Source organism: Promicromonospora kroppenstedtii (assembly GCF_044389675.1).
Lineage (GTDB): Bacteria > Actinomycetota > Actinomycetes > Actinomycetales > Cellulomonadaceae > Promicromonospora > Promicromonospora kroppenstedtii.
Genome location: NZ_JBIRYI010000017.1, coordinates 57403 through 115073, shown reverse-complemented (window position 1 = coordinate 115073; position 57671 = coordinate 57403). Strand labels below are relative to the sequence as shown.

At 71.0% G+C, this 57671-nt stretch carries 49 protein-coding genes (1 of these 49 running past the window's edge); 8 read left to right on the top strand and 41 right to left on the bottom strand.

What is annotated here, in order from left to right; genetic code table 11:
* Positions 1-31 precede the first annotated feature (31 nt).
* The 13 genes from ACH47X_RS23270 to ACH47X_RS23210 all read right to left on the bottom strand — a co-directional run bounded on the left by ACH47X_RS23270 (position 32) and on the right by ACH47X_RS23210 (position 17391).
* The gene (locus tag ACH47X_RS23270; RefSeq protein WP_397407343.1) at positions 32-1246 is read right to left on the bottom strand and encodes a sulfotransferase family protein; all 1215 of its coding nucleotides are present in this window, start codon (positions 1244-1246) and stop codon (positions 32-34) included.
* Positions 1247-1356: 110 nt separating this feature from the next.
* Entirely contained in the window at positions 1357-2583 is a 1227-nt protein-coding gene (locus ACH47X_RS23265; RefSeq protein WP_397407341.1) for a hypothetical protein, read from the bottom strand.
* A 353-nt stretch (positions 2584-2936) separates the two neighbouring features.
* Entirely contained in the window at positions 2937-4277 is a 1341-nt protein-coding gene (locus tag ACH47X_RS23260) for a mechanosensitive ion channel (protein ID WP_397407339.1), read from the bottom strand.
* A 230-nt stretch (positions 4278-4507) separates the two neighbouring features.
* Positions 4508-5488 carry a class 1b ribonucleoside-diphosphate reductase subunit beta gene (nrdF, locus tag ACH47X_RS23255; protein WP_020017610.1) on the bottom strand — a complete coding sequence of 327 codons (981 nt, stop codon included), beginning with the start codon at positions 5486-5488 and terminating at the stop codon, positions 4508-4510.
* A 68-nt stretch (positions 5489-5556) separates the two neighbouring features.
* Complete coding sequence (gene nrdE / locus ACH47X_RS23250; protein WP_200836245.1) at positions 5557-7662, bottom strand: class 1b ribonucleoside-diphosphate reductase subunit alpha; 2106 nt, start codon at positions 7660-7662, stop codon at positions 5557-5559.
* Positions 7663-7715: 53 nt separating this feature from the next.
* Positions 7716-8150 carry a class Ib ribonucleoside-diphosphate reductase assembly flavoprotein NrdI gene (gene nrdI / locus ACH47X_RS23245; protein WP_036966063.1) on the bottom strand — a complete coding sequence of 145 codons (435 nt, stop codon included), beginning with the start codon at positions 8148-8150 and terminating at the stop codon, positions 7716-7718.
* A 35-nt stretch (positions 8151-8185) separates the two neighbouring features.
* Positions 8186-8428 (bottom strand): glutaredoxin-like protein NrdH, encoded by a 243-nt coding sequence (nrdH, locus tag ACH47X_RS23240; RefSeq protein WP_020017613.1) that lies wholly within the window; start codon positions 8426-8428, stop codon positions 8186-8188.
* Between the two features lie 469 nt (positions 8429-8897).
* Positions 8898-10355, bottom strand: coding sequence for a serine hydrolase domain-containing protein (locus ACH47X_RS23235; RefSeq protein ID WP_397407337.1), 1458 nt, complete (start codon positions 10353-10355; stop codon positions 8898-8900).
* A gap of 110 nt (positions 10356-10465) precedes the next feature.
* Complete coding sequence (locus ACH47X_RS23230) at positions 10466-11905, bottom strand: GH1 family beta-glucosidase (RefSeq protein WP_397407335.1); 1440 nt, start codon at positions 11903-11905, stop codon at positions 10466-10468.
* Positions 11902-14178, bottom strand: a complete 2277-nt coding sequence (gene yicI / locus ACH47X_RS23225; RefSeq protein WP_397407333.1) for an alpha-xylosidase — start codon at positions 14176-14178, stop codon at positions 11902-11904. Before yicI ends, ACH47X_RS23230 begins: the two co-directional genes overlap by 4 nt.
* Before the next feature lie 46 nt (positions 14179-14224).
* Positions 14225-15112 carry a carbohydrate ABC transporter permease gene (locus ACH47X_RS23220; protein ID WP_036966056.1) on the bottom strand — a complete coding sequence of 296 codons (888 nt, stop codon included), beginning with the start codon at positions 15110-15112 and terminating at the stop codon, positions 14225-14227.
* Position 15113: 1 nt separating this feature from the next.
* The gene (locus tag ACH47X_RS23215; protein ID WP_397407331.1) at positions 15114-16091 is read right to left on the bottom strand and encodes a carbohydrate ABC transporter permease; all 978 of its coding nucleotides are present in this window, start codon (positions 16089-16091) and stop codon (positions 15114-15116) included.
* Complete coding sequence (locus tag ACH47X_RS23210; RefSeq protein WP_397407329.1) at positions 16084-17391, bottom strand: ABC transporter substrate-binding protein; 1308 nt, start codon at positions 17389-17391, stop codon at positions 16084-16086. The genes ACH47X_RS23215 and ACH47X_RS23210 overlap by 8 nt, the downstream gene beginning before the upstream one ends.
* Before the next feature lie 233 nt (positions 17392-17624).
* Between ACH47X_RS23210 and ACH47X_RS23205 the strand changes: the two genes are divergently transcribed.
* Positions 17625-18641, top strand: coding sequence for a LacI family DNA-binding transcriptional regulator (locus ACH47X_RS23205; protein WP_397407327.1), 1017 nt, complete (start codon positions 17625-17627; stop codon positions 18639-18641).
* Between the two features lie 20 nt (positions 18642-18661).
* On the opposite strand, the gene ACH47X_RS23200 is transcribed toward ACH47X_RS23205, so the two are convergent.
* From ACH47X_RS23200 to ACH47X_RS23190, 3 genes are read right to left on the bottom strand one after another with little or no spacing between them, the layout of a single operon-like run.
* Positions 18662-19696, bottom strand: coding sequence for a carbohydrate ABC transporter permease (locus ACH47X_RS23200; RefSeq protein WP_397407325.1), 1035 nt, complete (start codon positions 19694-19696; stop codon positions 18662-18664).
* Positions 19693-20646, bottom strand: a complete 954-nt coding sequence (locus ACH47X_RS23195; RefSeq protein WP_036966044.1) for an ABC transporter permease — start codon at positions 20644-20646, stop codon at positions 19693-19695. The genes ACH47X_RS23200 and ACH47X_RS23195 overlap by 4 nt, the downstream gene beginning before the upstream one ends.
* Entirely contained in the window at positions 20643-22295 is a 1653-nt protein-coding gene (locus tag ACH47X_RS23190) for an extracellular solute-binding protein (RefSeq protein ID WP_397407322.1), read from the bottom strand. The genes ACH47X_RS23195 and ACH47X_RS23190 overlap by 4 nt, the downstream gene beginning before the upstream one ends.
* 234 nt (positions 22296-22529) lie before the next feature.
* Between ACH47X_RS23190 and ACH47X_RS23185 the strand changes: the two genes are divergently transcribed.
* Positions 22530-25007, top strand: coding sequence for a glycoside hydrolase family 3 C-terminal domain-containing protein (locus ACH47X_RS23185; protein WP_397407320.1), 2478 nt, complete (start codon positions 22530-22532; stop codon positions 25005-25007).
* On the opposite strand, the gene ACH47X_RS23180 is transcribed toward ACH47X_RS23185, so the two are convergent.
* The 24 genes from ACH47X_RS23180 to secA form a co-directional block, all read right to left on the bottom strand.
* Positions 25000-25644 carry a GNAT family N-acetyltransferase gene (locus ACH47X_RS23180; protein ID WP_084800549.1) on the bottom strand — a complete coding sequence of 215 codons (645 nt, stop codon included), beginning with the start codon at positions 25642-25644 and terminating at the stop codon, positions 25000-25002. The genes ACH47X_RS23185 and ACH47X_RS23180 overlap by 8 nt on opposite strands.
* Positions 25645-25739: 95 nt before the next feature.
* Entirely contained in the window at positions 25740-26360 is a 621-nt protein-coding gene (locus ACH47X_RS23175) for a DUF402 domain-containing protein (protein ID WP_397407318.1), read from the bottom strand.
* A gap of 24 nt (positions 26361-26384) precedes the next feature.
* Positions 26385-27632, bottom strand: a complete 1248-nt coding sequence (locus ACH47X_RS23170; RefSeq protein ID WP_397407316.1) for an N-acetylglucosamine-6-phosphate deacetylase — start codon at positions 27630-27632, stop codon at positions 26385-26387.
* Between the two features lie 57 nt (positions 27633-27689).
* Positions 27690-28385, bottom strand: coding sequence for an endonuclease NucS (gene nucS, locus ACH47X_RS23165; protein ID WP_020017629.1), 696 nt, complete (start codon positions 28383-28385; stop codon positions 27690-27692).
* Entirely contained in the window at positions 28385-28810 is a 426-nt protein-coding gene (locus tag ACH47X_RS23160) for a DUF2550 domain-containing protein (protein ID WP_020017630.1), read from the bottom strand. The genes nucS and ACH47X_RS23160 overlap by 1 nt, the downstream gene beginning before the upstream one ends.
* A 12-nt stretch (positions 28811-28822) precedes the next feature.
* Positions 28823-29083: a F0F1 ATP synthase subunit epsilon gene (locus ACH47X_RS23155; RefSeq protein WP_036966029.1), complete on the bottom strand. Its 261-nt coding sequence runs from the start codon at positions 29081-29083 to the stop codon at positions 28823-28825.
* Between the two features lie 104 nt (positions 29084-29187).
* Positions 29188-30669 carry a F0F1 ATP synthase subunit beta gene (atpD, locus tag ACH47X_RS23150; protein ID WP_397407313.1) on the bottom strand — a complete coding sequence of 494 codons (1482 nt, stop codon included), beginning with the start codon at positions 30667-30669 and terminating at the stop codon, positions 29188-29190.
* 57 nt (positions 30670-30726) lie between these two features.
* Positions 30727-31623: a F0F1 ATP synthase subunit gamma gene (locus tag ACH47X_RS23145; protein ID WP_036966021.1), complete on the bottom strand. Its 897-nt coding sequence runs from the start codon at positions 31621-31623 to the stop codon at positions 30727-30729.
* A 3-nt stretch (positions 31624-31626) separates the two neighbouring features.
* Positions 31627-33255, bottom strand: coding sequence for a F0F1 ATP synthase subunit alpha (gene atpA, locus ACH47X_RS23140; protein ID WP_036966018.1), 1629 nt, complete (start codon positions 33253-33255; stop codon positions 31627-31629).
* A gap of 56 nt (positions 33256-33311) precedes the next feature.
* Entirely contained in the window at positions 33312-34124 is an 813-nt protein-coding gene (locus ACH47X_RS23135) for a F0F1 ATP synthase subunit delta (protein WP_397407310.1), read from the bottom strand.
* The gene (locus ACH47X_RS23130; RefSeq protein ID WP_397407308.1) at positions 34124-34702 is read right to left on the bottom strand and encodes a F0F1 ATP synthase subunit B; all 579 of its coding nucleotides are present in this window, start codon (positions 34700-34702) and stop codon (positions 34124-34126) included. Before ACH47X_RS23130 ends, ACH47X_RS23135 begins: the two co-directional genes overlap by 1 nt.
* Positions 34702-34932: an ATP synthase F0 subunit C gene (locus tag ACH47X_RS23125; protein WP_182619121.1), complete on the bottom strand. Its 231-nt coding sequence runs from the start codon at positions 34930-34932 to the stop codon at positions 34702-34704. The genes ACH47X_RS23130 and ACH47X_RS23125 overlap by 1 nt, the downstream gene beginning before the upstream one ends.
* Positions 34933-35063: 131 nt before the next feature.
* Entirely contained in the window at positions 35064-35762 is a 699-nt protein-coding gene (gene atpB, locus ACH47X_RS23120) for a F0F1 ATP synthase subunit A (protein ID WP_342665889.1), read from the bottom strand.
* 332 nt (positions 35763-36094) lie between these two features.
* Positions 36095-36547, bottom strand: a complete 453-nt coding sequence (locus tag ACH47X_RS23115) for a hypothetical protein (RefSeq protein WP_397407306.1) — start codon at positions 36545-36547, stop codon at positions 36095-36097.
* Positions 36544-37788, bottom strand: a complete 1245-nt coding sequence (locus ACH47X_RS23110; RefSeq protein ID WP_397407304.1) for an MraY family glycosyltransferase — start codon at positions 37786-37788, stop codon at positions 36544-36546. Before ACH47X_RS23110 ends, ACH47X_RS23115 begins: the two co-directional genes overlap by 4 nt.
* Complete coding sequence (locus ACH47X_RS23105; protein WP_051109627.1) at positions 37785-38498, bottom strand: L-threonylcarbamoyladenylate synthase; 714 nt, start codon at positions 38496-38498, stop codon at positions 37785-37787. The genes ACH47X_RS23110 and ACH47X_RS23105 overlap by 4 nt, the downstream gene beginning before the upstream one ends.
* 13 nt (positions 38499-38511) lie before the next feature.
* Positions 38512-39504 carry a N5-glutamine methyltransferase family protein gene (locus ACH47X_RS23100; protein ID WP_397407302.1) on the bottom strand — a complete coding sequence of 331 codons (993 nt, stop codon included), beginning with the start codon at positions 39502-39504 and terminating at the stop codon, positions 38512-38514.
* A gap of 75 nt (positions 39505-39579) precedes the next feature.
* Entirely contained in the window at positions 39580-40668 is a 1089-nt protein-coding gene (gene prfA, locus ACH47X_RS23095; protein WP_377220350.1) for a peptide chain release factor 1, read from the bottom strand.
* Between the two features lie 185 nt (positions 40669-40853).
* Positions 40854-41072 carry a 50S ribosomal protein L31 gene (rpmE, locus tag ACH47X_RS23090; RefSeq protein WP_020017644.1) on the bottom strand — a complete coding sequence of 73 codons (219 nt, stop codon included), beginning with the start codon at positions 41070-41072 and terminating at the stop codon, positions 40854-40856.
* Between the two features lie 154 nt (positions 41073-41226).
* Entirely contained in the window at positions 41227-43074 is a 1848-nt protein-coding gene (gene rho / locus ACH47X_RS23085) for a transcription termination factor Rho (RefSeq protein WP_449582205.1), read from the bottom strand.
* A gap of 354 nt (positions 43075-43428) precedes the next feature.
* Complete coding sequence (gene thrB, locus ACH47X_RS23080) at positions 43429-44445, bottom strand: homoserine kinase (protein ID WP_397407297.1); 1017 nt, start codon at positions 44443-44445, stop codon at positions 43429-43431.
* A complete protein-coding gene (gene thrC, locus ACH47X_RS23075; protein WP_245605898.1) occupies positions 44445-45560 on the bottom strand; it encodes a threonine synthase in 1116 nt (371 codons plus the stop codon). The genes thrB and thrC overlap by 1 nt, the downstream gene beginning before the upstream one ends.
* 12 nt (positions 45561-45572) lie before the next feature.
* Entirely contained in the window at positions 45573-46865 is a 1293-nt protein-coding gene (locus ACH47X_RS23070) for a homoserine dehydrogenase (RefSeq protein WP_397407295.1), read from the bottom strand.
* Between the two features lie 220 nt (positions 46866-47085).
* Positions 47086-50037, bottom strand: a complete 2952-nt coding sequence (gene secA, locus ACH47X_RS23065) for a preprotein translocase subunit SecA (RefSeq protein ID WP_397407293.1) — start codon at positions 50035-50037, stop codon at positions 47086-47088.
* 309 nt (positions 50038-50346) lie between these two features.
* Between secA and ACH47X_RS23060 the strand changes: the two genes are divergently transcribed.
* The 6 genes from ACH47X_RS23060 to mnhG are packed head-to-tail and all read left to right on the top strand — an operon-like array spanning position 50347 to position 56887.
* Positions 50347-53328, top strand: a complete 2982-nt coding sequence (locus tag ACH47X_RS23060) for a Na+/H+ antiporter subunit A (RefSeq protein WP_397407290.1) — start codon at positions 50347-50349, stop codon at positions 53326-53328.
* A complete protein-coding gene (locus ACH47X_RS23055) occupies positions 53325-53837 on the top strand; it encodes a Na(+)/H(+) antiporter subunit C (protein ID WP_397407288.1) in 513 nt (170 codons plus the stop codon). Before ACH47X_RS23060 ends, ACH47X_RS23055 begins: the two co-directional genes overlap by 4 nt.
* Positions 53834-55495, top strand: coding sequence for a Na+/H+ antiporter subunit D (locus tag ACH47X_RS23050; RefSeq protein ID WP_397407286.1), 1662 nt, complete (start codon positions 53834-53836; stop codon positions 55493-55495). Before ACH47X_RS23055 ends, ACH47X_RS23050 begins: the two co-directional genes overlap by 4 nt.
* On the top strand, positions 55492-56106 hold the full coding sequence (locus ACH47X_RS23045) for a Na+/H+ antiporter subunit E (RefSeq protein WP_397407284.1): 615 nt from the start codon (positions 55492-55494) through the stop codon (positions 56104-56106). Before ACH47X_RS23050 ends, ACH47X_RS23045 begins: the two co-directional genes overlap by 4 nt.
* Positions 56103-56543, top strand: coding sequence for a monovalent cation/H+ antiporter complex subunit F (locus tag ACH47X_RS23040; RefSeq protein ID WP_397407281.1), 441 nt, complete (start codon positions 56103-56105; stop codon positions 56541-56543). The genes ACH47X_RS23045 and ACH47X_RS23040 overlap by 4 nt, the downstream gene beginning before the upstream one ends.
* Entirely contained in the window at positions 56540-56887 is a 348-nt protein-coding gene (gene mnhG / locus ACH47X_RS23035) for a monovalent cation/H(+) antiporter subunit G (RefSeq protein ID WP_036967325.1), read from the top strand. The genes ACH47X_RS23040 and mnhG overlap by 4 nt, the downstream gene beginning before the upstream one ends.
* A 10-nt stretch (positions 56888-56897) precedes the next feature.
* Here mnhG and ACH47X_RS23030 read toward each other — a convergent pair whose 3' ends face one another.
* Positions 56898-57671, bottom strand: partial view of a cation:proton antiporter domain-containing protein gene (locus tag ACH47X_RS23030; RefSeq protein ID WP_397407279.1) — the final stretch only. It continues 900 nt past the right edge of the window; 774 of the gene's 1674 nt are visible here — the last part of the coding sequence; its start codon lies beyond the right edge, outside the window; it ends in the stop codon at positions 56898-56900.

Genomic DNA, 57671 nt, shown 5'->3' with positions numbered 1-57671 from the left:
ACGTCGGGACCCGCCCGTCACCAGGAGCTGGTCAGAGCTCCACGGTGAGCTCCGCGTCACGGAGGTCGAGGCGGTCCAGCAGCCGGTTGTACGGCCCGAACGTCTGCTCGACCTCCGCGGGGTCGAGGTAGTCCGACAGGTCGTACCGGTGGGACGGGGTGCCCTTCGGCTTGGCCACGACGTCGGCCAGGTGCTCCTGGTCACGGGTGGTCCAGGTGGCGCCGATCGCCGCGTACAGCCGAGGCACCTCGGTGAAGGGGTCGGCGCTGAGCTTGTGGTAGGGCACGTCCACGATCGAGGCGGGCGGCAGGTTGCGGCGCAGCTCCAGGCCCCGGTTCACCTGCTCGACCAGGTGGTCCAGGGCGAACCGGCCGATCACCTGGCGGTCGGTGTCGTGCTGGTACATCCCCCAGAAGGTCTCCATCAGGCTGCAGAACGATCCGATGACGGTGACGGGGTCGCGGTGGGTCCACACGAACGTGGCGTCCGGGAAGACCTTGAGGATCGTGTCCATGTCGGCCAGATGTGCCGGGTACTTCAGGAACCAGCGCTTGGTCGCCCGGCCGTGCTGCAGGACCTGCAGGCACGACTTGAGGTACTCGTAGTCGGCCGTCTGGTCGCGCTGGGCCGCCCAGGCGCTGTAGGACGGCATCAGGCCGTGCAGGACCGGCCAGTGGCTGCCGTGCGGCAGGAGGAACATCGATTCCTCGGGCCGGTCGACGTTGATGGGGTGGATATGCGGGATGTCCGGCGCGAACCGCTCCATCAGCCCGGCGCCCTGCTCCATCTGCTTGATCAGCTTCTGCTCCGACCGCGGGTCCTCGAGGCCGGTGTTCTGCATCTCCCACAGCAACGGTGCGCGGTGCTCGGGCGAGGCGGACAGGACGCGGTGGGCCAGCGTCGTCGCGGTGCGCGGCAGCCCGCAGACGATCACCGGCGCCGTGATCTGCTCGTCGGCGATCTCCGGGTGCTCCGCGAGCAGGTGGTTCACCCGCAGCCGGTTGACGTACCGCGCCTTGACGTCGGCCAGGATGAGGGACCAGCCCAGGGGTGACAGCCGGGGGATCTCGGCCGCGCCGCGCACGATCACGCCGAGGTCGTCCGCGAACTGACGATCCTCGGTGCCCGCCTTCTTCTCGACCTGCGCTACCGCTTTGGCCCAGGACCGGTCAGGTTCCTCGTACCCCTTCACGATCGGTCCCAGCACGGTGTTCAGCGCGCGGGTCATGCGGGGCGTGCGACTCACAGATCCTCCAGGGGGGAATTGCTCGGGGGTTGAACTCGGACAAGTACTGGGTGCGGGGCTCGGTACGGGCCTCGCTGGGCGACGTGGTCGGCGACGCGCTCTGGGCCTGGTCACTCGGCCCAGGGCGACGGGCTGGTGGCGCGGAAGGTCACCGGCAGAGCGGCAGGGCGGCGGAAGCGCAGGTCGGGGACCCAGCGGATCTCCTCGGCGTGGGTCGCCAGCGCGGGTTCGAGCTGCCGCAGCAGGGTTTCGACCGCGGTCCGGACGATCAGCCTCGCCTGGCGGGGTGCCGGGCATCGGTGCGCCCCCGCTCCCCAGGCCAGGTGCGCCCGGTTGCCCAGCCCGTCCCAGGCGTCGCCGCGGATCCTCGGGTCCGAGGCCGCCGCCCCGACCGCCAGCAGCACGGCGTCGCCCCGCTCGACGTACGCGTCGTCGCCGAACAGGTGCCCCTCCTTGACGGCGAACCTCGGTACCAGCACCGTCACCGGCGACGCGTTCCACAGGACCTCGTCCAGGGCCTCGTCGGTCCCGAGACGCCCGCCGGCCAGCCGCCGGAGGAAGCCCTCGTCGCTCAGGGCCAGGAGGAGCGCCTGTCCCAGCCACGCCTGCACACCCAGGCTCGCGCTCGTGACCAGGGACAGCATCCCGGTCACGGCTTCGGCGGTGCCCGCGTAACCCGAATGCTGCGCGAGCAGGCCGATCGGCGTCAGGCCACCGCTCGCGTCGCGCCCCATGACCTGTCCGCCGAGCAGAAAGCTCAGCTCGTCGACGATGGCGCTGTCCCCGCGCCCGGCAGCCAGGTCCTCCGCGATCTCGAACACCTGGCGCCCGGTCCTGGGGTCCAGCCCGAGCACCGCGCCGAAGGCGAGATGGGACACCGGCACGACGTAGTCACGTATCAGGTCGGCGCCGTCCCCGGCCACCAGCTGGTCGACGACCTCCTGGCACACGTCCCGGGTGATCCGGCCGACCTCGGCCGCGTCCACCGCCTCGAGCACCTCGTCGACCGGACCCCGCAGCCGGGCATGCACCGGTCCCGACGCCGTCTCCACCCGCCGCGTCGCCCCGTGCTCGAAGGACGGCCGGAAGGACGCCGGCAGCGGCCCGCTCGGCTCGCCGTTCCAGACGCCCGTGTCAGTGGTGACCATTCCGGAGCCCCGGGCGAGCGTGGCGAGGGTCTGGTACCCGCTCACGAGCCAGGCACGCGTGCCCGAGCCGAGGCCGACCGGGGCAGCCTCTCCCCAGTCCTGCCGCAGCTGTGACCAGGCGGCATCGATGTCCCGCGCCGCGAGCACGTCGGCGAGCGGGGGGACGTCGACAGGGTCGAACAAGCGCATCGGGAGACCACCGGATCGTGGTGACCCGGACAACACAGGACGTGGGGCATGCGTAGCCGCAGTCTGATTCGTCATCGTTCTTTTCCACCAGGGGCAGGGCGAGACTTCGGAGACCGTGACGACCCTAGCGGCCAAATACCGCATATGGGCACAATTTCACCACGTCGGATCTGCACGAGTGCCTGCGTCCGGCCAGCCCCGGGTGTGGGTGCGCGCCCGCCGAACGGGGCTCCGCCGTCCGCCTCCCGCCTCCCGGTGCCCTGGGGAGCCGGCACGCGAAGGAGGACCGGAACCGCCGACAGGCGCTTCCGGTCCTCCGCTCAGGTGTCGCCCGACAGGCCGACAGGCGCCTCCTAGTACCCCGAACCGCTCGGCGGCGTCGGCGGCGTCGGCGGCGTCGGCGGTGTCTGGGGTGTCTGGGTCTGCGGAGTGGATGCGGTCCGCGTCGGCGAAGCTTCCATCCTGCGCTCCAGCCTCTCCAGCGATCGGTGCGCCACGTCACGACCACCCATCCCGTATGCCAGGGCGGCGGCCAGCGCCGCACCGACGACGATGGAGCCGAAGGCGAGGTTGATGATCGAGTCCGCAAGGCCCATGTACTGCAGGCCGATCGCCACGAACAGGATGATCGTCCCGTACCTGAGAATCGTGGCTGCGGTGCCCTCACCGACCACACGCTTGATGACGGTGGCCACGAAGAACCCGGCCGCGATGATGGCACCGCCGAACAGCACGCGCCCGGCCAGCTTGAGCACCTCGTTCAGGATGTCGGTGATGGCCGGGAAATTCAGCAGCTGCGCGGCCATGATCGCGAAGAAGACGAGAATCGCGACCTGCGCGATCTTGGCGATGACGGTCGACGGGCTGGTACGGCCGGTCGTGATCCCGGCCTCCTGGATGACACGGTCGGTGCCGACCCCCTGCAGCACGCTCTCCAGGAGATCGGCGACGAATCTCGCGATGAGGTAACCGATACCCAGGATGACCAGAGCCGCGATGATTGCCGGAATGGCCCCGAGGATCAGGGTGAGCATCTCCTGGGCCGGCTCGGAGATCGACCTGATGCCGAGAATCTGCAGCGCCGCGATGGCGACGACCACCACGATGACGGCAAAGACGAGGTTGGCGATCACCGACGCGATGCGGGCATTCGTCTCGCGGGCCTCGACCTGGTTGTCGACCGGGGGCGTCGAGTACTGACCGGTTTCCGGGTCGTAGGACTCAGCACCCGCCTGCGGCTCCGCCCCCGTCTCCCGGCTGGCCGCCGCCCTGGCCCGACCGAAGAGACGTGCGAAGTCGACCGCGCCCAGCGCCGCCACGATGATCTGCTTGACGATCTTGGCAATGAGGTAGCCGATGAAGAATACGACCGCCGCACCAATAATGTTCGGCAGGTATCCGAGGATGGTCTCGAGCATGCCCTGGAGCGGGCCCAGCACCTGTTCGAGGTGAAGCACCTGGAGCACGGCGATCAAGCCGAAGAGCCAGATGAGGAGCGCGATGATCTGACCGATCGACGTGCCGACGTCGCGGCCGTCAGCTCCCTGGCGCCGCAGGAATCCGATGCGCGAGACCAGCTTCGCGACCGCCCATCTGACCAGCCGTGCGACGATCCACGTGACGACCAGGATCAGGAGGACGATGGCGATCGTCCCCAGTACCCCGGCCCAGTCGTAATCCTCTGCGATATTCATCTCGAGCGTCCTCCCTGAAACAGAGCAAAATGCCTCGGGCATCGATGGCGACAGGTGCCATACTGTGGACGCTACCCATATTCTTCCTGCTCGCGACTTGGTCTCGTGGTATCGGCCGGGCGAGAGGACAAAAATGGCTTTTCCGCAATAGCGCAAAGACCCGAAAACGCAGCAATTTGCGTTTCCGGGTCTTTGCTCGGCGCACTGGGCGACCGGTCAAGCGTGCAAGGTCAGAAGTCCCAGTCGTCGTCCTCGGTCTCCACGGCCTTGCCGATCACGTAGGACGATCCCGACCCCGAGAAGAAGTCGTGGTTCTCGTCCGCGTTCGGCGACAGCGCCGCGAGGATCGCGGGGTTGACGTCGGTGTCCTCCTTGGGGAACAGCGCCTCGTAGCCCAGGTTCATGAGGGCCTTGTTGCCGTTGTAGCGCAGGAACTTCTTGACGTCCTCGGTCAGCCCCAGCTCGCCGTAGAGCGAGTCGGTGTACTCGACCTCGTTCTCGTACAGCTCGAAGAGCAGGTCGAACGTGTACGCCTTGAGCTCGTCCTGCTCGGGCTGCGTGAGCTTCGCGAGGCCCTTCTGGTACTTGTAGCCGATGTAGTACCCGTGCACTGCCTCGTCGCGGATGATCAGGCGGATCAGGTCGGCCGTGTTCGTGAGCTTCGCCCGCGAGGACCAGTACATCGGCGCGTAGAAGCCGGAGTAGAACAGGAACGACTCGAGCATCGTCGAGGCGACCTTGCGCTTCAGCGGGTCGTCGCCCCGGTAGTAGTCGAGGACGATCTCCGCCTTCTTCTGCAGGTGCTCGTTGCTCTCCGACCACTCGAAGGCGGCGTCGATCTCCGGCGTGGACAGCAGCGTGGAGAAGATCGAGGAGTAGCTCTTCGCGTGCACGCTCTCCATGAAGGCGATGTTGGTGTACACCGCCTCCTCGTGCGGGGTGAGCGCGTCCGGGATCAGCGACACCGCGCCGACCGTGCCCTGGATGGTGTCCAGGAGGGTCAGACCGGTGAACACCCGCGACGTCATGGTCTTCTCGTGCTCCGAGAGCGTGTTCCACGACTGGATGTCGTTGGACACCGGGACCTTCTCGGGCAGCCAGAAGTTACCGACCAGGCGGTCCCAGACCTCGAGGTCCTTCTCGTCCTCGAGGCGGTTCCAGTTGATCGCCGTCACGCGATCGATGAGCTTGAGCTTGCCAGTTGGCGACATGGGAGTTCCTTCAGGAGCGGCGGTGGTGCGGATGAGCCTGGCGGTGCTGACCGGTCAGCGTGCTGCTGTCACAGCATGCAGCTGACGCAGTTCTCGACCTCCGTACCCTCCAGTGCCATCTGGCGCAGGCGGATGTAGTAGAGCGTCTTGATGCCCTTGCGCCACGCGTAGATCTGCGCCTTGTTGACGTCGCGCGTGGTCACCGTGTCCGGGAAGAACAGGGTCAGCGAGAGGCCCTGGTCCACGTGCTGCGTCGCCGCGGCGTACGTGTCGATGATCTTCTCGTAGCCGATCTCGTACGCGTCCTGGTAGTAGTCCAGGTTGTCGTTCGTCATGTACGGCGCCGGGTAGTAGACGCGGCCGAGCTTGCCTTCCTTGCGGATCTCGACCTTGGCCGGCACCGGGTGGATCGACGACGTCGAGTTGTTGATGTAGCTGATCGAACCCGTGGGCGGGACGGCCTGGAGGTTCTGGTTGTACAGACCGTGCTCCATGACCGAGGCCTTGAGCTCACGCCAGTCGTCCTGCGTCGGGATCGACACCTCGGCGTCGGCGAACAGACGCGCGACGCGCTCGGTGGCCGGCTTCCACTCCTGCTCGACGTACTTGTCGAAGTACTCGCCCGTGGCGTACTTCGAGTCCTCGAACCCGCCGAACTTCTGCCCGCGCTCGATCGACAGGCGGTTGGACGCCGCGATCGCGTGGTAGGCCACGGTGTAGAAGTAGATGTTCGTGAAGTCGATGCCCTCGTCGGAGCCGTAGTAGATGCGCTCACGGGCGAGGTAGCCGTGCAGGTTCATCTGGCCCAGGCCGATCGCGTGGCCCCGCTCGTTCGCCAGCTTGATCGACGGGACGGACTCGATCGACGTCTGGTCGCTGACCGCGGTCAGCGCGCGGATCGCGGTGTCGATCGTGCGGCCGAAGTCCGGGGAGTCCATCGCCTTGGCGATGTTCAGCGAGCCCAGGTTGCAGGAGATGTCCCGCCCGACCTCGTCGTACGAGAGGTCCTCGTTGAACGTCGACGGCGTGGAGACCTGCAGGATCTCGGAGCACAGGTTCGAGTGGGTGATGCGGCCCTTGATGGGGTTCGCCTTGTTCACCGTGTCCTCGAACATGATGTACGGGTAGCCCGACTCGAACTGCAGCTCGGCGAGCGTCTGGAAGAAGTCGCGCGCGCTGATCGTCGTCTTGCGGATGCGGTCGTCGGCGACGAGCTCGTCGTACTTCTCCGAGATGGAGATGTCCGCGAACGGCTTGCCGTAGACCCGCTCGACGTCGTACGGGCTGAAGAGGTGCATGTCGGCGTTCTTCTTGGCCAGCTCGAACGTGATGTCCGGGATGACCACACCGAGCGAGAGGGTCTTGATGCGGATCTTCTCGTCCGCGTTCTCCCGCTTGGTGTCGAGGAACCGCATGATGTCGGGGTGGTGCGCGTGCAGGTACACGGCACCGGCGCCCTGGCGCGCACCGAGCTGGTTCGCGTAGGAGAAGGAGTCCTCCAGGAGCTTCATCACGGGGATGACGCCCGAGGACTGGTTCTCGATGTGCTTGATGGGCGCGCCGTGCTCGCGGATGTTGCTCAGGAGCAGCGCCACGCCACCGCCGCGCTTGGAGAGCTGCAGTGCGGAGTTGATGCCGCGCGCGATGGACTCCATGTTGTCCTCGATGCGCAGCAGGAAGCAGGACACGGGCTCGCCGCGCTGCGCCTTGCCGACGTTGAGGAAGGTCGGCGTCGCCGGCTGGAACCGTCCGGAGATGACCTCCTCGACGATGTCGCGGGCCGTCTGCTCCACGCCGTCGGCCAGGCCGAGCGCGACCATGGCGACGCGGTCCTCGAAGCGCTCCAGGTACTTCTTGCCGTCGAACGTCTTGAGCGTGTACGACGTGTAGTACTTGAAGGCGCCGAGGAACGTCTCGAAGCGGAACTTCTTCGAGTACGCGAGCTGGAACAGCTCCTTGACGAACGAGCCCGAGTACTTGGCGAGCACGGTCGGGTCGTAGTACTTGGCCTCGACGAGGTGCTCGAGCTTGGCCTCGAGGGTGTCGAACTCGACGGTGTTCGGGTTCACGTGCTGCAGGAAGTACTGGCGGGCCGCCTCGCGGTCCTTCTCGAACTGGATCTTCCCGTCCGGCCCGTACAGGTTCAGCATGGCGTTGAGCGAGTGGTAGTCCATCTGGAGAGACTCCAGGGGGATCTCGCTCAGGCCTTCGGCCAAGCCGCCGTCGATCAAGCGCTGAGGCTCAGTGGTTGTTGCTGCCAAAATCGTCCCAATCCGTTGCGGACGCGCGTGACGTCCTGCGCAGTTCCGAGGAGCTCGAAGGCATACAGGTACGGGACATCACACTTGGCGGCGATGATGTCTCCGGTAATGCAGTACGCAGCCCCGAAGTTGGTGTTACCCGCGGCGATGACGCCGCGGATGAGCGACCGGTTGTGTTCGTCGTTGAGGAACTTCCTCACCTGGCGCGGGACGGCCCCGCCCTCGTTGCCGCCACCGTAGGTGGGGGCCATGAGGACGTAGGGCTCGTCCACGCGCAGGAAGCCGTCGGCCGGGCGGAGCGGGATCCGGTGCACGGACATCCCCTGCTCGTCGAGAGCGAGCTTCTCGACGAACCGGTGCGTGTTCTCGGACACGCTGGAGAAGTAGACGAGAGAGCCCACGTCACGCCTCCTTGCCGACGTAGCGGTGGTGCAGGTCAGGCCGAAGCGGCCTGAAGCGCGGCGACCGCGCTGATCTGGTCGGGGCGAAAGCCCGACCAGTGGGTGTCACCGGCCACCACGACCGGTGCCTGGAGGTAACCGAGGCCGCGGACCATCTCCAGCGCCTCGGCGTCCTGCGTGATGTCGACGACCGTGTACTCGACACCCTTGCGATCCAGTGCCCGGTACGTCGCGTCGCACTGGACGCATGCCGGCTTGCTGTAGACCGTGACGCTCATGTCCGCCTCCTCTGACCTCGAAGAACACCCGTGAACTTACGTCCGTGTGCTTTGTTCGCGGGTGTGCGTCTCCCGCTGCACCAAACACTACACCTAGGGTCTGACACTCGCTCGGTCACGACATGTAGTGGTTCGGGACGTGGTAGGCACTACGCCGGGAACGCTCGTGACGCTCATGGACCATGCTGCCACGAGCCTCTGACACCGCCTGGGAGGCCGCGCGCGCGGGTTCACGGGGCGCCGTCGGAGGGGCCGCTGGGGCGGCCCGAAAGGGCACCTCGAAGGCCTCCCGGGGCCAGAAAAATATCTGAGTCCACGGCGTGTCGCACCCCTTCGGCGTGTCACCGCGGGCGGAGTTTGTCGGGCTCGCCACACGACGGACCTCCGTCCTTGGGAATACCTCGCCGCCACCCGCGCCGGACGGGCCCGCGAGTCCCCTGGCCGGCCCCGTACGGACCCGCCGGAGCGCCTACCCGGCCCGGCCGGGACGGTGCCAGCCGGCGCCGTCCACACCTCCGGGCACGGCGGTGCCGGAGTCGTACGGGGCCCGCGTGAAGTGGAAGGTGCCGACGTCCAGCGTGACGGGCGCGCCGTCCGCCTCGACCACCCGGAGTCGCTCCCCCAGCCAGTACCCGCCGTCGACGCCACGGAGCTCGCCATGGACCCCACCGGGGACGACGTCGAAGAGCGTGCCGCGGCCCCCGCTGTTCCGCGACCGCAGGTCGACCCGCCCCGCCGCGTCGACGCGCACGTCGAACGGGACCGGGCCCCAGTACCAGGTCCCGGCGATCCCGGCCCGTACGAGCCCGTCCGGTCCCCTCTGCCGTTCCGTGCGGAGCTCGCCGGGCACAGGCCCTGCCGCAGCCGCCCCGTCGCCCTGGAACGCCGCCAGCAGCTCCGTGCCGTCGCCGAACCCGGCCGTGGACGAGCCGCACACCGCGACCACGGCGCCCGTCGTGACGTCCGCCCGCAGGTCGGCGGTGAACCCCGGCACGGAGCCGCCGTGCCCGACCGTGCGGACGGCGCCGTCCTGGCGCACGCGCACCCCCAGGCCGTGCGCGGTGGTCCACGGGCCGCCGGCGGGCCCGGCGTCGTCGACCACCACGCGCGGCACCGCCAGCTGCCGGCGCAGCTCCAGCGGGAGCACGGCCTCGCCGGCGTCCCGGTCCGCCTCGCGACCGACCAGCCACATCCCGAACCGCACCAGGTCCGACGGCGTGGACCACACCTCGCCCGCAGGGCCCGCCGCGCGGTAGTCGGGGACGGGCTCGTGGTGCACCAGGTCGGCGTCCGGGTGCACGGCGTAGCCGTCGACGTGGGGGCCAACGGGCACCCGGCCGGTGGCCGTCATCCCCAGGGGCTCCCACAGCTCGGCGCGCAGCACCTTGTCCCACGAGGCCCCGCGGACCACCTCGACCAGGCGGCCCAGCATCGCGAACCCGGGGTTGCTGTAGTGGTACTGCTCGCCCGGGTCCCAGAGCTGCTCGACGCCGGAGGCGGCCAGCTCGTCCCACGTCGGCCCGCCGTGCCGCTCCCACCACGGGCCCGGGAACTCGGCCTGCAGGCCGCTGGTGTGCGTCAGCAGGTGCCTGATGGTGGCGTCGGGGGCCGGTGCGTCCGGCAGGTGCCGCCCGATCGGGTCCGCGAGCGCCGCGTGGCCCTCGGAGACGAGCCGCAGCACGGCCACGGCGATCATCGGCTTGGTGATCGACCCGATGCGGAAGGCGTGCTCCGCCGTCGGCCCGCCCGCCGGTGCGCCGTCCGCCGGTGCCCCGTCCGTCGTCGGCCCGGCGGTCCATGGGGCGGCGGCCACGCGGGCCCACACCACCTCGCCGCCACGGCCCACGGCCGCGGAGAGGGCGGGCACGCGGCGGGCCGCACGGGTCCGCTCCAGCAGGCCGGTCAGGACGTCACCGAGCGAGTTCATGGCCAGACGGTATCCCGTCCCGCGCGCGTCACCACGGACGCCCGCTCTCGTCGATACGAACGTAGGGATCGTCGGCGCATACAGGGCGCATGCACCGACGATCCCTACGTTCACTCGATCGGAAGCGCGTCCGACGTGGCAGGGAGCGTGTTGCTCGTGGCCAGGCGGCGGTACCAGTGCGCCGAGTCCTTCCACGTGCGCTCCAGGGTGTCATAGTCCACGCGGATGATGCCGAACCGGCGCTCGTACCCGTAGGCCCACTCGAAGTTGTCGAGCAGCGACCACGCGAAGTACCCGCGCACGTCCACGCCCTTGTCGCGCGCGAGGCCCAGGGCCTCGACGTGGTCGTGCAGGTACGAGACACGCTCGACGTCGTGCACGCGGGCCACGCCGTCCTCGACCACGACGGTGTCCGCGAACGCGGCGCCGTTCTCGGTGACCATGAGCGGCTGGTCGGGGTAGCTGTCGCGCAGCGACACCAGCAGGTCAGTGAGGCCGGCGGGCTCGATGTTCCAGCCCATGGCCGTGTAGGGGCCGGGCTGCGGCAGGAACTCGACGTCGTCGGCCGCGATCCACGGGGTGCCGGCGGAATCCTTGTGCCCGTCGGCCTGCTGCCGCTCCCCCTCGCCCGAGAAGTGCCGCACGCGGGCGGTCGAGTAGTAGTTGACGCCCAGCACGTCGAGCGGCTGCCTGGTGATCTCGAGGTCGCCGTCCTGCACGAACGACCAGTCCGTGACCGACGCCGTGTTCTCCAGCAGGTCCGCCGGGTAGGCGCCCTCCAGGACCGGCCCGAGGAACGCCCGGTTGGCCAGCGCGTCGACCTGGCGGACCGCGGCCTGGTCGGCCTCGGACGACGGGTCGTCCGGCCGGAAGACATGCAGGTTCAGTGTGATCGAGGTCTTGGCGGCGTCGCCGAGCACCTCGCGGATCTGCTGGACGGCGAGACCGTGCGCCAGGTTGAGGTGATGCACCGCCTGGAGCGCGGCCAGGGACTCGGTGCGACCCGGGGCGTGCACGCCGGAGCCGTAGCCCAGGTACGCCGTGCACCACGGCTCGTTGAGCGTGGTCCAGACGTCGATGCGGTCGCCGAGCTCCTCGGCCATGCGCCGCGCGTACCTCGCGAAGGCGTACGCCGTCTCGCGGTTGGTCCAGCCGCCGGCGTCCTCCAGCTCCTGCGGGAGGTCCCAGTGGTAGAGCGTGACGACGGGCTTGACGCCCGCGGCGATCAGACCGTCCACGAGGTCCGAGTAGAACCGGATGCCCTCGGCGTTGAACTCGCCGGAGCCGCCCGGCTGCACCCGCGGCCACGCGATCGAGAACCGGTAGGCGCCCAGGCCCAGGTTCTTGATGTGCTCGATGTCCTCCTGCCACCGGTGGAAGTGGTCATCGGCGACGTCACCCGTGTCACCGTTCAGCGTCCGGCCCGGCGTGTGCGAGAACGTGTCCCAGATGGACGGACCACGTCCGCCCTCGGTCGCACCACCCTCGATCTGGTACGACGCGGTCGCCGATCCCCAGAGGAAATCAGTGGGGAACTTCCGTGCACTCACAGTGCCACCTCTCCCGGGCCGGTGGCCCGAACGGTCTTGCCATCGTTCTCGACGCTCCATTCGCCAGGAGCGTCAGCACTGGTCACGTGCACGACGCCGGACTCGTACCGCACACGGAACGTCGCCGGGGCGCCGGTGCCACCGGGGACCAGGATCTCTTCGTCGAACCCTTCGGGCAGACGGGTGCAGCGTAACGTCACGCCCTCGGCCCAGGCATAGTCGGGCCGGTCGTCGCGCGCCCCGACGGGCAGCACGGTGCCGGGCCGCACGAGCACGGGCAGGGTGTCGAAGCCGTGCTCCTCGGTGACCCACCGCGAACCGCTGACGGTCTCGGCGAGGCCGTCCGCCGCCACCTCCGCCAGGCGGGTCCATTCCCCCTCGGGCAGGTAGTACTCCGCGCGGGACTCCCCGAACACGGGCGCGACCAGCAGCGACGACCCCAGCATGTACTGCGTGTCGACGGTGGCCGCGGTCCGGTCGGCCGGGAACTCCAGCACCATGGGCCGCATCACGGGGAGCCCCGCTCCGGCAGCCGCGGCGCCGGCCCCGCCGAGGTACGGCATGAGCCGCATCTTCAGGCGGGTGAACTTGCGCGTGACGTCGACCGCCTCGTCGTCGAACGCCCACGGCACGCGGTACGAGCTGGAGCCGTGCAGGCGGGAGTGCGAGGACAGCAGGCCGAACGCCGTCCACCGCTTGAACACCGCCGGGTCGGGCGTGCCCTCGAAGCCGCCGATGTCGTGGCTCCAGTAGCCGAACCCGGACAGCGACAGCGACAGGCCGCCGCGCAGGGACTCCGCCATGGACACGAACGTGGACTCGCAGTCACCGCCCCAGTGGACCGGGAACGCCTGGGTGCCCGCCGTCGCCGACCGCGCGAACAGCACGGCCTCGCCCGTGCCGCGCTCCTCCTCCAGCAGGTCGAAGACCGTCTTGTTGTAGAGCGAGGCGTAGAAGTTGTGCATGCGCTGCGGGTCGGACCCGTCGTGCCAGACGACGTCGGTGGGGATGCGCTCGCCGAAGTCGGTCTTGAAGCAGTCCACGCCCTGGTCCAGCAGCACGCGCAGCTTGTCCTGGTACCAGGCGGCGGCATCGGGGTTGGTGAAGTCGACCAGCGCCATGCCGGCCTGCCACTTGTCCCACTGCCAGACGTCGCCGTTCGCCGTGGTGACCAGGTAGCCCTTCTCCGCGCCCTCCCGGAACAGGTGGGAGCGCTGGGCGATGTACGGGTTGATCCACACGCAGACCTTCAGGCCGCGGTCGTGCAGCCGCTCCAGCATGCCCTCGGGGTCCGGGAACGTGGCCGGGTCCCACACGAAGTCGCACCAGTGGAACTGCCGCATCCAGAAGCAGTCGAAGTGGAACACGGAGAGCGGGATGTCCCGCTCGGCCATGCCGTCGACGAAGCTCATGACCGTGGACTCGGAGTAGTCGGTGGTGAACGACGTGGAGAGCCAGAGGCCGTACGACCAGGCGGGGACGACGGCGGGCCGCCCCGTCAGCGCCGTGTACCGGCGCAGGATCTCGGCCGGGGTGGGCCCGTGGATCACGTAGTACTGGAGCGTCTGCCCCGGCACGGAGAACTGGGTGCGGCTGACCACCTCGGAGCCCACCTCGAACGAGACCTTCTCCGGATGGGCCACGAACACGCCGTAGCCGCGGTCGGTCAGGTAGAACGGCACGTTCTTGTAGGCCTGCTCGCTCGCGGTGCCGCCGTCCTCGTTCCAGACGTCGACGCTCTGGCCGTTCTTCACGAACGCGCCGAACCGCTCGCCCAGGCCGTAGACGTGCTCGCCCACGGACAGCCCGAGCTGCTCGTGCACGAAGTCGCCCTCGGGTGTGCTGGCCAGCCCGACGCTCCGGGCGGACGACGTGGTGAGCACCTCGCCGCCGGCCACGAAGTCGACCCGCCACTCGCCGTCCGTCGACACGCGGGCCGTGAGGCCGCCCGAGGTGAGCTCGGCAGGGCCCTCACCCGGAGCGGCGGGCGTCACGACCTTGACCACGCCCGGCTCCCGGTTGACCGCGAAGTGCGGCCCGGGGTCGCGGCGGCCCTGGTGGTGCTCGATGCGCACGCCGATGACGTCGTCGGCCGGGGCGTCGAACGTGACGGTCACGAGCGGACGGTTCAGGGTGTCGCCGCGCTTGGTGATCGGCGCGGTGGGCGCGTAGACGGTCAGCGTCTCGTCGCCCGCCTCGACCGAGTCGATGTCGCGGGGACGGAGCACCTCGACGCCGGGGCGCAGCTGCCAGTAGCCGTCGGTGAATCTCATGGGTTGGGCCTCACTCGTCTCTGGATGGCCGTGTGGTGGACCGGGGTCACTTGACCGCCCCGGCGGTCACGCCCCGGGTCAGGGTGCGCTGGAAGATCAGGAAGAAGATGACGGCCGGCACCAGCGACACGAGCGAGCCCGCGTTGATCGTGGGCGCGTCCATCATCCGGTCGCCCTGCAGCGAGGCCAGGGCGATGGGGATGGTCTGGGTGTCGTTGCTGGTGAGCATGACCAGCGGGATGAAGAACTCGTTCCAGGTCCAGATGAAGAAGAAGATCATCAGCACCGAGAGCGTGGGCCGCACGATCGGGAACACGACCTGCCAGAGGATGCGCCAGCGGCTGGCACCGTCCAGCGCGGCCGCCTCCAGCAGCGCGGGCGGGAACGTGCCGAGCACGGACGAGAGCAGGTAGGTGCCGAACGCCGACTGGATCACGGTGAAGATGATGATCACCGACCACTGCGAGTTCGACAGACCCACCGACTGCGCCATCGTGAACAGCGGGTAGATCAGCGCCTCCTGCGGCAGCATGTTCGCCAGCAGGAACAGCGCGATGATCCACAGCCGCCCCTTCACCCGGCCGATGCCGATCGCGTACGCGTTCAGCAGCGACAGCAGCGCGCCGCCCACGGCCACGAGGGCCGAGATGAACACGGAGTTCCACAGCTTGACCGGGAAGTCGGTGCGCTCCCAGAAGGCGACCACGCCGTCCAGGTAGAGCGACGACGGCAGGGACAGCGGCCCGTTCGCCGCGTAGTCCTGCGGCGACTTGAAGGCGTTGAGCAGCATGATCCCGAACGGTGCGAGCACCGCGAGCCCCACGAGGACCGCGGCGGCCAGGACGAGCCAGCGGCCGGCACCCCGGCGGTACCGGGAGTCGACGGCGGTGGCCCGCACCTGCGCGGGCCGCGGGTCCGTTGCGACGGCGGCCATGTCAGACCCCCTCCCTCTCACGTCGTTCGGCCCGGTTCTGCAGGCCGAGGATGATCAGTGCCACGGCCACGATCACGAGCGTGAGCACGGTGGCGATAGCGGACCCGTAGCCGACCTGGGACTTGTCGAAGAAGTTCAGGTACGAGTAGTAGCTCGGCACGAGGGTCGAGCTCTCGGGCCCGCCGCGCGTGAGCACGTAGATGGGCCCGAACACCTTCAGGGCCGCGACGGTGCAGGTCAGGGTCACCACGAACGTCTCGGGGCGGATCTGGGGCACGGTGATGGCCCGGAACCGGTCCCACCAGCCGGCGCCGTCGAGCTCGGCCGCCTCGTAGAGCTCCGGGTCCACGCGCTGCAGGGCCGCCATGAAGATGACCACCGGGTAGCCCATCTGCACCCAGATCAGCACGAGCATCACCGACGGCAGGGCCGTCGAGGGGTCACCGAGCCAGTTGGGCGGCGTCTCGACGCCCAGCCCGCGCAGGATCACGTTCAGGGCGCCGGTCTGGGAGTTCAGGATCCAGTTCCACAGCACGCCCGCCACGGCGACGGGCAGGATCTGCGGCAGGTAGTACGTGGCGCGCAGCACCGACGAGACGCGCTCCCCGAACCGCCGCCCGAGGTAGTCGAAGAGCACCGCCGCGAGGACCAGGCCCAGCAGCGTGGGCACCAGCACCATCGCGACGATCATCGCGAGCGAGTTGCCGAACGACGTCCAGAACTTGTCGTCGCCCAGCAGGTCCACGTAGTTGCCCAGCCCGTTCCACCGCAGCGGCGCCATGCCGCCGCGCCACTTGAACAGGCTGAAGTACACGTTGGTCAGCAGCGGGTAACCGATCACGACGCCGAACGCGACCGCGCCGGGCAGCAGGTAGGGCAGGTACCCCACCCACTGCGGCCGACGACGGCGCGTCCCGCGCGACGCTCGCGGGCGGTCGTCCGCCCGCGAGCGCCGTTCGGTCAGGGCGGTGTCAGCCATCGAGCAGGTCGGCCTTGCCCTCGTCGTACGAGCTCTGCAGCCCGTCGAGCACCTCGTCCGGCGTCTTGGACCGGTTGACCAGGGACTGCAGCTCGCTGACGAGCACGTCGTAGTAGCCGGCCACGGGCCAGTCGGGGTAGTACGCGAGGCCGTCCTCGTCGAGGATCGCCTGGAAGTTCTCGGTCAGCTCGCGGGTGCGCTCGTCCTCGATCACCGAGGGGTCGCCCGCCACGGGCAGGCCGCCCTCGGTGGCCAGCACGTTCTGCACCTCGGGACGCAGCGTGATGTCGATGAACTCCTCGGCCAGGCTCGGGGAGTCGGCGTTCGCGGGGACCACCCACAGGTTTCCGGACGAGCCGGTGTGCAGCGTGTTGCCCGGGAAGTTGAACTGGCCCCAGTCGGCCTCGGTCTCGGCGGCGAGGCGGCCGAACCACCAGGAGCCGCTGACCATGAGCGGGTAGGTGCCGTCGATGAACGAGACGCCCATGTCCTCGGCCGTGAGGGCCGCGGAGTCGGAGGCGATGTAGCCCTTGTCGATCCACTCGTCGAGCTTCTCGGTGGCCTTCGTCATCGCCTCGTTGTGGAAGTCGACGTCGTTCGCGAAGAGCTGGTAGTCGTCGACCAGCGCACGGTCGCCGTAGGCGAGCACGAGCTCGTACCAGAGCTGGCCCAGCGGGTACTCGGCGCCGGCCTCGGCCAGGGGCGTGATGCCCTCCTTCTTGAAGGCGGCCAGCACGTCCTCGAACTCGTCGAGGGTGGTCGGCACCTCGAGCCCGAGGTCGGCCAGCATCTCCTTGTTGTAGTAGACGCCCACGAACTCGCCGTAGTTCGGCACGCCGTACCACTCGCCGGAGCCCATCAGGCCCTGCTCGTCGTAGGTGGCCGTGGTGGCGAGCGAGCCGGACAGCTTCTCGTCCCAGCCGCGCTCGGTGGCGGCGTCGGTCAGCGGGGCGAGCAGGCCCTGCGCCGCGAGCTGGCCCGCGGTCGCGTTGCCCTTGTTGAACTCCATGACGTCGGGCACGTCGTCGCCCGTGAGCACGATCTTGGCGTTCTTCTGGATCTGCTCGAACGTCTGCTTCTCGACGTCGACCGTGACGTCGGGGTTCTCCTCCTCGAAGATCTCGATGGCCTTGGCCCAGGCCTTGCCCATCGCCGAGTCCTCGTTCTCGTAGTGCCAGATGGTGAGCGTGCTGTCGTCGGTGTCGCCACCGCCGGCGCCGCCCTGGCCGGTGCAACCGGTCAGTGCCAGGGCGCCGGCCATCGCCGCCGCCACGGCCGTCATCGTCCGCTTGTGCTTCATTGCATCTCCTTGGTCGGGCCCGGACTCCCGCGTCCGGATCGTCGAAGCGGTTCAACACGCTAGCCCCAGGCCCTCGCTAATGTCCAGTAGCATTTTCGGTCGAGGCAGCTACTCTTCTGTCGAAGCGCTTCCCCAACATGCGGCACACTGGTGTGCCCGGCACGGCACGACCTGCACCGGGACCAGGCACACTCACCCGGACAGATGACCGGTACCGACGCGAATGGAGCACCGTGGCTACGATCGACGACGTCGCGAGGACGGCGGGGGTCTCGACCTCGACCGTGTCGTACGTGCTGTCCGGCAAGCGGCCCATCTCCGCGCCGACCCGGGCCCGGGTCGAGCGCGCGATCGAGAAGCTCGGCTACCGGCCGCACGCCGGCGCACGGGCCCTGGCCTCCGCCCGGACCAACGTCATAGCGCTCATGGCACCGCTGCGCGTGGGCGTGAGCGTGCCGGTGATCATGCAGTTCGTGGCCGGCGTCGTCACCCGGGCGCGAGACTTCGACCACGACGTGCTGCTGCTCACGCAGGACGACGTGAGCGGCCTGGACCGCGTGACCGGCGGTTCGATGGTGGACGCCCTGGTCATGATGGACATCGAGGCCGACGACCCGCGCGTGCCCCTGGTAGCCGCCGCCAAGCAGCCCACCGTGCTCATCGGCCTGCCGCAGGACCCGGAAGGGCTGAGCTGCGTGGACCTCGACTTCGAGGCGGCGGGCCGGCTCGCCGTGCGGCACCTGGCGCACGCGGGCCACACCGACGTCGCGCTCATCGGCTCGCCGCCCGAGGTGCTGCGACGGCACACGTCCTACGCCGAGCGGATGATGCGGGGCCTGCGCGACCAGGCCCGCAGCTCGGGCGTGACGGTCAAGGTGGAGGCCTGCGACTCGTCGCCGGCGGGCGCCGCGGCGGCCGTGGACGCGCTGCTGTCCACCGCCCCGGACACCACGGGCATCGTGGTGCACAACGAGGGCGCGCTCCCCCACGTGCTGGCCCGGCTCGCCGAGCGCGGCCTGGTCGTGGGCGCCGACATGTCCGTGGTGGCGGTCTGCCCCCGGGACGTGGCGCTGTCCCAGCGCATCCCGATGACCAGCATCGACCTGCCCGCCGAGGACATCGGCAAGGTGGCCGTGGACATGGTGATGGCGCGCCTCGAGGGCGAGCAGCCGTCCGAGACGAGGCTGCTCGCCCCCGTGCTGACCGAGCGGGACAGCTCGGCGCCCGGCCCTGCCGCCGACGTCGGCTGACGGCGGGGGCGGGCCGCCGCTCATCCCTTGATGGCCCCGAAGATCACGCCCTTCGTGAAGTGCCGCTGCACCAGCGGGTACACGACCAGGATCGGCACGATCGCCAGCACCATCACGGCCATCTTCACCGGCAGCCCGGTCACGGCGCCGTCGGCGACGTCGACCTGCCCCACGCCGCTGCCCGGCAGCGTCACGCCCTGCAGCACGTAGGAGCGCAGCACGAGCTGCAGCGGCCACTTCGCGTTGTCGTTGATGTAGAGCATGGCGTTGAAGAACGCGTTCCAGTAGCCGACGCCGTAGAACAGCGCGACGACCGCCACGACGGCCTTCGACATGGGCAGCACGATCTGTCCCAGGATGCGCCAGTCCCCCGCGCCGTCGATCTTGGCCGCGTCCGTGATCGACCGGTCGATGCCCATGAAGAACGCCCGCAGGATGAGCACGTTGAACGCGCTCACGGCGCCCGGCAGGATGAGCGACCAGTAGCTGTCGATCAGCCCCAGGTTGCTCACCAGCAGGTACGTCGGGATCATTCCCGCGCCGAAGAACATGGTGATCAGGAAGACGAACAGGATGGGCCGGTGGGCGAAGGAGCCCGGCCGGCTCAGGCCGTACGCCGCCAGCACGGACACAGTGGTCGAGAGCACGGTGCCGACCACGGTGACGCCGATGCTCACGATCGTGGCCCGCGTGACGATCCCGCCGGACAGGATCTGCTCGTAGGCCGCGAACGTCAGACCGCCCGGCACCGTGACCAGGCCGCCGGACCGGGTGATGTCCGCCTGGGTGGAGAGGCTCGTGAGCACCACCGTGTACAGGGGGTAGACGACCGTGGCCACGATGAGCAGCAGCGCGGCCCCCTTGACCAGGAGGCCCAGCGGGTTGGGGTCCTCCTCCCAGACCGGGCGGTTCCGGCCGCGCAGCAGGGCGCGGTACCGGCTCGGGCCGCTCGCCGGCGGCCGGGCCCGGCCCGGCCCGGGTGTGGTGGACGACGGCGCCCGCCGTGCCGGCGGCGTCGTCCGGATCTCGTTCTCGTTGTCGGTCTCGGCACTCATGCGCGCTGATACACCCCCGCCTCGCCCACCAGGTGGGCGAGCTTGTTGGCCCCGAGCACCAGGGCGAGCGACACCAGGCCCTTGACGAGCCCCGCGGCCGCCGCGAAGGCCCAGTCGCCGTTCACGACGCCCTGGTAGTACACGAACGTGTCGAGCACCTCCGCGACGTCGGTGCCGACGGCACCGCGCTGGAGGATGAGCTGCTCGAACCCGACGGTGAGCGCGTCGCCCAGCCGCAGGATCAGCAGCAGGATGATCACCGGCCGCAGCGCGGGCAGGGTCACGTGCCACATCCGTCGCCACCGGCCGGCGCCGTCGACCACCGACGCCTCGTAGAGCTGCGGGTCGACGGTCGCGAGCGCCGCGAGGAAGATGATGATGCCCCAGCCCGCGTCCTTCCAGACCGACTGCGCGGTCAGCAGCAGCAGGAACGTGTCGGGGTTGGTCATCAGGTCGAAGCCCGAGTACCCCGCCTCGCGCAGCCGGGTCGCCACCATCCCGGCCCCGCCGAAGATCTGCTGGAAGATCGTCACGACGATCACCCAGGAGAAGAAGTGCGGCAGGTAGACGATCGACTGGATGGTCGTGCGCAGCCCGGGTGACAGCACGCTGTTCAGGAGCAGCGCGAGCACGATCGGCACCGGGAAGAAGAACACGAGCTGGACCGCGGTGATGACCAGCGTGTTCGCCACGGCGTCGAGGAAGAGCGGGTTGGTCAGGACGCGCGCGAAGTTGGCCCACCCGATGAACGGGCTCTCGCGGATGCCGACGTACGGCGAGTAGTCCTGCCAGGCCACCACGTTGCCGAGCATCGGCACGTAGGCGAACACCGCCAGCAGGAGCACGGCCGGGGCCACCATGATCAGCAGCGTGCGGTCGCGCCGGGCCCGGACGGTCCAGGGGATCCTGCGCCGGGGCGGGGCGCCCGGCGGCGAGCTGGCGGCGGTCACTGCTCGTCCAGGATGCCCTGGTAGAACGCCCGCAGCTCCTCACCGCCGCTGCTGCGCCACGTCTCCACGGCGTCATCCAGGTCGGCGAGGGTCTTGCGGCCGCGCGCGATGTCCTTCTCCAGGTCGACGAACGGTGTGCCGAGCGACGCGAACTGCGACGGCTCGGTGATCTGCTTGCCGTAGAAGAGGGGCTCCTCGACGTACTGGGAGGCGTCCGCCATCCACGTGCAGTAGGCCTCGACGTAGCCGTCGAACTGCACCTGCGCGTTCACCTTGGGCGGGTCCACCAGGAAGATGTACGACGGCGCGACGTCGTCCGCCGCGGCGTCCGTCGCCCGGGGCAGTCCGTCGCCGTCGATCTCGTAGTGCTCGCCCTCGACGCCGAAGTTGACGAGCTGGAACTCGGTGGTGCCGAACGGCGAGGCGAGGAAGTCGGCGGCGGCCAGCAGCTCCTCGATCTGCGCCTTGTCGTCCCGCTTCTTCAGGAACGAGAACATGTCTGCCGGGGCGCCCTTCCAGATCCGCGGCGTGCCGCCGTCGTGGGCGAACGGGTCGAACGGCCGCGGGTCGAAGTCCGGGTTGCTCGGGAGCACCCGGCCGAGCGACTCGTGCCAGCCGCCCACGCCGTCGTTGACGATGAGGATCTCCCCCGACTCGAAGAGGGGCTTCATCTCCTCGGGCTTGTCGGCCACGGCCGTCGGGTGCACCGCGCCCGACTTGTACAGCCGGGCCTGCCAGTCCAGCGCCGCCCGGTACTCCTCGGACTCGACACGGCTGACCAACGAGCCGTCGTCGGCCAGCTTCCAGCCCTTCTCCGGGGGCACCGCGAACATCATGTTCGCCGTGATCCACTGGTCGGCCGAGCCCCAGCGCTTCTTGCCCGGGTCGGTCAGCTCCTTGGCGAGCTCGATGAACTCGTCGGCGGTCTTCGGCTGCTCGGTGATGCCGAGCTCCGCGAGCAGGTCGGCCCGGTAGAACGTCGCGAGGTGGACCAGCTCGCCCGGGAACGGCAGGCCGTAGAGCTTGTCGTTGAAGACGCCGAAGCGCCAGGCGTCCGTGGGGATGTTGGCGAGGTTCTTGTACTTCTTGACGTTGTCGCCGGACAGGTACGGCGTGAGGTCCTCGAAGAGCGCGTCGACGGCCTGGGCGAACCGGGGCGGGAAGTTCCAGGTGGGCACGCACACCCAGTCGGGGACGTCCTTGGCCGAGGCGAGCACGGCCGCGAGCTTGTCGCCGTACGTGTTGCCGTCGGAGATCTGGAACTCGACGGTGGTGCCCATCGCCTCGCTCACCGCGTCGAAGTAGGGGTTGCCCGACGTCTTCGGGATGGCGCTCCACAGCGGCGTCATGGCCGAGTAGGTGCCGCCCGACCCGGGCGGCGTCGCGAAGGCCGTGACGAGCCCCTCCGGGATGGACGCGTAGCCGGCCGTGGAGCCGTTCACGGAGGGGAAGTCGGGCTTGACGTACTCGACCGGCACGTAGGTGGGCAGGACGCCGGAGCTCACGGTGCCGCCACCCTGCGCGGTGCTCGCCGGGCCGCTGGTACAGGCCGTGAGCAGGGACGGTACACCGACGACGCCGGCACCGACTGCGAGGAAACCGAGGAACGACCGGCGGCTCAGCCCGCCGGCCAGGTGAGGTGCTGTCATGGCTCTTCACTCCTTTGTGGACAGCGCGGCACGTCTGTGTGCCCGGACACGATGGCGGATCACGCGGTTCGACGTCGAAGCGCTTCGACCTACATCGTTGGCAGAACAGTAGGGCAAACCTTGAACACGAGGCAATGATTCGCCCCAATTGGGCAATTGATCATTGAACCGTTTCGAGGGTTTGCCCTACTCTTCGACCCGACGCCGCAAGCCCGACGCCGCAAGGCCGACCCGATGCCAAGGGAGCACGACGACGTGCCGAACCAGACGCAGCCCCTGTTCCGCGACCCCGCCGCAGCCCTGGCCGACCGGGCCCGCGACCTGCTGGACCGCCTCACCCCCGACGAGCGGCTGAGCCTGCTGCACCAGCACCAGCCCGCGATCGAGCGGCTCGGCCTCGCCGCCTTCCACACCGGCGCCGAGGCCCTGCACGGCGTCGCGTGGCTCGGCCGCGCCACCGTGCTGCCGCAGCCGGTCGGGCTGGGCGCCACGTGGGACGCCGACCTGCTCCGCCGGCTCGGCGACCTGGTCGCCACCGAGCTGCGGGCCAAGCACGCGGCCGACCCGGCGGTCTCCCTGAACGTCTGGGCGCCCGTGGTGAACCCGCTGCGGCACCCCGGCTGGGGTCGCGGCGAGGAGGGGTATGCCGAGGAGCCGCGCCTCGTGTCCCACCTGGCGACGGCGTACTGCGCCGGGCTGCGCGGGGACCACCCGACGGTCTGGAAGACGGTCCCGGCCCTCAAGCACTTCCTCGGGTACGGCAACGAGACGGACCGCTCGGCGACGTCGTCCAACCTGTCCGAGCGGACGCTGCACGAGTACGAGCTCCCTGCCTTCCGCGGGCCGATCGAGGCAGGGGTCGCCGGCGCGGTGATGCCGTCGTACAACCTGGTCAACGGGGTTCCCGCACACACGTCGGGCGACCTGCTGGCCGAGCTGCGCTCCTGGGCGCCCGGTTCCGTCGCCGTCGTGTCCGACGCCGGCGCGCCCACGTTCCTGGTGACGATCCAGCGGGCGTACGCCTCCCACGCGCAGGCGCACGCGGCGGCCGTGCGCGCGGGGCTGGACTCCTTCACCGACAACGACACCGACCCGTCGGTCACGCTGGACCGGCTGCGCGAGGCGCTGGCAGCCGGGCTGCTGACGCAGGACGACGTCGACACCGCCGCACTGCGCATGCTGGAGCTGCGCCTGCGCACGGGCGAGCTGGACGGCACCGCCGACCCGTACGCGGGCATCGGGGCCGACGCGATCGACCTGCCGGAACACCGGGTCCTGGCACGCGAGGCGGCGGCGAAGTCCGTGGTGCTGCTGCGCAACGACGGGACGCTGCCGCTGGGCGCGCCGGGGCGCGTCGCCGTCGTCGGGCCGCTGGCCGACCGGGTGCTCACCGACTGGTACTCCGGTACCCCGCCCTACGCCGTCCCGCTCGCACGCGCGGTCGCGGCCCGCTACCCCGACGCCGTCGTGGACGTCGCCGACGGCGCCGACCGGGTGGCACTGCGCGCCACGTCGTCCGGCCGGTACGTGAGCGTCGACGGCGCGGGCGAGGTGACGGTCTCGGCCGCCGACGCCGGTGCGGCGGCCCACCTCGACGTGACCGACTGGGGCGACGGGGTGCTCACCCTCCGGTCGGTCGCCTCGGGGCGGCTCCTGACGGGCGCGGGCTGGATTCTCAGGGCCGACGCCGAGCGGGTGGGCGGCTGGGTGGTGCAGGAGTCGTTCCGCCGTCACCACCACGCGGACGGCACATGGTCGCTGCTGCACGTGGCGAGCGGGCGGTGGCTGCGGGTGCAGCTGGGGTCGGGACTGCTGGTGGCCGAGGCCACACGGCTCGCGGACGCCGAGCGGTTCGTCTGGCGCACCGTCTCCTCGGGACAGGCCGAGGTCGCGCGCGTCGCGGCAGCCGCGGACGTGGTGCTCGTGGCCGTCGGTAACGACCCGCACCTGGGCGGGCGCGAGACCGAGGACCGGACGTCGCTCGCGCTGCCGGAGCCGATGGCGGAGCTCTGGCGCGTGGCGCGCGAGGCGTGCCCGGCGGCGGTGCTGGTGGTGACGTCGTCCTACCCGTACGTGCTGGGGCCGGGGGTGCTGGGGGCCGGGGAGGCCGGCGCGCCGACGGGCGCGCTCGTCTGGGCGGCGCACGGCGGGCAGGAGGCCGGCAACGGCCTGGTGGACGTGCTGTCCGGGGACACGGAGCCGTACGGCCGGCTCGCCCAGACGTGGCCGGCGGACGAGGCGCAGGCCGGCGACCTGTTCGACTACGACGTGGCTCGCCAGGGCATCACCTACCGGCACCTGGCGACGGAGCCCGCGTTCTGGTTCGGGCACGGGCTGAGCTACACGGAGGTCCGCTACGAGGGCCTGCGGCTGGTCCGATCCGACCCGGGCGTCGACGGCGCGGGCGCAGCGGGCAGGCCCGGCGCCGTCGTCTCCGTGCGCAACACCGGGGAGCGCCCGGTGGACGAGCTCGTCGCCGTGCACGGTCTCTCGCCCGACCTGCCGGTCCCCGCGGCCCGGCGGCAGCTGCTCGGGTACGCGCGGGTGCGGCTCGCCCCGGGCGCGGCGGCCGAGGTGCCGGTCCCGCTGGACCTGGGCGCCCTCGCCGTGCGGCACGACGGCGCGATGGTGCTGCAGCCGGGCACCTACACGGTGGCGTCCGGGCCGTCCGCCGGGGACCTGCGGGTGCGGGCCGAGCTGACCGTCAGCTGAGCTCGCGCTCCGCGAACTCCCGGTCGAGGATCGCGAAGACCAGCTCGGTGGACCACACGCCGTCGCGGACATCGCTCTCGACCAGGCGGGCCTCCTGCCGCATACCGAGCCGCTGGGCCACGCGGACCGAGCCGAGATTCTCCTCGTCGATGCGCGCGAACACGCGGTGGAAGCCGTAGGACTCGAACGCGAGCCGGAGCGTGGCCCGGACCGCCTCCGTGGCCAGGCCGTGCCCGCTCACGTCGGGGTGCAGGGCGTAGCCGACCTCGGCCTGCCGGGGCGCGGCCGCCCACTTGAGCATCGTCTCGCCCACCACCTCGCCGTCCGACTCGACGGCGAGCACCTGCACGTCACCGGCCTCCTCGAACGGGGCGCTGGACCACGTGCGGAGCTTCGTCCGGGCCGTGGCCCGGTCCCACGGCGGCTGGTACATGTACCGCACGACGTCGGGGCTCGACCGCCAGGCGAGGAACGCCTCGGCGTCGTCCGGGGCGACCGGGCGCAGGGTGAGGCGCGCGGTGACCACGGGCCAGCCGGGGTCCGACCGGTAGGCCCGCGCCGGCGTGGCGAGCGCGGGCAGGGCATCGGGCGCGGCGTCGGGTCCGGGGGCGGAGGCAGGCGGTACGGAAGAGGGCACGATCCGACCGTAGCGTCCAGAACCCGGTATGCCACCGGAATTCGGTCGGTATCGCCCGACGGACCGGCGCGTCCGGCGTGTCCCGCCCGCGGCGCTCAGCGTGCCTCGAACGCCACGCTCTCCCAGTCGGCCGGCACGTCCCGGGGCTCCCACGAGGAATCGGGCGTCCAGTCCGCCCAGGACTTGTCCCACCAGATCTTCCCGGCGTCGAGCAAGCCGGCGATCCGGGCACCCTCGGCGCGGATCTGCGGCATGCGTCCGGGGTACCGGGCGGGGCCGGTCTCCTCGAACTCCACGACGTCCTTGAACTCGTAGGTCTCGGCGTCGGCCGCCCACCAGACGTCCAGCTCGTGGTCGAGCGTGTCGAACCCCATCGGCGTGCGGCGCGGCGCGTCCTCCAGGTTGAAGTACCAGCCCTGGAACGCACGTTCGGGCCCGTCCCAGAACAGGAAGAGAGAATGCTCGACCCCGGTCCAGTGCAGCTCGAGGCGGCCGTGGCCGCGCCACTTCCTGCTGCCGGCGGTCTTCCACGGGTGCTCCCCCACCGGGAACGTGCCGGTGGCCGGATAGGCCAGCGGGGTGCCGCCGGGCGTGTAGGTGACCAGCAGATCGCCGTCGTCCTGCACGCAGACCTGCGGGATCGCGATCCAGGGCTCGCCGCGCATGATCTCGCGGCGCACCACCGTCTGGCCGGGCAGGAAAACTTCGGGCGTCATGCGGGGAACGCTAACAGCGGCTCGTTACGCCCCGGCGACATCCACGTTGACACCATGGCGCAGCACCCGCAGCGGCCGCAGGTCGTCGTCCGTCACCAGGATGTCGGCGCGCGCGCCGGGCACCAGTGCCCCGACCTCGCCGGCCAGGCCCAGTACCCGGGCCGGCACCGCCGTCGCGGACCGCACGGCGTCGACCAGAGGGACGCCGCCACGCACCGCGCACCGCACCACGTCGACCAGGTGGGCGGTGCCACCGGCGATCGGCCCCTCCTCCTCGGGCGTGCCGGGAGCGGCCTGCGGCGTCGGGATCCGGGCGACGCCCTCGTGCACGACCACCGACATCGGGCCCAGCTCGTACCTGCCGTCCGCCACGCCTGCCGCGGCCATCGCGTCGGTCACCAGGACCACCTGGTCCGCGCCGACCATATCGAACACCGAGCGCACCGTGGCCGGGTCGAGATGGACACCGTCGCCGATGAGCTCGACGATCATGTCGCCGCGGGCCGCCGCCGCCAGGCAGGCCGCGATGGGGCCGGGTTGCCGGTGGTGCAGGGGGCGCATGCCGTTGAACAGGTGGGTCGCGGTCATGGGGGCGCCCAGCGCGGCGGTGACCTGCTCGATCAGCGCCTCGGCCTGCTCGGTGGTCCCGTCGGTGTGGCCCAGCGAGGGCAGCACGCCCGCCTCGACCAGCGCCTCGGCGACTCCGCCGGGCCCGGTCACGCCCGGCACCTCGGGGGCGACGGTCATCGTGCGCAGGTACCCGCGGGCCGCCCGCGCCATGTCCGCCACCAGCTCGACGCTGCCTTCTTGCAGGTCAGCCGGGTTGTGGGCGCCGCGGCGGCGGTAGGACAGGAACGGCCCCTCCGCATGCAGCCCTTCGATCTCGCCGGCCTCCGCGAGCTCGGCCAGCACCGCCGCCCGCTGCACCAGCACCTCGGGCTGGGCCGTCACGAGCGACGCCAGCAGGGTCGTCGTGCCGTGCCGGCGGTGCTCCAGCACGCCCGGAAGCGCCTCGGCGGCCGTCGTCACGTCGGGGAACGACGCGCCGCCCCCGCCGTGGTTGTGCAGGTCGACGAGGCCCGGCAGCACGTACGTGCCTGGCGCCGGTGGCACCTGCTCCAGGGCAGGGCCGTGACCGGCCTCAAGGGCGTCGACCACGGAGCCGGCGAACTCGACCCGTCCACCCGAGGTGACCACGACGCCGTCGTCCACCACGGAAGATGCCAGGACCAACCGCCCGCGCACGACTACCACTTCGCTCATGGCCGACATCCTGCCATCCGCCGGGCAGCGCTCTGCCGCGGGACGCTCCGCGCAGGGCCCGGCGGGCTAGAAGAGGCGCGTCGTCGGGTCGTCGACGCCACGCATGGCGTCGTAGTCGAGCAGGAGCGTGGCGATGCCACGGTCCTTGGCGAGGACCCGGGCCTGCGGCTTGATCTCCTGGGCCGCGTAGACGCCGCGGACCGGGGCCAGCAGCGGGTCGCGGTTCAGCAGCTCCAGGTACCGCGTGAGCTGCTCGACGCCGTCGATGTCGCCGCGGCGCTTGATCTCCACGGCGACGGTGGAGCCGGAGCCGTCCCGCGCGAGGATGTCGACGGGGCCGATCGCCGTGGGGTACTCGCGGCGCACGAGCGTGTGCCCGTCGCCCAGCAGCGCGATCTGCTCGGCGAGCAGCTCCTGCAGGTGCGCCTCCACGCCGTCCTTCACGAGGCCGGGGTCGATGCCCAGGTCGTGGCTGGAGTCGCTGTGGACGGTGAACAGCTCGACCTCGAGCCGGTCGTCCGACTTGGCGTGCTGGACGGTCCACACCTCGGTGACGCCGCGCTCGGCGGCCTCCTCGGAGGGCTCGCGCACCGTCAGGGTGCACGGGGGGCTCATCCAGTTGAGGGGCTTGTACGAGCCGCCGTCGGAGTGGATGAGTACGCTGCCGTCAGCCTTGACCACGAGCAGCCGCGTAGCCTGCGGGAGCATCGCGGTCAGGCGGCCCGTGTAGAGGGCGGAGCAGTCTGCCACGACCAGCCGCATCAGAGAACCAGATCCTGTCGTCCGGGAGGGGCGGCCTCGAGCCAGGAGGCGAGGCCGAAGTAGTCGCCGGCAGCGAGGTCGAGCTCGAAGTCGAGCCCGTCGTACCGGCACTGGACGAGATAGTGGTCGCCCTGACCACGCTCGTCCGGGTCGAGCGGGGTGCGGCTCGTGACGGTGAGCCGCTCCCGGTACCACGTGCGGGCCGGACGGGGTGACAGCGACCAGCACCGCCACCACTCGATCCGGCCCACCGCGTACTGCGCGATGCCCGGCGTCCAGGAACCCTCGGGGTTACCGGTCGCCCTGGCACTGCAGTCGAACGATCCGACCCTCCTGGAGAGGGTCCGCAGCCGGGAGATCCCGGCCGCGATCACGAGCGCGAGCGCCCCCAGTACCGCTATCGCGATCCATACGACGCCGGGCACGCGCGCTCTCCCTCAGACCAGGGAGATCTCGTCGACCACGAGGGTGACGAGGTTGTTGTCCACGGACATGAAGCCGCCGGTGACCGTGGCCTCCACGGCCGGGCCCGACGCCGTCTCCACCTTGATCGTGCCGGGGCGAAGCACGGCCAGCAGCGGCGTGTGGTTCGCCAGGATGCCGATCTGGCCGTCCGCAGACGGCGCGCTCACCTGGGTCGCCGCACCGCTCCAGACCTTGCGGTCCAGGGACACGAGGTCCACGCTCAGCTCTGCCACGAGAGCTCCTTCCGATGTAGCGGGCGTGCTGCCGCCCCTGCCGGGTTGCCCGAGTCTAAGGGGTCCGGCGGGGCGGCATCACGCACGGGGGGACGTACGAGACCTCAGGCCCCGTACTCCTTCTGGATCCGTGCCCAGTTCTCCTCGAGCATCTCGAGGCCACCGATGTTGTAGAAGGCCTGCTCGGCGATGTGGTCGAACTCGCCGGCGCAGATCTTCTTGAACGCCTCGATGGTCTCCGACAGCGGCACCGTCGAGCCCACCACACCCGTGAACTTCTCGGCCATGTAGGTGTTCTGGGAGAGGAACTGCTGGATACGACGCGCACGCGCGACGACCGTCTTGTCCTCCTCCGAGAGCTCGTCCACACCGAGGATGGCGATGATGTCCTGGAGCTCCTTGTTGCGCTGCAGGATCGACTTCACCTCGGTGGCCACATCGTAGTGCTCCTGGCCCACGTAACGGGGGTCCAGGATGCGCGAGGTGGAGGCCAGCGGGTCGATCGCCGGGTACAGACCCTTCGACGCGATCTCACGGGAGAGCTCGGTCGTCGCGTCCAGGTGGGCGAACGTCGTGGCCGGGGCCGGGTCGGTGTAGTCGTCAGCCGGCACGTAGATGGCCTGCAGCGACGTGATGGAGTGACCACGCGTCGAGGTGATGCGCTCCTGGAGGAGGCCCATCTCGTCGGCCAGGTTCGGCTGGTAGCCCACGGCGGACGGCATACGGCCGAGCAGCGTGGAGACCTCGGAACCGGCCTGCGTGAAGCGGAAGATGTTGTCGATGAACAGCAGCACGTCCTGCTGCTGCACGTCACGGAAGTACTCCGCCATGGTCAGGGCCGACAGGGCCACGCGCAGACGCGTGCCCGGCGGCTCGTCCATCTGGCCGAAGACGAGGGCCGTCTTGTCGAAGACACCCGCCTCGTCCATCTCGGCGATCAGGTCGTTGCCCTCACGGGTGCGCTCGCCGACACCGGCGAACACGGACACACCACCGTGGTCCTGGGCCACACGCTGGATCATCTCCTGGATGAGGACCGTCTTGCCGACGCCCGCACCACCGAAGAGACCGATCTTGCCACCCTGGACGTACGGGGTCAGCAGGTCGATGGACTTGATGCCCGTCTCGAACATCGTGGTCTTCGACTCGAGCTGGTCGAAGGCCGGGGGCTTGCGGTGGATCGGCCAGCGCTCGGTGACCTCGAACTTCTCGCCCTCCTCGAGGTTCAGGACCTCGCCGGTGACGTTGAAGACCTTGCCCTTGGTGACGTCGCCGACGGGCACGCTGATGGGCGAGCCGGTGTCGGTGACCAGGGCGCCGCGGACCAGGCCGTCGGTCGGCTTGAGCGCGATGGCGCGCACCAGGGAGTCACCCAGGTGCTGCTCGACCTCGAGGGTCAGGGTGAACGTGTTCTCGTCCTCGCCCTGGCCGGACAGGTCGATCTCGACGGTCAGCGCGTTGTAGATGTCGGGGATCGCGTCCTCGGGGAACTCGATGTCCACGACGGGGCCGATCACCCGAGCGACCCGGCCGGTGCCGGGCCCGCTCGTGTGCTCGACCGTGGATTCCACGGTGGTGGCGGTCATACTTGCCTCGCTTCGGTGGGCCGGAGGGTCCTCCGGCGGGGAGTCTGTTCGGTCTGTTCAGGACGCCAGGGCGTCGGCACCGGAGACGATCTCGCTGATCTCCTGGGTGATGTCGGCCTGGCGGGCCTGGTTGGCCAGTCGGGTGTACGTACGGATCAGGTCCTCGGCGTTGTCCGTGGCCGTGTGCATGGCGCGCTGGCGGGCGGCCAGCTCCGACGCGGCGGCGTCGAGCAGCGCCGCGTAGATGCGCTGGTCCACGTACCGCGGGAGCAGTGCGTCGAGCACGGCCTCCGGGGAGGGCTCGAAGTCGTAGAGCGGCAGGACCTCGTGCTCGTCCGCCTCCACCACGCCCTCGACGACCTCCAGCGGCAGCATCCGCACCACGTGGGGACGCTGCGTCACCATGTTGACGAACTGCGTGGAGACCACGTGCAGCTCCGACACGCCGCCCTCGGACTCGTCCGCGAGGAACTTCTCGAGCAGCGCCTGCCCGATCTCCTCGGCGACCTCGGCCGACGGACGCTCCGACCCGTAGGTCCACGTCCTCTCGGTCTCCCGACCGCGGAACGTGTAGTACGAGATCGCCCGGCGGCCGGTGACGTAGAGGAGAACCTCCTTGCCCTCGGCCGCGAGCTGCTGGGTCAGCCGCTCGGCCTCACGGACGATCGACGCCGGGTAGGAACCCGCCATGCCACGGTCCGACGACACCACGAGCACCGCGGCGCGCTTGGCGCCGGCGACCTCCCGCGTGAGCGGGTGGTCGATGTCGGTGTGCGTGGCGACCGCCGAGACCGCACGGGTGATCGCCTGCGCGTACGGTGCCGCGGCCGCCGTCCGCGCACGGGCCTTGCCGATGCGGGACGCGGCGATGAGCTCCTGCGCACGGAACATCTTCTTCAGCGACTGCGTCGACTTGATCCGTGCCTTATAGACGCGCTGGGATCCACCGGCCACGGGTCAGGCCTTCTTCTTGACGACGACCTGTGCCTGCTCGACGTCGACGGGGCCACCCTCGACCTCACCACCGACGAGCGCGGTGCCGTCGGCACGCTGGAAACCGGCACGGAAGTCGTCCACGGCGGCGCTGAGGGCCTCCTCCGTGTCGGACTCCAGCTTGCCGGTCTCGCGGATCGTCGAGAGCACGTCCGTCTTGCGGCGCAGGTGGTCCAGCAGCTCGGACTCGAACCGCTTGACGTCCTCGACCGCGACGTCGTCCAGCTTGCCCTTGGTACCGGCCCAGACGGCCGCGACCTGGTCCTCGACCGCGTACGGCGAGTACTGGGGCTGCTTGAGCAGCTCCGTCAGGACGGCGCCGCGCTGCAGCTGGGCACGCGAGGCTGCGTCGAGGTCGGACGCGAACATCGCGAACGCCTCGAGCGAGCGGAACTGCGCCAGCTCCAGCTTCAGCGTGCCGGAGACCTTCTTCATCGCCTTGATCTGCGCGTCACCACCGACTCGGGAGACGGAGATACCGACGTCCACTGCGGGGCGCTGGTCGGCGTTGAACAGGTCGGACTGCAGGAAGATCTGGCCGTCCGTGATGGAGATGACGTTGGTCGGGATGTACGCCGAGACGTCGTTCGCCTTGGTCTCGATGATCGGCAGACCGGTCATCGAGCCCGCGCCCAGGTCGTCCGAGAGCTTGGCACAACGCTCGAGCAGACGGGAGTGCAGGTAGAACACGTCACCCGGGTAGGCCTCGCGGCCCGGCGGGCGGCGCAGCAGCAGCGACACGGCGCGGTAGGCCTCGGCCTGCTTCGACAGGTCGTCGAAGATGATCAGGACGTGCTTGCCCGAGTACATCCAGTGCTGGCCGATGGCCGAGCCGGTGTACGGGGCCAGGTACTTGAAGCCGGCGGGGTCGGAGGCGGGAGCCGCGACGATCGTCGTGTACTCCAGCGCGCCGGCCTCCTCCAGGGCGCCACGCACGGAGGCGATGGTCGAGCCCTTCTGGCCGATGGCGACGTAGATGCAGCGCACCTGCTTGCTCGGGTCGCCGGTCTCCCAGTTCGCCTTCTGGTTGATGATCGTGTCGACCGCGATCGCCGTCTTGCCGGTCTGGCGGTCACCGATGATCAGCTGACGCTGACCACGGCCGATCGGGATCATCGAGTCGATCGCCTTGATGCCGGTCTGCAGCGGCTCGTGCACCGACTTGCGCTGCATGACGCCGGGCGCCTGGAGCTCCAGGGCACGGGTGCCCTCGGTGGCGATCTCGCCCAGGCCGTCGATGGGAGCACCCAGCGGGTCGACCACGCGGCCGAGGTAGCCCTCGCCCACGGGGACCGAGAGCACCTCACCGGTACGGCGGACCTCCTGGCCCTCCTCGATGCCAGTGAACTCGCCCAGGACGACCACACCGATCTCGCGGACGTCCAGGTTCTGCGCGAGGCCGAGCGTGCCGTCCTCGAAGCGAAGCAGCTCGTTGGCCATCACGCCCGGGAGGCCCTCGACGCGGGCGATGCCGTCCGCGGCGTACGCGACGCGGCCCACCTCCTCGGTGACCGCTTCCTGGGGCTCGTAGGCCTTCACGAAGCTGTCCAGTGCGGCGCGGACCTCGTCCGGCCGGATCGTCAGCTCAGCCATTGATCTTCTCCTGTCGTGGCCGCGAAAGCCGCGGCGGAAGGTTCTTGTTCACGTTTTCAGCCGGCCAGACGACGCGAGGCGTCAGCAAGGCGCGACAGGACGGTGGAGTCGACGACGTCCGCGCCGACCTGGATGCGCAGGCCGCCGACGACGGTCGGGTCCACGGTGACGTTCAGCTGCACGGGCTTCCCGTACGAGCGCTCGAGGATCGCGCCGAGGCGCTCCTCCTGCTCGCGGGTGAGCATCGTCGCGCTCGTCACGGCGGCGACCAGGCGCTGGCGGCGCTCCGCCGCGACCTCGCCGAACCAGCCGATCGTCTGCACGAACCGGCGACCACGCAGCGACGACGTCGCGCGCTGTGCCAGGCGCTGGGTCACGGTGTCGACCTTGCCACCGACCAGTGCGTCCACGAGCGCCACCCGGCGCTCCGGAGCCGTCGAGGCGTCCGAGAGGACCTGCTTGGCCTCCCGCTGCCCGACGAGCGACCGGCTGAGCCGGAACAGCTCGTCCTCGACCGTCTCCAGCGTGCCGCGCGCCTCGGCGGAAGCCAGGACGGCGTCCACGCCGAGGCGCTCGACGGCGTCCGTGAGGTCGGCGTCGCTCGCCCAGCGCGCCCGGGCGAGCCCGGACACGAGGTCGACCACGCGCTCGTCGAAACCGCCCAGCAGGCCGGCCACCAGGCCCGCCTTGGCCTCGCCCTCGCGGGAGGGGTCGGCGAGCGAGCGGCGCAGCGCGGCGGAGTCGTCGAGCGCCGACACCAGGGTGAGCAGCTGCTCACCCAGGGTCAGCGCATCCGCACCCGCGGCGCGCAGCACCGGCTCGAAGCGCTCCTGCGCCGCAGTCAGCGATGCACCGCTCGATCCCCGCATCACGCCTCCTTGTTGCTTGCCACGGCCTGGCTCGCCTCGAGCTCGTCGAGGAAGCGGTCCACGACGCGCGACTGCCGGGCCGAGTCCTCGAGGGACTCGCCCACGATCTTCGACGCGAGCTCGGTCGCGAGCGAACCGACCTCGGTGCGCAGCGACACCGCGGCGGACTGCCGCTCGGCCTCGATCTGACGGTGCGCGGTCTCGGTGATGCGCTCCGCCTCCTCGCTCGCCTTGGCCCGGAGGTCCTTGACGATCGCGGTGCCCTCGGCACGCGCCTCCTCGCGGACCTGTGCCGCCTCGGCACGGGCCTCGGCCAGGAGCTGCTGCTGCTGGGCGAGGGCGTCGTCCGCCGCCTTCTGGGCGGCCTCGGCCTTCTCGATGCCGCCCTCGATGAGGGCGGCACGCTCGTCCAGCACCTTGTTCATCTGAGGCAGGATGAACTTGTAGAACGCGACGGCGATGATCACGAGGACCACCGCAGACCAGAGCAGGTCGTAACCGGCGGGCAGGAACAGCTCGATGCCCTGCGGCTCGTCCGTCTGCGCCGCTACCAGGGCGGCGCTCGAGTGCGCCGCCATCACTGGAAGAGGAAGCCGGCGACGAGCCCGAGGAGCGCGAGCACCTCGACGAAGGCGACACCCAGGAACATGGTGGCGCGGAGCTGGCCGGCGACCTCGGGCTGGCGGGCCATGCCCTCGATGGTCTTGCCGATCAGGATGCCGAGGCCGATGCCCGGGCCGGTCGCCGCGAGGCCGTAGCCGATGGCGTTCAGGTTGCCGGAGACTGCGGCGAGAGTGGTGACGTCCACTTGCGTCTTCCTTCCGTTGGGCGCCGGACCGGTATTGGTCCGGCGTCGCGTGGTGTGCGAAGGCGCGTGCTGCGCCCGTCGCGGGTTTTCCAGGTGAAGCTATGCAGCGCCGCCCGGAGGAGCGAGCACCGTCAGTGCTCCTCCTCCAGCGACATGTTGATGTAGACCGCGGCCAGCAGGGCGAAGATGTACGCCTGCAGGAACGCGACCAGCAGCTCGAAGAGCGTCATGAAGATGCCGGCCGGGAGCGTCAGAGCGCCGAAGACCATCAGGCCGCTGCCCGCCGAGTCGATCAGGAAGAACTGCGTGGCGGCGAAGCAGAGCACCAGCATGATGTGGCCGGCGACCATGTTGGCCACCAGTCGGACCATCAGCGAGCCCGGCCGGATGATCAGGATCTGCAGCAGCTCGATCGGCGTCAGGATGAAGTAGATCGGCCACGGCACGCCCGGGGGGAACAGGTTCGCCTTGAGGTACCCGCCCAGACCGTGCTTGCGGATGCCGACGGCCCAGTAGGTGACGAACACCCACAGCGCGAGCAGCAGCGGCACACCGATGCGCGAGGTGGCGGCGAGGTTCAGGCCCGGGATGATGCCGGTGAGGTTGAACGCCAGGATCGTCACGAAGATCGTGGTGAGCATGGGCAGGAAACGCTTCGCGTTGTCCTTGCCCAGGATCTCCTCGCCGACCTGCACCCGGACGAAGTCCAGGATGTACTCGACACCGGCCTGGAAGCGGCCCGGCACGACCTTCGCCCGGCGCGCGGCGATCATGAAGATCGACAGCAGCACGATGGTGGCGATGATCCGGATGATCCAGAGCCGGTCGATCTGGAAGATGGTGCCTTCGAAGAGGATGCCCGACGGGAAGAAGTCGGCGATCGACGGCGTGTGGAAGCCGCCCTCACCCTCGTGGCCTTCAGTGGCGGCGAGGATTACGGACGTCGCATACGTGGACAGGAGGACTCCCAGGTGGTCATTCGGCCCCGCGCGCGTTTCCCGCTGTGTGGCGGAACGGGCGCGCCGTCGGGCCTGGCCGTCATGGATTCGTCGTAAGCCTAACCTATGTCACATGGGGTTTAGGCCGTAGAACCGCATGACGCGGCCCCTTGTGACTTATTGCGCAACCCCGCGTCAGGTCGTGGGTCGCTCATGAGGCCCGGTCAGGGCGTGGTGTCGGTCTCGACGTAGGGCACGCGGCCGTTGCGCACGGCGCGGTAGTCGAGCAGCGCGGACCCCACGGCCCCGAGCAGCAGCACGACGAACAGGACGACCCGGTCGTAGAAGTCGAACTGCGTGATGACCACCAGGACGACGACGAGCACGATCATCTTGGCGAGCCAGCTGCCCATCACGACGGCGCCCATCGCGGTGGCGCCCTTGCCGACGGTGTAGAGCATCGACCACACGGTGGTGGCGCAGAAGAACGCGGCCAGCGCCGCGCCGATCAGGGCGCCCCAGAGGCCCGGCAGGCCGGCGACCAGGAGCCCGACCACGGAGCCCAGCACGGCGAGGCCGCCGACCAGGATCAGGCAGTCACGGAGGGCCGTACGCAGCACCGCCTGCTCGGCAGCGCCCCGCGGGGCGTTGGGGGCATCGGGCAGCTGCTCGGTCATTCGACGGTCTCCTTGGTCTTGACGTGCGCCGTGGCGGCGACACTCTCGGTGGCGCTCCCCGTGGCGCTCTGCGGCACGAGGGCGGGCTGCGCGGCGGCGACGGCGGCGGGCACCTTGGGGGTCTGCCCCGACAGGGCGACGTCGTCGTCCAGGAACCGGCCGCGGTGGCGCAGCGGGCCCAGCGTGGCCAGCAGCGCGAGCACCACGAACACGGCGGTCCAGACCAGGACGATCTCCCAGTCCCACCGCACGAGCGCCGCGGCGCTGAAGGCGAACACGGCGGTCCACACGTACAGGATCACGACCGCGCGGCGGTGGGAGTGACCGAGGGCCAGCATCCGGTGGTGCAGGTGCATGCGGTCCGGCGCCATGGGCGACTTGCCCGCGGCCAGCCGGCGGATCACGGCCAGGCCCATGTCGAGCAGCGGCAGCATGAGCACCGCCACCGGCAGGAGCAGCGGGATGAACGCGGGCAGCGCCTGCGAGCCGGTCATCACGTCGGGCTGCACGTTGCCGGTCACGGTGATGGCCGCGCCGGCCATGACAAGGCCGATCAGCATGGATCCGGCGTCCCCCATGAAGATCCGCGCCGGGTGGAAGTTGTAGGGCAGGAAGCCCACGCACACGCCCACGAGCACCGCCATCATCAGCGACGCCAGCGAGGAGTAGTCCTCCGCCGAGACCTGCTGGGTGAGCCCGTAGGTGTACAGGAAGAAGGCGGCGCCGCCGATGGCGACGATGCCGGCCGCGAGACCGTCGAGGCCGTCCACGAAGTTCACGGCGTTCATGGCGACCACCACGGCCAGGACCGTGATGACCAGCGAGGTGCGCGACGACGTGATGGTCGTGCCGGCGATCGGCAGCGTGATGAGCTGCACGCCCTGCAGCGCCATGAACCCGGCGGCCAGCACCTGGCCCGCGAGCTTGGTGACCCAGTCGAGGTCCCACTTGTCGTCCGCCCAGCCGAGCCCGCACACGATCGCCGCGCCACCGACGATGCCCCACGCCTGGCGGTCCTCGAAGACCCCGGACAGGAACGGCATCTGCGAGGCCAGCATCACCGAGACGACGATGCCGATCAGCATCGCGAGCCCGCCGAGGCGCGGCGTCGGCACCAGGTGCACGTCGCGCGCCCGGACCGCCGAGATCGCCGAGGTCTTCAGGGCCACCCACCGTGCGAAGGGCGTGGTCAGGAACGTGACCGCGGCGGCCACGAGCATCAGGAGCAGGTACACCCTCACTCGTCGTCCTCCGCGGCAGGGGCGGGGGGCTCGATCGGGTCGTCCTCGGGCGACGCAGCAGGGCCTTCGACGTCGGCGACCTTGCGCAGCTCCGCCAGGCTCACGGCACCCTCGCGGACGATCCGCAGCACGGGGCCGGTCGCGTCCACGATCGTGGACGCGACGCCGCCGGGTGCCTCGCCGCCGTCCAGGTAGACCGCGACGGACGCGCCGAGCTGGTCGCGCGCGTTCTCCACGTCCTGCGCGGCCGGGCTGCCCGACTTGTTGGCGCTGGACACGGCCAGCGGGCCGGTGCGCTTGAGCAGGGCGAGCGCAGCGGCGTGGTCCGGCATGCGCAGGGCGACGGTGCCGCCCGTGTCGCCGAGGTCCCACTGCAGCGACGGCTGCGCCTGCAGGATGACGGTGAAACCGCCGGGCCAGAAGGCCTCGACGAGCCGGCGGGCCTCGTCGGGCACGTCGGTCGCGAGGCCGTCGAGGGTCGCGACGTCACCGACCAGGACCGGCGGGGGCATCTGCCGGCCGCGGCCCTTGGCCGCGAGCAGGGCGGCCACCGCGACCTCGTCGAACGCATCGGCCGCGATGCCGTAGACGGTGTCGGTGGGCATGACCACCAGGGCTCCACGGGAGATCGCGTTCACTGCCTCGTCGATCGCGGGGCCCCAGGTCTGCGGGTCGGTGGCGTCGAGCACGGGCTGCACAGGCACACTCACGCGGACCAGTCTTTCACGCTTCGGGACCCTCCTGATGCCCGACGCGGCGCGCGACCACCATGCGGGGCCGGCCGGTCAGGTCCTTGCGGGTCTCGGGCTCGCCGAACACGGGCCGCCCCGCGGCGTCGCGCGCGGCGGAGACCATGGCACGGGCGGCCTCCGCCTGGACCTCGGCGTGCTCCATGACGTAGAGCCCGCCCGGGCGCAGCAGCCTGGCCGCGGCGTCCGTGATGCCGCGCGGCACCTCCAGCCCGTCCGGGCCCAGGCCGTAGAGCGCGACCGCCGGGTCGTGCTCGGCCACCTCCGGGTCCACGGGCACGGCGTCCGAGGGGACGTACGGCGGGTTCGAGACGACGACGTCGGCCGTCCCGTCGATCCCGTACAGCGCGGTGCGGGCATCGCCCTTGACCAGCCTGACGATGCGCTCGGGCGCCTCCTGGAGCTCCGCGGCCGGGTCTGCGGCCGGGTCCAGGACCGCTGCGGGGTCCAGCCCGGCCGCGACAGCACTCAGCGCGTCGACGTTGCGCGCCGCCCAGGCGTGGGCGTCCTTGTCCAGCTCGACGGCGTGCACGCGTGCGCCGGGCACCTCGGTCGCCACGGCCAGCGCGATGGCGCCGGACCCGGTGCACAGGTCGACGACGACCGCGCCCGCGCCGCCACGTTCGCCGACCACCTTGGCGGCCTCGTCGATCGCCACCTGCGCGACCTCCTCGGTCTCGGGCCGCGGCACGAACACCCCCGGGCCCACGGCCAGCTCCAGGTGCCGGAACGGCGCCACGCCGGTCAGGTGCTGCAGGGGCTCGCGCGCGGCCCGGCGGGCGACCAGCGCCTCGAAGGCCCGCGCGACGTCGTCGGGCACCGGGCGTCCGAGCACGACGAGCCGCCGCAGCTCACCCCGGTCGACCCCCAGCGCGTGCGCCAGCAGCGCCTCGGCGTCGGCCTGCGGCGACCCGACCCCGGCGTCCGCCAGCTCCTCCTGGGCCCACCTCAACAGCTGTGCGCTCACCGCGCTCCTCCGACCACGGCAAAAGCCTGCCCGACCGGACCCGAAGACGCCAGGTCCGCCGGGATCCGACGCGGCTCAGACACCCGAGGCCTCGGCCAGCCGGGCCGCCTCGTCGGCGTCGATCGCGGAGCGCACAACGGGACCCAGGTCGCCGTCCAGCACCTGGTCGAGGTTGTACGCCTTGTACCCCGTGCGATGGTCGGCGATCCGGTTCTCCGGGAAGTTGTAGGTGCGGATGCGCTCGGACCGGTCCACGGTGCGCACCTGCGAGCGGCGCAGCTCGGCGGACTCGGCGGCGGCCGCCTCCTGCTGGGCGGCGAGCAGGCGCGCCCGCAGCACGCGCATGGCCTGCTCGCGGTTCTGCAGCTGCGACTTCTCGTTCTGCATCGAGACCACGATGCCCGTGGGCACGTGCGTGATGCGCACCGCGGAGTCCGTGGTGTTCACGGACTGCCCGCCCGGCCCGGAGGACCGGTAGACGTCGATGCGCAGGTCGTTCTGGTCGATCTCGAGCTCGCCCGGGTCGTCGACCTCGGGGAACACGAGCACGCCCGCCGCCGAGGTGTGGATGCGGCCCTGCGACTCGGTGACCGGCACCCGCTGCACGCGGTGCACGCCGCCCTCGTACTTGAGGCTGTGCCAGACGCCGTCCTCGGGACCCTGCACGCTCTTGGCCTTGATCGCGACCTGCACGTCCTTGTAGCCGCCCAGGTCGGACGCCGTGGCCTCCAGGAGCTGTGTGGACCAGCCGCGCTGCTCGGCGTAGCGCAGGTACATGCGCAGCAGGTCGCCCGCGAACAGCGCGGACTCCTCCCCGCCCTCGCCCGCCTTGATCTCGAGGATCACGTCGCGCCCGTCGTCGGGGTCGCGCGGCACGAGCACCCGGCGCAGCTTCTCCTCCGCGCTCGCCTCGGCATCCCGCAGCGCGGGCAGCTCCTCGGCGAACGAGGCGTCCTCGGCCGCCAGCTCGGCGGCGGCCTCGGCGTCGTCGTGCGCCTGCTCCCACGCCTTGTAGGCCCCGACGACCTGGTTGAGCTCCGCGTAGCGGCGGCCCAGCGTGCGGGCCCGACCGGGATCGGCGTGCACGGCGGGGTCCGCCAGCGCCGTCTCGATCTCGGCGTGCTCGCTGAGCAGCGGTCCGACGGCGGCGAACGCTTCGGTCACGATCTCTCCTCGCTACAGCTGCTGCCCCGTTGAGTGCTGGCTATCTGCGCTCTGAGCGACACTGCGGCAACAAATAGCCAGCACTCAACGGGAAAGGGGTGGGGGCAAAGCAACAGCGCCGGTGGTCCGGCGCCCGACTGCCCCTGGAGAGGTTGTCGGACCGGACCACCGGCGCTGCGGAGTCGCTACTTGTCGGCGTCCTTCTTGCCGTAGCGCGCCTGGAACCGGGCCACGCGGCCACCGGTGTCCATGATCTTCTGCTTGCCCGTGTAGAACGGGTGGCAGGCGCTGCAGACGTCGGCCGAGATCTTGCCGGACGTCTCGGTGCTACGCGTCGTGAAGGTGTTGCCACAGGTGCAGGTGACCTGCGTGACGACGTACTCGGGGTGGATTCCAGCCCTCATGTTGCTCCTTGGTGAGATGCCACTGGGTCGCCCTGCAGAACCGCGGGACGTGAACCAGCCAGCCAGCCAATCATTGTGCCACTACCTCGCCGGGTTGGGCGAGGCAGTGGGGTGTGACGTAGCTCAGACGGTGCTTGGCGCCGCCTGAGCCTGCTCAGACGGTCTCGCCGACGTTCTCGTTCTCCGTCAGACCGCCCGGCGTCGTCTTCTGCACGTGCAGCAGGAACTCGACGTTGGTCTTGGTCTTCTTGAGCTGACCGAGCAGCAGCTCGGCGGCCTGCGTCTGGTCGAGCGCGCCCATCACACGGCGCAGCTTGTAGACGATGGCGAGCTCGTCCTTCGACATGAGGATCTCCTCGCGCCGGGTGCTCGAGCCGTTGACGTCGATCGCGGGGAAGATGCGCTTCTCGGCCAGGGACCGCGACAGGCGCAGCTCCATGTTGCCGGTGCCCTTGAACTCCTCGAAGATCACCTCGTCCATCTTCGAGCCGGTCTCGACCAGGGCCGTCGCGAGGATGGTCAGCGAGCCGCCGTCCTCGATGTTGCGGGCGGCGCCGAAGAACTTCTTGGGCGGGTAGAGCGCGGCGGCGTCCACACCACCGGACAGGATGCGGCCCGACGCCGGGGCGGCCAGGTTGTACGCGCGCGACAGGCGGGTGATGCCGTCGAGCAGCACCACGACGTCCTGGCCCAGCTCCACGAGGCGCTTGGCCCGCTCGATGGCCAGCTCGGCGACCAGCGTGTGGTCCGAGGCGTGGCGGTCGAAGGTCGAGGAGATGACCTCGCCCTTGACGGAGCGCTCGAAGTCGGTGACCTCCTCCGGACGCTCGTCCACCAGCACGACCATGAGGTGGACCTCAGGGTTGTTCAGCGAGATCGCGTTGGCGATCTGCTGCATCATCAGCGTCTTGCCGGCCTTGGGCGGCGCGACGATCAGGCCGCGCTGGCCCTTGCCGATCGGGGCGACGATGTCGATGACGCGCGGCGTCAGCTTGGTCGCCTCGGGGTTCTCCAGGCGCAGCCGCTCCTGCGGGTACAGCGGCGTCAGCTTGGTGAACTCGGGCCGCTCGCGCGCCTCCTCCGGCGTCATGCCGTTCACCGAGTCCAGGCGCACCAGCGCGTTGAACTTGTTGACCTTGGCGTTGCGCCCGGTCGGCTGCTGCGGCGGCTCCTCGCCCTCGCGCGGCTGGCGGACGGCGCCGACGACGGCGTCACCGCGGCGCAGCCCGGCCTTCTTGACCTGGTTCAGCGACACGTAGACGTCGTTGTTGCCCGGCAGGTAGCCCGAGGTCCGCACGAACGCGTAGTTGTCGAGGATGTCAAGGATTCCGGCGACGGGCAGCAGCACGTCGTCCTCGCGCACCTCGACGTTGTCGAGACCAGCGACGTCCGGTCCCTGGCGACCGCGGCCCCGCTTGCGGTCGCGGCCCCGGTCGCGACCCCGGCGGCGGCGCGAGCCGCGCTCGTCGTCGAGGTCGGTGGTGGCGGCAGCTCGGTCGGCGTTCCGGTCCGCGGCACGCTCGGTGCTGCGCTCGGGGCTCCGCTCCGTCGTCCGGGTGCCGGCGCGGTCGGCAGTGCGCTCGTTGCCGCCCCGGGTGTTCCGGGCGCTGCCGGCCTGGCCGTTGCGGCCCTTGTCGTCGGCGGACTTCTCGGCGGTGCCGTCGGCGGCACCCTGGCCACGGCCGGAGCGACGTCCGTTCTGCTCGCGCGGCGCCGCGACGGCGTCGGCGAGCTGGGCGAGACGTGCGGCCTTGTCGGCTTCCGCGCTGGCGTCGGCGCGCACGCTCGAGGTGGCGACCTCGGCGGCGGCGACCGGTGCCTCGCTACGGACAGGCTTGTCGGTGACGGGCTGCTCCGGGACGGAAGCGGCACGGGCAGGGCGCTTCGTCGCGCCGCCGCCCGTCTTCTCGCGGATCGAGTCCACGAGGTCGCTCTTGCGCATCCTGGAGGTGCCCTTCACGCCCAGGTCTCCGGCGAGTGCCTGGAGCTCGGCGAGGCGCATGCTGCTCAGCGCGCCCGTACCGGCCGCACGGCCGGTGGCTGACTGAGCGTTATCGGTGGTGTCTGTCACGAAGGACCCTTCCCCCTCGAACTGCGGCTGATCGCCTGAACGCGGGCCGCGGGATAGTGGGCGCCCGGCTGAATGTGGCCAGAACGCGGAAAACCTCGCATCAGTGGTACGACGAAGGGGCTGACGGGGGCGTTGTCTGCCTTCTCGCGAGATGCGGTGGGCCGTAGATCACGGCCTGCTACGGGCACGGCTGAGCGGCTTTGACTGCAGCTGGGTAGGCGGTGAGGAACCGATGTTGAATCCGTGTTCCCGCCACCATGGCTCAGGACGTGCGATCCCGAAGGTTCACTGCATACTACCACCCCGTACTGCTGGTGATCCTGGTCCGGCATGACTTCTGTCTGCCCCTGACGGACCGGACGATAGCGCACCCGTGTTACCGGTGATCCTCCTAGCCCGCGCGCCTGTCAGATCGATCCCCGGGCTCAGCCTGCGCCAGCCCGCGGTCTCGTCCACGAGGTCCGCCAGGACGGCGTCCCGCGCGGCTCGGTGGCCCGGCCCGGCGAGCACCAGGACGGTCGGCCCGGCACCCGAGACGGTGGCCGGGACACCCTCGTCCCGCAGCGCCCGGAGCAGCTCGCTCGAGGCGCCCAGGACGTCGGCGCGGTACTGCTGGTGCAGCCGGTCCTCGGTGGCGTCGAACAGCAGCTCCGGACGCCGGGCCAGGGCCTCCACCAGGAGTGCCGCCCGGCCCGCCGTGAACGCGGCGTCGCCGTGGGAGACCTGTGCCGGCAGGGCCGCCCGTGCCCGCGCCGTCGCGAGCCGCACGTCGGGCACCAGCACCGTGGCCTCGATGGCCGGGTCGATGTCGAGCCCGACGGCACGCGGCCCGGCGTCGGTGGTCCACGCGACCGTGGCGCCGCCCTGGATCGCGGGCGCCGCGTTGTCCGGGTGCCCCTCGAACTCGGTGGCCAGCCCCAGCACCGTGGCCGCGTCGATCGCGCGCGGGTCGGCCAGCAGCGCACGGGCCGCGACGATCCCGGCCACGACGGCGGCCGACGACGAGCCGAGCCCCCGGCCGTGCGGGATCACGTTGTGGCACGTCATGTGGATGCCGGTCGGCACGGCGCCGGCCAGGTCCATCGTGCGCCGCAGCGCACGCACCACCAGGTGGTCCTCCCCGAGGGGGACCTCCCCGGCACCCTCGCCCTCGACCTCCACGACCACGTCGGAGCTCGCCACCAGGCGCACCTCGACCTCGTCGTACAGGGCCAGCGCGAGACCGAGCGAGTCGAAGCCCGGCCCGAGGTTGGCGCTGGTCGCGGGCACCCGGACCCGCACGTGGTCGGCGCCGAGCTGCATCAGAGTGAGAGCGCGTCGGCGATCGAGACGACGTCGGCGGAGACCCGCACGGGCTCCACCTCGCCGCCGTCCGGCGTGCGCAGCGCCCAGCCCGGGTCCTTGAGCCCGTGGCCGGTCACCGTGATCGTGATGCGCGCCCCCGCGGGCACCAGGCCGCGCTCGTGGCGCGCCAGCAGACCCGCGACGCCCGCCGCGGAGGCCGGCTCGACGAACACGCCGACCTCGGCCGACAGGATGCGGTGCGCGGCGAGGATCTGCTCGTCCGTCACGGCCTCGATGACGCCGCCCGAGGTGTCCCTGGCCTGCTCGGCGAGCTCCCACGAGGCGGGGTTACCGATGCGGATGGCGGTGGCGATCGTGTCCGGGTCGTCGACGGGGTGGCCCTTGACGATCGGCGCGGCGCCGGCGGCCTGGAAGCCCCACATGGCCGGCGTGCGGCTCGCGACGCCGGACTCGGCGTACTCGGTGAAGCCCTTCCAGTACGCCGTGATGTTCCCGGCGTTGCCCACGGGCAGCAGGTGGATGTCCGGGGCGTCACCCAGCGCGTCCACGATCTCGAACGCGGCGGTCTTCTGACCCTCGATGCGGTCGGGGTTGACCGAGTTCACGAGCTCGACGGGGTGCGTGTCGGCGAGCTTGCGGGCCGCCACGAGGCAGTCGTCGAAATTGCCGTCGACCTGCAGCAGGCGGGCGCCGTGCGCCACCGCCTGGCTCAGCTTGCCCATGGCGATCTTGCCGTCGGGCACCAGCACCGCGCAGAGCATGCCGGCGCGCGTCGCGTAGGCGGCGGCCGACGCCGACGTGTTGCCCGTCGACGCGCACACCACGGCCCGTGCGCCGCGGCCGGCTGCCGCGGAGATCGCTGCCGTCATGCCGCGGTCCTTGAACGAGCCGGTCGGGTTCATGCCCTCGACCTTGACGTAGACGTCGGCACCCGTGCGCTCGGACAGCGCGGGGGCAGGCACCAGCGGCGTGCCACCCTCGCCCAGCGTCACGATCTTCTGCTGGAGGTGGGCGGGCAGACGGTCCGCGTACTCGGTGATCACACCACGCCACAGGCGCGAGGTGGGCGGGACGCCGGAGCCGGCGGACGGGACGTTCGGTTCAGCGGGCAGCACAGGCACGGTTCAGCCTTCGACTCTCAGGACGGACGTGATCTCGCGGACCGGTTCGAGCGTGCGCACGGCCGCGATGGTGGCGGCCAGCGACGCCTCACGGGCGGCGTGGGTGGTCAGGAGCAGCTCGGCGGTGCCCTCGGAGGGTCCCGTCTGGCGCACGGTGTCGATCGAGACGCCGTGGTCGCCCACGACGCCTGCGACCTGCGCGAGCACGCCGGGCAGGTCGGCCACCAGCAGACGGACCTGGTAGCGCGTCACCGCGGCGTCCGCCGGGAGCAGCGGGCGTGCCGCGTACGTGGACTCCTGCGGGCCCTTGCCGCCGAGCACGCGGTGGCGCGCCGCCGAGACGACGTCGCCCAGCACCGCGGACGCCGTGGGCCGGCCGCCGGCGCCCTGACCGTAGAACATGAGCGGGCCCGCGGCGTCGGCCTCGACGAAGATCGCATTGAACGCGCCCTTCACGCCCGCCAGCGGGTGCTCCAGCGGCACGAGCGCCGGGTGCACGCGCACGGCGACGCCCTCGCCGGTCTGCTCGGCGATGGCCAGCAGCTTGACCGCGTGCCCGGTCCGGGCGGCCCACGCGACGTCGTCCGAGGTGACCCCGGTGATGCCCTCGCGCGCGACGTCGTCGGCCGAGACGCGGGTGTGGAAGGCGAGGCTGGCCAGGATCGCGGCCTTGGCCGCGGCGTCGTAGCCCTCGACGTCGGCCGTGGGGTCCGCCTCGGCGTAGCCGAGCTCCTGCGCCTGCCTGACCGCCGCGTCGAGGTCGAGGCCGCTGGTGGCCATCTGGTCGAGCACGTAGTTGGTCGTGCCGTTCACGATGCCCAGGACGCGGCGCACGTGGTCGCCCGCCAGGGACTCGCGCACGGGACGCACGATCGGGATGGCGCCCGCGACGGCGGCCTCGTAGTAGATGTCGACGCCGGCGGAGTCGGCCGCCTTGTAGAGCGTGGGGCCGTCGGCCGCGAGCAGCGCCTTGTTGGCGGTGACGACGGCGGCCCCGCCCTCGATGGCGCGCAGCAGCAGGGTGCGGGCCGGCTCGGTGCCGCCCATCACCTCGACGACGATGTCCGCGCCGTCCACGAGGGACTCCGCGTCCTCCGTGAGCAGCTCACGCGGTATGGCCGCGTCGCGGGGGCGGCTCGCGTCGCGGACCGCGATGCCGGCGAGCTCGAGCGGCGCGCCCGCGCGGGCGGCGAGATCGGTGCCCTGCTCCAGCAGCATCCGGGCCACCTCGGTGCCCACGACGCCACAGCCCAGCAGTGCGACACGCAGCCCGCGGGCGGGCTCGGGGACAGGCACAGCGATCCTGCTTTCGTCATCGGGGGGCGTCCGCTCCCGGTGCGGTTCCGCACGGGCCGGGACGATGCGACCAGGGTAACCGGAGCGTCCGGCATGCGGGCGCTGTGTCTCACGGCAGGTGTTCGCCGAAAGGAGAACGCCTGCCGGGAACCCACCCCTCGGTCGAGGGTGGTTCCGGACAGGCGTCCTCACTCGGCAGGGCGGGCCCCGCCGGCCGGCCTCAGGCCTCGTTGACCCCGTGGCAGACCTTGTACTTCTTGCCCGAGCCGCACGGGCACTGCGCGTTGCGCGGCGTGCCGGGGAACGTCCGGCCGTCGCTCGTGGCGGCCGTGGCCTCGCCGTGCAGCGACGCCCGGCGGCGGGCACCGTCCGACGACTGCATGAACGCCGAGCCCGAGCCGTCCTCGCTGGGGGCCGAGTAGGTCAGCGGCTGCTGCCGGTTCGGCGCGTCCAGGCCCTTGGCGAGCAGGATCGGCTCCGTGGCCGCGCCGGCGGCCCGGCGCTGGCGCGGCGGGGGCGGCTGCTGCCCCTGCTGCGGGGCGGCGGGAGCGACCACCGGGATCTGGGTGGTCGGCGGGGCGTCCGGCTGGCCCGTGCCCAGGCGTCCGCGAGGCGGCACCGGCGCGGCCGCGGGCAGCTCGGAACCGCCGTCCGTGGCCTGCTCGGCGTCGGGCTGCTGGACCGTGACCTCGAGGTTGAACAGGAACCCGACCGACTCCTCCTTGATGGCGTCGGTCATCGCCTGGAAGAGCTGGAAGCCCTCGCGCTGGTACTCGACCAGCGGGTCGCGCTGCGCCATGGCGCGCAGCCCGATGCCCTCCTTGAGGTAGTCCATCTCGTAGAGGTGCTCGCGCCACTTGCGGTCCAGCACGGAGAGCACCACGCGGCGCTCGAGCTGCCGCATGGCCGGCGGCGAGAGCTCGTCCTCGCGGGCCTGGTAGGCCACGCGCGCGTCGGACAGGATCTCCTCCAGCAGCATGTCGCTGGTGACGCGGTCCATGCCGCCCGCCTCGTCGGCGATCTCCTCCGGCGTCAGCGACACCGGGTAGACGGCCTTCAGCGCCGTCCACAGGGCGTCCAGGTCCCACTGCTCCGGGCTGCCCTCGGCGGTCGCGTTGGTGACGTACTCCGTGATCGTGTCCGTGAGGAAGTGCTGCACCTGCTCGCGCATGTCCTCGCCCTCGAGCACGCGCAGGCGCTCGGCGTAGATGACGGTGCGCTGGCGGGACAGGACGTCGTCGTACTTGAGGACGTTCTTGCGGATCTCGAAGTTGCGCGCCTCGACCTGGCCCTGCGCGGACATGATGCCGCGCGTGACCATCTTGGACTCGAGCGGCATGTCGTCCGGGAAGCCGGCGCGGTTCATCATCGACTCGGCGAGGCCGGAGTTGAACAGCCGCATCAGGTCGTCCTGCATCGACAGGTAGAACCGGGACTCCCCCGGGTCGCCCTGACGGCCGGAACGGCCGCGGAGCTGGTTGTCGATGCGGCGGGACTCGTGCCGCTCGGTGCCCAGCACGTACAGGCCGCCGGCGGCCTTCACCTCGTCGTGCTCGGCGGCGACGCGGGCCTTGGCCTTCTCCAGCGCCTCGGGCCAGGCTGCCTCGTACTCCTCCGGCGTCTCGACGGGGTCGAGGCCGCGCTCGGCGAGCTCGCTCACGGCGAGGTGCTCGGCGTTGCCGCCGAGCATGATGTCGGTACCACGGCCGGCCATGTTCGTGGCGACCGTGACGGCGCCCTTGCGGCCCGCCATCGCCACGACGGAGGCCTCACGCTCGTGCTCCTTGGCGTTGAGCACGTTGTGCGGCACGCCGGCCTTCTTCAGCTTGGCGCTCAGCAGCTCGGACTTCTCGACGCTGGTGGTACCCACCAGGACCGGCTGGCCGTAGGCGTGCCGCTCCACGATGTCCGCCACCACGGCGTTGAACTTGCCGTCCTCGTTCTTGTAGACGAGGTCGGGCTGGTCCAGGCGCTGCGGCGGGTTGTTCGTCGGGATCGGGACCACGCCGAGCTTGTAGGTGCCCTGGAACTCGGCGGCCTCGGTCTCGGCCGTACCGGTCATGCCCGAGAGCTTGTCGTACAGGCGGAAGTAGTTCTGGAGGGTGATCGTGGCGAGCGTCTGGTTCTCCGCCTTGATCTCCACGCCCTCCTTGGCCTCGATGGCCTGGTGCATGCCCTCGTTGTAGCGACGGCCGGCGAGGATACGGCCGGTGTGCTCGTCGACGATCATGACCTCGCCGTTCAGCACGACGTAGTCCTTGTCCCGCTTGAACAGCTCCTTGGCCTTGATGGCGTTGTTCAGGAAGCCGATCAGCGGCGTGTTCAGCGACTCGTACAGGTTGTCGATGCCGAGGTAGTCCTCGATCTTCGCGATGCCCGGCTCCAGCACGCCGACCGTGCGCTTCTTCTCGTCCACCTCGTAGTCCACCGTCGGGACCAGGCGGAGCACGACCTTCGCGAACTCCGTGTACCAGCGGTTCGCGTCGCCGGCCGCGGGGCCGGAGATGATCAGCGGCGTACGGGCCTCGTCGATGAGGATGGAGTCCACCTCGTCGACGATGGCGAAGTTGTGCCCGCGCTGCACCAGGTCGTCCGTGGACCAGGCCATGTTGTCGCGCAGGTAGTCGAAGCCGAACTCGTTGTTCGTCCCGTAGGTGATGTCGGCGGCGTACATCTCGCGACGCTGCGCCGGCGTCTGGCCCGACAGGATGACGCCGGTGGTCAGGCCCATGAACCTGAAGACGCGGCCCATCAGCTCGCCCTGGTACTTGGCCAGGTAGTCGTTGGTGGTGATGACGTGCACGCCGTCACCCGACAGGGCGTTGAGGTACGCGGCGGTCGTGGCCACCAGCGTCTTGCCCTCACCGGTGCGCATCTCGGCGATGTTGCCGAGGTGCAGCGCCGCACCACCCATGATCTGCACGTCGAAGTGCCGCTGGCCGAGCGTGCGGCGGGCGGCCTCGCGGATCGCCGCGAACGCCTCCGGCATCAGCTCGTCCAGCGTGGCACCGTGCTCGAGACGCTCCCGGAACCGGGCCGTCTCCTCCCGGAGCTCGGTGTCGCTGAGCTCGACGAAGCTGGGCTCCAAGCGATTGACCTGCTCAGCCACGTTGTGCAGCTTCTTCAGGACACGTCCTTCGCCGATGCGAAGGACCTTGTCGAGGATGGACACGCGGGTTCTCCCAGGTCGTCGTCGAGTTTTCGCCGTCGCCCATCGTAGGCCGTAAACCTGAGCGGGTGGCCCGAAGCGGACGGCGGACCGGCACGGTTCGCTCTCGGGGTAACGATCACGGGAAGCATGCGGTTCCTGAGGCAGCCTTGGTCTCTCCCTGACGAACCGGAGACCGACACCGGATAGGGTGGTCACATCGCCCACCCGCCCGCGCTCGCGCGGCATGCCGTCCAGTGCTCGACCCGGGTCCCGCACCCGGCACCCCTGGCACGACGTCCTGTCCACGAGCCCTGACAGGACGGAACGGACGTGCTTCCGGTACTCCTCGCCCACGGCGTCCTGGCCCTTGCCGCGCCCGCACTCTTCGCCCGCCTCGGACGACGCGCCTTCTGGGTGCTGGCTCTCGGTCCCGCCGGGGCCGCCGCGTATGCCCTGTCCCAGACGTCTGCGGTCTTCGCCGGCCGCACGCCCACGGAACGCGTGGAGTGGATCCCGGCGCTCGGTCTCGCCGTCGACCTGCGGCTCGACTCGCTGTCCTGGCTGATGCTGCTGGTGGTCGGGGCGGTCGGCGCCCTCGTGCTGCTGTACTGCAGCGCCTACTTCGCCCGCGACGCGCGCGGCCTGGGCCGGTTCGGCGGGTTCCTCGTGGCCTTCGCCGGGTCGATGGCCGGCCTCGTGACCGCCGACGACATGCTCCTGCTGTTCGTGTTCTGGGAGCTCACCACCGTGTTCTCCTACCTCCTGATCGGGCACTACGCCGACCGCACGTCGTCGCGCCGGGCGGCCATGCAGGCGCTCGTGGTGACCACCGCGGGCGGCCTCGCGATGCTGGTCGGCGTGGTCGTGCTCGGGGTCACCGCCGGCACCTGGAGCATGTCGGCCGTCATCGCCGACCCGCCGGCCGGGCCCGCGGTGACCGTCGCCGTGGTCTGCCTGCTGGCCGGGGCGGCCACCAAGTCCGCCCTGGTACCCACGCACTTCTGGCTGCCCGCCGCGATGGCCGCGCCCACGCCCGTGTCCGCCTACCTGCACGCGGCCGCCATGGTGAAGGCCGGCATCTACCTGGTGGCCCGGTTCGCGCCCGCGTTCTCGGACCTGACGGCGTGGCGCGTCGTCGTGCTCGTGCTCGGCGGCACCACGCTGCTGCTCGGCGGGTACCGGGCGCTGAAGCAGCACGACCTCAAGCTGGTCCTCGCGTTCGGCACGGTCTCCCAGCTCGGGCTCCTCACGCTGCTGCTCGGCTACGGCACGCGGGCCACCGCGCTCGCCGGCCTGGCGCTGCTCGGCGCGCACGCCATGTTCAAGGCGTCGCTGTTCCTCGTGGTCGGCGTGGTCGACGCCGCGACCGGAACCCGTGACCTGCGCAAGCTCGCCGGCGTCGCACGCCGGCTGCCGGTCACGGCCCTGGCCGCGACGCTGGCGACGGCGTCGATGATCGGCCTGCCGCCGTTCGCCGGCTACGTCGCCAAGGAGGCGGCGCTGGTGGCCTGGGAGCACGACGGCGACGTGCTGGGACGCGTGATGACCGTCGTCGTCGCCGTGGGCTCGGCCCTCACCGTCGCGTACGGGCTGCGCTTCCTCTGGGGCGCGTTCAAGCCCCGCCTGCCGGCCACGGCCGAGCTCCCGGAGCAGGAGGCCGCGCCCGGCACCGTGCACCCGCAGCCGTTCTGGATGGTCGCGCCGCCGCTGGTCCTGGGCGTCCTCGGCCTGGTCGTGGCCCTCGTGCCCCAGGTCGGCCAGGAGCTGCTGGGCCCGTACGCGAACACCTATCCTGCGGGCGAGCCCGGCCACCTCGCGCTCTGGGAGGGGTTCACGCCCGCCCTCGCGATCACCGTCGCCGTGTTCCTGGCCGGCGGCCTCGCGTTCTGGCAGCGCGCACGGATCGAGCGGTTCCAGGACTCGCTGTGGTCCCCCGACGGCGCCGACGTGCTCTACCGACGGTTCATGCGCAAGCTCGACCGCCTCGCCAGCGACGTCACGGCCGGCACGCAGCGCGGTTCCCTGCCCTTCTACCTGGGTGTCATCCTCGTGACGCTCGCCGTGGGGCCCGGGCTCGCGCTCGCGCTCGGCCTGGTCGGCGAGCCCGGCGGCCTGCCCGTCGCGGCCGACGCCGTGGGACGCGACGGCGTGCTGCACCTCGGCCCGTTCGCGCTGGTGCCCTGGGACCAACCCGCCCAGCTGGTCATCGCCGCCGTGGTCGTGCTGGCCGCGATCCTGACGGCGCGGGCCCGGCGGCGGCTCAAGGCCGTGATCCTGGCGGGCGTGGCCGGCTACGGCAACGCGGCCCTGTTCCTGCTGCACGGCGCCCCGGACCTGGCCCTGACCCAGGTGCTGTGCGAGACGCTGACCCTGGTGGTCATGGTGCTGGTGCTGCGCCGTCTGCCCCCGTACTTCTCGGACCGGCCGCTCGCGGCGAGCCGCTGGGTGCGCCTGGCGATCGGCGTCGTGACCGGGCTGGTCGTCATGACGTTCGTGGCCGCCGCTCCACTGGTCCGCGTGCACACCCCGGTGTCGGTGGACTTCCCGGTCGAGGCCGAGACCTTCGGCGGCGGGCGCAACATCGTCAACGTCACGCTCGTCGACATCCGCGCCTGGGACACCGTCGGCGAGATCTCGGTGCTCCTGGTGGCCGCCACCGGCGTCGCGTCGCTCGTCTTCCTGCGGCAGCGCAGCGGCGACGTCCTGCGGCTGGACCGGGCGGCGAACGCCCGGGCCGTAGCCTCCGGCGAGCGCGCCGGGAACCAGCCGGCCCGGCGCGGCAAGTGGCTGCTGGCCGGGCCGACCCTCGACCCCGGGCAGCGCTCCATGCTGTTCGAGGTGCTGACCCGCGTGATCTTCCACCCCATGATCCTGTTCGCCCTGTTCCTGCTCTTCAGCGGGCACAACGCGCCTGGCGGCGGGTTCGCGGCGGGCCTCGTGACCGGTCTGGCCCTCACCGTCAGGTACCTGGCCGGCGGCCGGTTCGAGCTGGGCGAGGCCGCGCCGGTGCACCCCGGCCTCGTGCTCGGCACCGGCCTGTTCCTGTCGGCGGGCGTGGGGCTCGTGGCGCTGCTCGCCGGTCAGGAGGTGCTGGAGAGCACCATCCTCGACCTGCACATTCCGGTGCTGGGCGAGGTCCACCTCGTCACCAGCCTCTTCTTCGACATCGGAGTGTTCCTCGTGGTCATCGGCCTGGTCATCGACATCCTGCGGAGCTTCGGCGCGGAGCTGGACCGGCAGGCGGAACCCTTCGCCTGGTCGATCGGCGAGCGCCGGCGGGTCGAGGTCCGCACCGGGGGTGACCGCGCATGATCGTGCTCGACACCGTGCCCTCGGGCGCCCTCCTCCTGACGGTCGGCGTGCTGTTCGCCGCCGGGGTCTACCTGCTGCTGGAGCGGTCCCTGACCCGCGTGCTCCTCGGCTTCGTGCTGCTGGGCAACGGGGCCAACCTCGCGATCCTCGTGGCCGGCGGCCGCGCGGGCGCCCCGCCCATCACCGGCGCCACCGCGGAGCCGATGAGCGACCCGCTGGCCCAGGCGATGGTGCTGACCTCGATCGTCATCACGCTCGCGCTGGTCGCGTTCGTGCTGGCCATGGCCTACCGGTCCTGGCAGCTGCACGGGCACGACGAGGTGCAGGACGACCTGGAGGACACCCGCATCGCCCGGCTCGCCGACGCGGACGCGCCGTCGTACGCCGACAGCGACGCCGAGGAGTCCGGGTCCACGCTCGACGAGGAGGCCGTAGCCGTGCGGGACGAGGTCGCGCTGCCGGACCGCGAGACGCCGTCCGGCACCACCCGCAAAGGGGAGGACGCATGACCCCGTGGAGCCTGGAGACCCTCGTCCCCCTGCCCGTGCTGGTGCCGCTGTTCGCCGCGGGCCTGGCCCTGGCGCTGCACCGGTACGAGCGGGCGCAGCGGATCATCTCCGTGGTCGCGCTGTCCGTGGTGGTGGCCGCTGCCGCGGGCCTCGTGGTCGCCGCCCAGGACGGGCCTGTCGTCATCGACGTCGGCGGCTGGGCGGCCCCGGTCGGGGTCAACCTCGTGGCCGACCCGCTGGCCGCTCTGATGCTGCTGGTCAGCAGCGTGGTGCTGCTCTGCGTGCTGCTCTACTCGATGGCGCAGGGCATCGCCGACGGCAATGACCGCACGGCGCCCGCCACCAACGACACGAAGATCCTGCAGGAGGCCATCCGGGGGCAGGACGCGGACGCCGACGAGGACACCCGCCGTGACGTGCTCCCCGTCGCCATCTTCCACCCGACGTTCCTGATCCTCGCCGCGGGCGTGGCGGACGCGTTCCTGGCCGGCGACCTGTTCAACCTGTACGTCGGCTTCGAGATCCTGCTCGCCGCGTCGTACGTGCTGCTCACGCTGGGTGGCACCGTGGAGCGGATCCGCGCGGGCAGCGTCTACGTGGTGGTCGCACTGCTCAGCTCGATCGTGTTCCTCGTCGCCGTCGGCCTGGTCTACGCGGCCACGGGCACGGTGAACATGGCGCAGCTCGCCGAGCGCCTGCCCGACATCGACCCGGGCGTGCGGCTCGGCATCCAGGGGCTGCTGCTGCTCGCGTTCGGGATCAAGGCGGCCATCTTCCCGCTGTCCGCGTGGCTCCCGGACTCCTACCCGACGGCGCCGGCCCCGGTCACCGCCGTGTTCGCGGGCCTGCTCACCAAGGTGGGCGTGTACGCGATCCTGCGCACCCAGACGCTGCTGTTCCCGCGGAACGAGGCGCTGGAGGCGGTACTCCTCGTGCTGGCGCTGGCCACCATGATCGTCGGCATCCTGGGCGCGGTCGCACAGGACGACGTGAAACGTCTGCTGTCGTTCACGCTGGTGAGCCACATCGGATACATGATCTTCGGCGTCGCGCTCGCCACCCAGGCGAGCACCGCCGCGGCCATCTTCTACGTGGTGCACCACATCACGGTGCAGACCGCGTTGTTCCTGGTGGTGGGGCTCATCGAACGTCGCACCGGCACCACGTCGCTGGACCGCCTGGGCGGCCTGGCGACGATGGCGCCCGGCCTGGCCGTCCTGTTCTTCGTGCCCGCGATGAACCTCGCGGGTATCCCGCCGTTGTCCGGGTTCCTGGGCAAGGTGGGGCTGCTGGAGGCCGGTGTGGTGGACGGCTCCGGGCTGGCCTGGGTGCTGGTGGTCGGCTCGGTGGTCACCTCGCTGCTCACGCTCTACGCCGTGGTGCGGGCCTGGAACAAGGCGTTCTGGCAGCCGTGCCCGGAGAAGCTGCCCGAGCCGACGCCCCTGCCCTGGGGCATGGTCGGCCCCACGGCGGCCCTGGTCGCCGTGAGCGTCGGGCTCACCGTGGTGGCCGGCCCGCTGTACGCCTACGCGGACCGGGCGGCCGAGTCCGTGATGGACGGGCGCACCTATATCGAGGCCGTGTTCCCCGACGGCGCGCCGCGCGGTACAGGCGAGTCGAACAAGACCACCGACCACACCGAGGAGGTGGAGCCGTGAAGCAGCCCGACCCCGCCCAGGGACCGCGGCGCCGACGTGCGCGCCGGCTCGTGACGCTCTGGCCCACCATGGTGGTCGGCGCCCTGATCTGGGTGCTCCTGTGGGGCGACCTGTCGTGGGCGAACATCATCTCGGGTGCTGTGCTCGGCGCCCTCGTGGCGCTGGCGTTCCCGCTGCCGCCCATCGGCACGGCCACGACCGTCCGGATCGGCCCGCTGCTGCACCTGCTCGGCCGGTTCGTCGGCGACCTCGTGCTCGCGTCGTTCCAGGTGGCGTGGACCGCGGTGGTGCCAGGCCGCGCGGCCCGCGGTGGGCCGACGCCGCACGGCGCGCTGGTCTCGGTGCCGCTGCGCACCGACTCGGACCTGTTCATCGCCACGACGGCCGGCCTGTCCTCGCTGGTGCCCGGGACGCTCGTGATCGACCTCGACCGGCCGACCCGGACCCTGCGGCTGCACGTGCTGGACATCGCGGCGTCGGGCGGCCCCGAGGCCGTCCGGGACGCCACGCTGGACCTGGAGGCCCGGTTGCTGCGCGCGTTCGCGCCGAGCGCCGAGCTGGCCCGTGTGGGGCTCGCTCCCTACTCCCTGGACATGGAGGAACGCCGATGATGCTCGCAGTCGGAGTGGTCGCGACCACCCTGCTCGCCGTGGGCGCGCTGCTCGCGGTGGTCCGGATCGAACGCGGTCCCACCATGCTGGACCGGACGGTGGCGTTCGACGTGCTCACCACGGCCCTCGTGGGCGCCATCGCGGTCGAGGCCGCGATCTCGCGCCGCACCGAGTCCGTGCCGATCCTCGTGGTGCTCTCGCTGGTGGGGTTCATCGGGTCGGTGACGATCGCGCGGTTCGCCGCCGTCGAGCCGCCCAAGAACGGCACGGCGGCGCAGCGGTCCGGGCCGCGGCCGGGCGCGGGCGCCGCCGGCGGCGCCGGTCCGTCCGCTCCCGGGTCCGTCGGGTTCGCCGGTCCCAACGCCGGTTCGGGCGGTTCCGGGGTCGAGCCAGGCCCGGATCCCGCGGACGTGAGCGGCCGGGAGGAGGAGTCATGACCCTCGTGACCGACGTCGCCGCCGCCGTCTGCCTGCTGCTCGGCGCGTTCTTCTCGTTCTCCGCCGGCGTCGGCGTGGTGCGGTTCGACAACCTGCTCTCGCGGATGCACGTCGTGGCCAAGCCCCAGGTGCTGGGCCTGCTGCTCCTGCTGGCCGGCGTCGCCCTGCGGCTGCAGGACCGGGGCTCCGCGACGATGCTGCTGCTGGTGGCGATCTTCCAGCTCATGACGTCGCCGGTGGCCGCCTACATGGTGGGCCGGTCCGGCCTGCGCACGCGCTGCGTGGACCCGGCCGCCCTGGAGATCGAGGAGGACGAGTTCCCGGCGCGCGAGGCCGGGCGCTGAGCCCCTGGGCTCAGGCCGCGCCGCCGCTGCTGGCGGCGGGCTCGGAGCCCGGCACGGCCGCGGCCCGCCGCTCCGCCTGCGCGTCGCGCAGCTCCTCGGCGGCGTCGTACCCGAGGGCTGCCTCGGCCGCCTCGTCGGCGAGGGCCAGGCCGGCCGTGCCGTACAGGTGGAACACCGCGTCGGCGCCGTGCCGCTCGAGCTCGGCCACGTCGTCGTCGTACCGGGCGACGGCGGCGACCGTGCCCTCGAAGCCGCTCGCCCGCAGCTGGGACAGCGCGATGAGGTTGGCCGCGTGGAAGGGCATGGCGAGGATCGCGAGGCGGACGGCGCCCGCGCTGCGCACCCGGCCCCAGAACTCGATGTCCGTCGCGTCGGCCTGCACCACGGTGAAGCCCTCGGTGCGCAGCGCGGCGACGCGGGTCGGGTCGTGCTCGACGCCCACGACGTTCATGCCGTAGTCGTCGCGCAGCTGTCGCACGGCGCCGCGGCCGACCCGGCCCATGCCGAGCACGAGCGCCTCCGCCCCGGACACGTCGATGAGCCGCTCCTCGCGGTGCAGCCACTCGTTGGGCTTGGACGGGAAGCGCTTGGCCAGCGACATCGCGAACTCGTTGCCGCGCGTGTTGATCGCGGAGGACAGCACGAAGCTGGCGGCGACGGCGACGGCGAGAACCACGAGCCACTCGTCGTGCAGCAGGCCGGTCTGCGAACCGACCGCGACCACGATCAGGCCGAACTCGGAGTAGTTGGCCAGCACCAGCCCCGACAGGATCGCGGTGCGCTT

What these genes read in the sequence shown, in the direction of transcription:
- ACH47X_RS23265 (WP_397407341.1), bottom strand. Translation starts at nt 2,583, where the DNA reads ATGCGCTTGTTCGACCCTGTCGACGTCCCCCCGCTCGCCGACGTGCTC.
- ACH47X_RS23260 (WP_397407339.1), bottom strand. Translation starts at nt 4,277, where the DNA reads ATGAATATCGCAGAGGATTACGACTGGGCCGGGGTACTGGGGACGATC.
- nrdF (WP_020017610.1), bottom strand. Translation starts at nt 5,488, where the DNA reads ATGTCGCCAACTGGCAAGCTCAAGCTCATCGATCGCGTGACGGCGATC.
- nrdE (WP_200836245.1), bottom strand. Translation starts at nt 7,662, where the DNA reads ATGGACTACCACTCGCTCAACGCCATGCTGAACCTGTACGGGCCGGAC.
- nrdH (WP_020017613.1), bottom strand. Translation starts at nt 8,428, where the DNA reads ATGAGCGTCACGGTCTACAGCAAGCCGGCATGCGTCCAGTGCGACGCG.
- ACH47X_RS23235 (WP_397407337.1), bottom strand. Translation starts at nt 10,355, where the DNA reads ATGAACTCGCTCGGTGACGTCCTGACCGGCCTGCTGGAGCGGACCCGT.
- yicI (WP_397407333.1), bottom strand. Translation starts at nt 14,178, where the DNA reads ATGAGATTCACCGACGGCTACTGGCAGCTGCGCCCCGGCGTCGAGGTG.
- ACH47X_RS23220 (WP_036966056.1), bottom strand. Translation starts at nt 15,112, where the DNA reads ATGGCCGCCGTCGCAACGGACCCGCGGCCCGCGCAGGTGCGGGCCACC.
- ACH47X_RS23215 (WP_397407331.1), bottom strand. Translation starts at nt 16,091, where the DNA reads ATGGCTGACACCGCCCTGACCGAACGGCGCTCGCGGGCGGACGACCGC.
- ACH47X_RS23210 (WP_397407329.1), bottom strand. Translation starts at nt 17,391, where the DNA reads ATGAAGCACAAGCGGACGATGACGGCCGTGGCGGCGGCGATGGCCGGC.
- ACH47X_RS23200 (WP_397407325.1), bottom strand. Translation starts at nt 19,696, where the DNA reads ATGAGTGCCGAGACCGACAACGAGAACGAGATCCGGACGACGCCGCCG.
- ACH47X_RS23190 (WP_397407322.1), bottom strand. Translation starts at nt 22,295, where the DNA reads ATGACAGCACCTCACCTGGCCGGCGGGCTGAGCCGCCGGTCGTTCCTC.
- ACH47X_RS23185 (WP_397407320.1), top strand. Translation starts at nt 22,530, where the DNA reads ATGCCAAGGGAGCACGACGACGTGCCGAACCAGACGCAGCCCCTGTTC.
- ACH47X_RS23175 (WP_397407318.1), bottom strand. Translation starts at nt 26,360, where the DNA reads ATGACGCCCGAAGTTTTCCTGCCCGGCCAGACGGTGGTGCGCCGCGAG.
- ACH47X_RS23170 (WP_397407316.1), bottom strand. Translation starts at nt 27,632, where the DNA reads ATGTCGGCCATGAGCGAAGTGGTAGTCGTGCGCGGGCGGTTGGTCCTG.
- nucS (WP_020017629.1), bottom strand. Translation starts at nt 28,385, where the DNA reads ATGCGGCTGGTCGTGGCAGACTGCTCCGCCCTCTACACGGGCCGCCTG.
- atpD (WP_397407313.1), bottom strand. Translation starts at nt 30,669, where the DNA reads ATGACCGCCACCACCGTGGAATCCACGGTCGAGCACACGAGCGGGCCC.
- atpA (WP_036966018.1), bottom strand. Translation starts at nt 33,255, where the DNA reads ATGGCTGAGCTGACGATCCGGCCGGACGAGGTCCGCGCCGCACTGGAC.
- ACH47X_RS23135 (WP_397407310.1), bottom strand. Translation starts at nt 34,124, where the DNA reads ATGCGGGGATCGAGCGGTGCATCGCTGACTGCGGCGCAGGAGCGCTTC.
- ACH47X_RS23130 (WP_397407308.1), bottom strand. Translation starts at nt 34,702, where the DNA reads ATGGCGGCGCACTCGAGCGCCGCCCTGGTAGCGGCGCAGACGGACGAG.
- ACH47X_RS23115 (WP_397407306.1), bottom strand. Translation starts at nt 36,547, where the DNA reads ATGACCGAGCAGCTGCCCGATGCCCCCAACGCCCCGCGGGGCGCTGCC.
- rpmE (WP_020017644.1), bottom strand. Translation starts at nt 41,072, where the DNA reads ATGAGGGCTGGAATCCACCCCGAGTACGTCGTCACGCAGGTCACCTGC.
- rho (WP_449582205.1), bottom strand. Translation starts at nt 43,074, where the DNA reads ATGCGCCTCGCCGAGCTCCAGGCACTCGCCGGAGACCTGGGCGTGAAG.
- thrB (WP_397407297.1), bottom strand. Translation starts at nt 44,445, where the DNA reads ATGCAGCTCGGCGCCGACCACGTGCGGGTCCGGGTGCCCGCGACCAGC.
- ACH47X_RS23055 (WP_397407288.1), top strand. Translation starts at nt 53,325, where the DNA reads ATGATCGTGCTCGACACCGTGCCCTCGGGCGCCCTCCTCCTGACGGTC.
- ACH47X_RS23050 (WP_397407286.1), top strand. Translation starts at nt 53,834, where the DNA reads ATGACCCCGTGGAGCCTGGAGACCCTCGTCCCCCTGCCCGTGCTGGTG.
- ACH47X_RS23040 (WP_397407281.1), top strand. Translation starts at nt 56,103, where the DNA reads ATGATGCTCGCAGTCGGAGTGGTCGCGACCACCCTGCTCGCCGTGGGC.
- mnhG (WP_036967325.1), top strand. Translation starts at nt 56,540, where the DNA reads ATGACCCTCGTGACCGACGTCGCCGCCGCCGTCTGCCTGCTGCTCGGC.